Annotated in this window: 25 protein-coding genes and 1 pseudogene (1 of these 26 running past the window's edge); 17 read left to right on the top strand and 9 right to left on the bottom strand. The window is 36.3% G+C overall.

The genetic code is table 11. The features are described from left to right. Positions 1-509: the 5' portion of an aldo/keto reductase gene (locus CJP74_RS01260; RefSeq protein ID WP_119496466.1), read on the bottom strand. Its footprint begins 349 nt before the window's first position; 509 of the gene's 858 nt are visible here — the first part of the coding sequence; it begins with the start codon at positions 507-509; its stop codon lies off the left edge, out of view. A 983-nt stretch (positions 510-1,492) separates the two neighbouring features. Here CJP74_RS01260 and CJP74_RS01255 point away from each other — a divergent pair. The 6 genes and pseudogenes from CJP74_RS01255 (at position 1,493) to asd (ending at position 7,687) form a co-directional block, all read left to right on the top strand. Beyond that, a complete protein-coding gene (locus tag CJP74_RS01255; protein ID WP_119496465.1) occupies positions 1,493-2,290 on the top strand; it encodes a DeoR/GlpR family DNA-binding transcription regulator in 798 nt (265 codons plus the stop codon). A gap of 100 nt (positions 2,291-2,390) precedes the next feature. Further along, positions 2,391-3,005, top strand: a pseudogene (locus CJP74_RS08220) (trimeric intracellular cation channel family protein); the annotation flags it as partial. 1,083 nt (positions 3,006-4,088) lie between these two features. Continuing rightward, positions 4,089-5,165, top strand: a complete 1,077-nt coding sequence (gene serB / locus CJP74_RS01245) for a phosphoserine phosphatase SerB (RefSeq protein WP_119496463.1) — start codon at positions 4,089-4,091, stop codon at positions 5,163-5,165. A 16-nt stretch (positions 5,166-5,181) separates the two neighbouring features. Then, complete coding sequence (locus CJP74_RS01240; protein ID WP_119496462.1) at positions 5,182-6,069, top strand: thermonuclease family protein; 888 nt, start codon at positions 5,182-5,184, stop codon at positions 6,067-6,069. A 79-nt stretch (positions 6,070-6,148) separates the two neighbouring features. Then, positions 6,149-6,526, top strand: a complete 378-nt coding sequence (locus CJP74_RS01235; RefSeq protein ID WP_119496461.1) for a hypothetical protein — start codon at positions 6,149-6,151, stop codon at positions 6,524-6,526. A 30-nt stretch (positions 6,527-6,556) separates the two neighbouring features. Continuing rightward, positions 6,557-7,687 (top strand): aspartate-semialdehyde dehydrogenase, encoded by a 1,131-nt coding sequence (asd, locus tag CJP74_RS01230; RefSeq protein WP_119496460.1) that lies wholly within the window; start codon positions 6,557-6,559, stop codon positions 7,685-7,687. Positions 7,688-8,937: 1,250 nt separating this feature from the next. On the opposite strand, the gene CJP74_RS01225 is transcribed toward asd, so the two are convergent. Continuing rightward, positions 8,938-20,628: an ESPR-type extended signal peptide-containing protein gene (locus tag CJP74_RS01225; protein ID WP_119496459.1), complete on the bottom strand. Its 11,691-nt coding sequence runs from the start codon at positions 20,626-20,628 to the stop codon at positions 8,938-8,940. A gap of 1,874 nt (positions 20,629-22,502) precedes the next feature. Here CJP74_RS01225 and CJP74_RS01220 point away from each other — a divergent pair. Genes CJP74_RS01220 through CJP74_RS01205 form a run of 4 tightly spaced genes read left to right on the top strand, consistent with a single transcriptional unit; the run spans position 22,503 to position 26,542 of the window. Next, positions 22,503-23,360, top strand: a complete 858-nt coding sequence (locus CJP74_RS01220) for an SAM hydrolase/SAM-dependent halogenase family protein (RefSeq protein ID WP_119496458.1) — start codon at positions 22,503-22,505, stop codon at positions 23,358-23,360. 34 nt (positions 23,361-23,394) lie between these two features. After that, positions 23,395-23,958, top strand: a complete 564-nt coding sequence (locus CJP74_RS01215) for an ECF-type riboflavin transporter substrate-binding protein (RefSeq protein ID WP_119496457.1) — start codon at positions 23,395-23,397, stop codon at positions 23,956-23,958. 48 nt (positions 23,959-24,006) lie between these two features. Then, a complete protein-coding gene (locus CJP74_RS01210; RefSeq protein ID WP_119496456.1) occupies positions 24,007-25,719 on the top strand; it encodes an ABC transporter ATP-binding protein in 1,713 nt (570 codons plus the stop codon). Next, complete coding sequence (locus CJP74_RS01205; protein ID WP_119496455.1) at positions 25,712-26,542, top strand: energy-coupling factor transporter transmembrane component T family protein; 831 nt, start codon at positions 25,712-25,714, stop codon at positions 26,540-26,542. Before CJP74_RS01210 ends, CJP74_RS01205 begins: the two co-directional genes overlap by 8 nt. A gap of 264 nt (positions 26,543-26,806) precedes the next feature. On the opposite strand, the gene CJP74_RS01200 is transcribed toward CJP74_RS01205, so the two are convergent. The 3 genes from CJP74_RS01200 to CJP74_RS01190 all read right to left on the bottom strand — a co-directional run bounded on the left by CJP74_RS01200 (position 26,807) and on the right by CJP74_RS01190 (position 36,801). Continuing rightward, on the bottom strand, positions 26,807-30,517 hold the full coding sequence (locus CJP74_RS01200) for a DEAD/DEAH box helicase family protein (RefSeq protein WP_119496454.1): 3,711 nt from the start codon (positions 30,515-30,517) through the stop codon (positions 26,807-26,809). Between the two features lie 539 nt (positions 30,518-31,056). Continuing rightward, the gene (locus tag CJP74_RS01195; protein ID WP_119496453.1) at positions 31,057-34,686 is read right to left on the bottom strand and encodes a DEAD/DEAH box helicase family protein; all 3,630 of its coding nucleotides are present in this window, start codon (positions 34,684-34,686) and stop codon (positions 31,057-31,059) included. Positions 34,687-35,499: 813 nt separating this feature from the next. Then, the gene (locus CJP74_RS01190) at positions 35,500-36,801 is read right to left on the bottom strand and encodes a hypothetical protein (protein WP_119496452.1); all 1,302 of its coding nucleotides are present in this window, start codon (positions 36,799-36,801) and stop codon (positions 35,500-35,502) included. Positions 36,802-37,844: 1,043 nt separating this feature from the next. On the opposite strand from CJP74_RS01190, the gene CJP74_RS01185 reads away from it, so the two are divergent. Together CJP74_RS01185 and CJP74_RS01180 are read left to right on the top strand one after the other, a co-directional pair. After that, on the top strand, positions 37,845-39,971 hold the full coding sequence (locus CJP74_RS01185; protein ID WP_147397037.1) for a hypothetical protein: 2,127 nt from the start codon (positions 37,845-37,847) through the stop codon (positions 39,969-39,971). A gap of 371 nt (positions 39,972-40,342) precedes the next feature. Further along, a complete protein-coding gene (locus CJP74_RS01180) occupies positions 40,343-41,533 on the top strand; it encodes a hypothetical protein (RefSeq protein ID WP_147397036.1) in 1,191 nt (396 codons plus the stop codon). A 98-nt stretch (positions 41,534-41,631) separates the two neighbouring features. Here the strand turns inward: CJP74_RS01180 and CJP74_RS01175 are convergent, their stop codons facing one another. From CJP74_RS01175 to CJP74_RS01165, 3 genes are all read right to left on the bottom strand, one after another. After that, the gene (locus tag CJP74_RS01175; RefSeq protein ID WP_222986822.1) at positions 41,632-43,608 is read right to left on the bottom strand and encodes a bifunctional 2',3'-cyclic-nucleotide 2'-phosphodiesterase/3'-nucleotidase; all 1,977 of its coding nucleotides are present in this window, start codon (positions 43,606-43,608) and stop codon (positions 41,632-41,634) included. Positions 43,609-44,326: 718 nt separating this feature from the next. Then, positions 44,327-46,051 carry an apolipoprotein N-acyltransferase gene (lnt, locus tag CJP74_RS01170; RefSeq protein ID WP_119496448.1) on the bottom strand — a complete coding sequence of 575 codons (1,725 nt, stop codon included), beginning with the start codon at positions 46,049-46,051 and terminating at the stop codon, positions 44,327-44,329. A 5-nt stretch (positions 46,052-46,056) separates the two neighbouring features. Further along, complete coding sequence (locus tag CJP74_RS01165) at positions 46,057-47,364, bottom strand: transporter associated domain-containing protein (RefSeq protein ID WP_119496447.1); 1,308 nt, start codon at positions 47,362-47,364, stop codon at positions 46,057-46,059. 62 nt (positions 47,365-47,426) lie between these two features. Here CJP74_RS01165 and CJP74_RS08040 point away from each other — a divergent pair, with 62 nt between their 5' ends. The 5 genes from CJP74_RS08040 to trmD all read left to right on the top strand — a co-directional run bounded on the left by CJP74_RS08040 (position 47,427) and on the right by trmD (position 53,985). Continuing rightward, positions 47,427-47,564 (top strand): hypothetical protein, encoded by a 138-nt coding sequence (locus CJP74_RS08040; RefSeq protein WP_222986820.1) that lies wholly within the window; start codon positions 47,427-47,429, stop codon positions 47,562-47,564. Positions 47,565-48,284: 720 nt separating this feature from the next. Continuing rightward, complete coding sequence (thrA, locus tag CJP74_RS01160) at positions 48,285-50,750, top strand: bifunctional aspartate kinase/homoserine dehydrogenase I (protein ID WP_119496446.1); 2,466 nt, start codon at positions 48,285-48,287, stop codon at positions 50,748-50,750. Next, entirely contained in the window at positions 50,750-51,811 is a 1,062-nt protein-coding gene (gene thrB, locus CJP74_RS01155; protein WP_119496445.1) for a homoserine kinase, read from the top strand. Before thrA ends, thrB begins: the two co-directional genes overlap by 1 nt. Beyond that, the gene (gene thrC, locus CJP74_RS01150; RefSeq protein ID WP_119496444.1) at positions 51,811-53,115 is read left to right on the top strand and encodes a threonine synthase; all 1,305 of its coding nucleotides are present in this window, start codon (positions 51,811-51,813) and stop codon (positions 53,113-53,115) included. The genes thrB and thrC overlap by 1 nt, the downstream gene beginning before the upstream one ends. A 60-nt stretch (positions 53,116-53,175) precedes the next feature. Beyond that, positions 53,176-53,985, top strand: coding sequence for a tRNA (guanosine(37)-N1)-methyltransferase TrmD (gene trmD / locus CJP74_RS01145; RefSeq protein WP_119496443.1), 810 nt, complete (start codon positions 53,176-53,178; stop codon positions 53,983-53,985). A 236-nt stretch (positions 53,986-54,221) separates the two neighbouring features. Here trmD and CJP74_RS01135 read toward each other — a convergent pair. Then, positions 54,222-57,671, bottom strand: a 3,450-nt coding sequence (locus CJP74_RS01135; RefSeq protein ID WP_147397035.1) for a beta strand repeat-containing protein, incomplete at its 5' end; no start/stop codon positions are given.

The following is a 57,671-nucleotide window of genomic DNA, read 5'->3' as shown; positions in this document are numbered from 1 at the left end:
ACAGCCTGGTTTTGCTGATAAAATGGATGCAGTTCAATTTGGTTAACCGCAGGGGTAACTTGATTGCCCAGAATTAAATTCTGTAATGTTGCTGGATCAAAGTTACTTACACCAATTGCTCGTACATCGCCATTAGCATAGAGTTTTTCTAAGGCACGCCATGCTCCATAGATATCATTAAATGGAGTGTGTAATAAGTAAAGATCTAAATAGTCTAAGCCCAGATCTTCAAGAGATCTCGCAAAAGCTTGCGGAGCTTTACTTTCAGTTGCATCATGTACCCAAAGTTTTGTGGTAATAAAGAGTTCTTCACGTGGGATACCACAGTTTTTAATAGCTCGTCCTACCGCTTTTTCATTACCATATAAAGTAGCAGTATCTATATGACGGTAACCCGCTTCAATTGCCGTAATAATGGCTTTTTCACATTCAGCGGGAGTATCCATTTTATATACTCCTAGTCCAACTAATGGCATGTCAACGCCATTGTTAAGTTTAATTTTAGGCATGGGTAACTCCAAGGTTAGATTGTAATACCTTTATTATAGTCGATTTTATAAAAAAAGACGGCAGTTACGCCGTCTTCAAATTACGATTTTATTAAACAAATTACAAAAAGGTAACCTTTTGTAGATTACATTATACTACGTTTTACAAAAATAAAAAAAACTCTTGCCCTATAAACATAGCAAGAGTTATTGCATGAACCTTCAAGGTTCTCAGAAATCTGGATAAAATTGCCCCAGCGTACTGGGACAAGAGGAATAAAAAGTATTGAATATTTTCTTCTTTTCTGTATCTCTATTATATATGATTTGCGAATATTGCAGAGAGATCTTTTCTGATGAGTTTATAAAAATGCTTATTTATACGTAAATAAGATAGGGTGCAAGAGAATAAACTTGAGTTGTCTACTCAACAATTGAGCCAAAGACAACTGCCGAGCCCCAAAAAGTAGGTACAACTTAAAGTAAATGACCAAGGCAATTAAAGTAAAAACCTGTTTAAGCTAGCTTGCCTATGGAAAGAAAATACTACCTTTAACTAAACAAAAGCAAAGGAAAAACCTAGGTAAGTTAGAGGCAGACTAAGGAGAAATTATAAAGAACTTAGAGCAAACTAAACTCACAAACTTACTCAAAATAAGAGGCAGAAAAAGTAAAATAAACCCAACAAAAGTAAGGGATTTAGCCATTTTTGGGAAAATGTTATAAAGAAAAAAATTAAGCTTTTAGTTATTACTTATTTTACGCAATAGCAACTAGTTATCTTTTTCCTATAGGAAAAGTAATTGGTTTATTTATTTTTTATTCTTTATTTATCCTAGGGAGAATTTTGAGAAAAAATGAGGTTTTTTGTCAAAAAATATAGGTTTATAAACAAAAAAGTGTGACGTATATCACAAAACGAGAAAAAACTTTTGGGAAGGAGAAAAATTTTTATTAATATATAAACATAAACAGGAATTTATTTTACCTTTGAGGTTTATATTATGAAGGCCGGAGAAAAACGCCGACAAGATATACTAAACCTTGTTAATAGCATAGGTATAGTTGCGATTAGTCATTTGGCCTACTATTTCAAGGTTTCTAAAGTAACAATTCGCACTGACGTAGAAATTTTAGAAAAAGAGAAAAAACTCATTAAAGCGCATGGTTGTATTAAATCCCTTAATTTAAACGAAGACCGCGACACCTTGCAATTTGATCAAGAGTTTTCTTTTTTGCAAAAACAAAACTTTGAACATTCAATAAAAACCCGTCTTGCCTTAGCAGCACTTGAACTAATTAAAGATGGAACAACTATATTATTAGATGCAGGCACCACCATTTACGAACTAGCTGTACAAATTAGTAAAGTTAAATGGCAAAATCTCACGGTAATTACTCCCTCGTTACCTGTATGTGAGCTTTTAAGTGCCGTTCCTGGAATTACTATAGTTCTGCTTGGAGGCAGACTCAATGCCAAAGGCAAGTGCTTTATTGGTGAACAAACCCAAACTATGCTAACCGATTTGCACTATGAACAACTTTTCTTTGCCGTAGACGGTTATCATATAGACTATGGTTTAACTACCCATTATCCAGATGAGGCAGTGTTAAACCGACAAATGATTCAGCAAGCTGACAAGGTAATCGTTGTTGCCGATCACACCAAGTTTGCCCGTCACGCTAAACACAAGATTGTTGATTTTAGTGTGCCAGATTTAGTTATTACCGATGATGGTTTACATCCAGACTACCCAAAATATTTTGCCCAACATTCGATAGCACTAAAACTGGTTCACTAGGAAATGGCTTCTAGATTTTAAATCTAGAAGCTTTCCTTTTGTCGGCAAGAAAAAAGAGTATAATAAAACTTTAGCAAACAAAAGATCATAGGCTGGCTTAATGTTACTAGATATTTTGAATTTAATTGGCGTGATCGCTTGTGCAGTAACCGGAGCCTTGGCTGCAGGGCGAGTTAAAATGGACTGGTTTGGGGTACTAATTATTTCCAATGTAACTGCTCTTGGCGGGGGATCGGTGCGAGATATTCTTCTCAATAACTATCCTCTTCCTTGGGTACAAGACCCTTACTTGCTGATTGTAACGGCAGTATGCTCATTTTTAACTATTTTAATAGCTCAGTTTATGTTCTATCTAAAAACTATATTCTTAGTTTTAGATGCCATAGGTTTAGTAGCCTTTACGCTTTTAGGTGCCCAAGCTGCCTTACAAATGGGTTATGGCATAATTCTTGCTTGTGTAGCAGGTGTATGTACAGGATCCTTTGGTGGGGTATTAAGAGACTTGCTTTGTAATCGTATTCCTCTAGCCTTTAAAGCCGAACTCTATGCAAGTATTGCCTTTTTAACTACCATTTTCTACTGGTTTATGTTACAAGTAGGAGTGGCAACTAATCTGGCAGTAATAATTGCTGTAGTATTTGGTATAGGTTTTAGACTTCTGGCAATTAGATTTAATTTATCTCTGCCTGTATTTGATTATGATGACGCTCGCTTTAAGCATATTACTTGGTTAGAAAGAGGCTTACGCAAGTTTTCTCGTAAAGCAAGAATTGCTTATAACGAACAAGAAAACTTTAAAGAGCATCCAAGCAATCAAGTAGCTACAGCTGTAAGTGAAGCAATTCAAACAGCAGTAGAAGATAAAGAAGATATTACCATTGCCGTTACTGTAAGTAATGAGCAAGAAGTAATTGCTATAGATGTAAGTGCCAAAGAACAAAAAGAAGAGCCAAGTGAAACTGAGGGCGAAGAACAAGAAAAGACCTCAGAGCAAGCTAGCTCAGTCTCAACTTCAACTAGCTCTGCCTCAACAAAAGATAAAGGGCAGGACTAGATAAAATTGCTAAGCTAGACTCAAGGCTAGTTAAGCAAAAAAACAGGCTAAACTAAAAGCCTTAGCTAGATTAAATAGCTAAGCTAGACTATAAGTTAGTTAGATTTTTATTTTGTCCTAGCTTGGTTATGAGGTATTTCTAAAGCACTTTTAATTTGTTTTAGGTATTTTTTAAGAGACAGGTACGCCTGTCTCTTACTTTTTTAGCTTTGCTTTTGCTGAGAAAATTTACCTTTTTTGTTCTTTGCCGTTCTTGCTAATTCCCCCCCTTTCTTGCCTAGTGTTCCTTATAAGTTATTTTCTCTTTTTTACTTTGGTTTTTTCCCAGTAGATTTTCCCTTTTTCTCTTTTCCTTTTCCCTCAACAAAAAAAATCTCTTTTTTGCCCTTGTATTTGTGTTGGAAAGTTTTCTTTTTTTCTTCCTCTCGTTTTTTCTAAAATCGCTGATATAAATTAGGCTCTATTCTATACTTTAACCTTAGTTTTAGCTGGTATTCTCTACAATTTTTCAGCAAAGGCTAGAGATTTTAGGTAAAATAATTAACGTATAGTTGCTTGCGCTCTAATCTTAGAGTAAAAGGCTTAAAAAATACACCTTAAACTGTTTCTTATAAGGGGAGTAAAAAAGTTATTTTTTCTAATTGAAGTTAGAAATTTAACCCTTATATTAATCATAGGTAAAGGCGTATATTTATTTCTGGCGCAAGTGCGATTCCTAGACACTTAAATCGAGAGCTAAATATTATGTCTGAACTTGCGACTAAAATTTTGCGTCAAACAGCCGCGTCTTTGTCAGCTTTTCCCGCAAATAATTTAACGGCATTAACTTATAAAGCTTTATTAACTCGCGATAGCCAAGTGTATGAACAAGCTTTGGCAGAGTTACCAGTTTTTCTGGAACCAGAAAAACTAAAAGAGCAAGAAAAAGAAAATGCCCTAAAAGTTGAAAGGGAAAAAGCTCTATTAAAAAATCCGCAAATGCGTTTGGTAGCTGCTACTTTTGTTGATTTTCCGGTAGCTAAATTATTAATGAACCTACCAGATTATAATGCAACTATTCATGTGGTAAAACTTTACGCCCATAGTATAGTAGTTGTACTTAGTAGCGACAAGGTGCAAGAACTTTTTGCATTTTTACGCAGCCACGGAGCTGACTGTGTGGATTTAGCACTAGTGCCGAACCTAAAAGAAAAAGGCGCTTTTGTTTCGGATATGGATTCGACCATGGTAACTTGTGAATGTATAGATCGTATAGCTAGTCTATGCGGGATAGAAGAGCAAGTTGCAGCCATTACCGAAGAGGCGATGCAAGGCAAGTTAGATTTTGCCGCAAGTTTACGCCAACGCGTTGCTCTGTTAAAAGGAGTGAACGTCCAAGATTTTGATACAATTATTGCAACTTTACCTTACACTGTAGGTGCAAGTGAGTTACTTAAGGCTTTAAATAGTAAAGAATGGCAAACTGCTCTAGTAAGCGGTGGCTTTATTCCTTTTGCTCAAGCTGTAAGCCAAGAGCTAGGGTTTAGTGAATTTCACGCTAATACTCTAGGCCAAGACCAAGGCGTGCTTACAGGAGTTGTTGAAGGAGCTATTGTTGACGCCGATTATAAAGCACAAATAGTAGATAAATACCAACAACAGGGTTTAACTACTATTGCTATAGGTGACGGAGCTAATGATATAGCTATGTTAAAAGCTGCAGATTTTTCGGTAGCCTACCATGCTAAGCCAGTAGTGAATGAAGTTGCAGACTTTATTATTCAGCATAATGACCTCTATGCTTTACTTGCGATATTAGAAATTAAAGCTTGGTTATTATAGTATTGTTTTTTCAAGTATGAGTTTTCTATCAGTTAAAAAATTAATCTCCCTTGCAAGTGTTGGATTCTTAGCAGGTAATTTTACGACTTTCCCAGAAGCTCAAGCTGCTATTTCTCCTGATAATTTTGATATTCAAACATTCGGGGGAGAGCGCGGTGGTCCTGGAGGAGGTGGAGATAAAAATCCAGGCGGTAGCAATCCTGGAGCTATGCCAGGTCGACCTGCAAGCAGTAATCCCGCAACGCGAGGTTTAGATCGTAGTGATCGTCGTTCTTCGGTATATGCTCGTAGTGCAGCTTTCAATCGAGGCGTAGGCTACAATAATTTTGCTCTTTATAATAATTCAACTGTGTTCTCGGTAGCTAGTGTGGTAGTTAGCTTTACAGGCTCATTACGCACAGTAGCTAAAACTTCAAATCCAACAAGTATTACCATGCGAACACCTGTATCTTCGCTCGAAGATGCAAGCATTGCCAATAATGTGCAAGTGCAAGATAACTTTAATAGTTTTGTTGCCCAAAACCAATTACCTAGCTGTTTAGTAGTGGAAGTGTTTTCTTCGGATACTATTAGTTGTTACTTCCCGCACCTTGACCAGACGCGGATTGTTAAACTCTATGGTATTCAAGGTCCTGCAAATAAAGCGTACGCTTTCCAAACTTATTGTTTACTACGCGACACTTTACTCAATAAACGTCTAGTAATTCAAAGTTTATCTACTTACCAAGAACCAAGTATAGTTGCTGTTGCCTACTGGCAAGGACTAAATGTTAACTATCGTTTAGTTGAACTTGGGGCAGCCCAACTTAATGCAAAATATGCTGATTCAAGCAACACTTATCGTGCTTTTGAGTTAGCCCAACTCCAAGCCCAAGAATTAAAAATAGGCCTCTGGAATAATTAAAAATAGATCCTCGTTAGGGGATCTTTTTTCTTTGTTGTTTATGCTATAATTAATTGTAAATATTAATGGGAGGGGAATTATGGAAACTTCTGAAGAATTAGACAAAGAAGTGCTTTCTCAGGATACAAAACCTAAAGTTAAAGCCACGCCCCAAGCTAGTAATAAAATAGCTAAACCAGAGATTATAGGAGAAGCACCTAAAGTTGCTAAAACCCAAGTAGCTAAAATGGTGGGACGAGGTCGCAGTGTAAAACTCGGGATGATTCCTGAAAGCCAAAGCAAGGCAAAACGGGTAACTGCTTCAATTCGTCAAATTCGCCAAGATGCTCGTGCTTTAAATCATCGTCGCACTTGTATGGTTAAAAACGAGCAAGAGGCAACTTCTTCTCTCTCTCCGCCTTCGGCATCTAATAGATTTTTTACGGCTTTAAGTAAAATTTTACGTCGCAAACATTAAAGCTGCACTTTGTAAAGGATAACAAAACATATGACACAACCAAAAGTTGCTATTGTAGGCTACCGTGGTATGGTAGGCTCGGTATTAGTAAATCGCATGCTCGAGGAAGATGATTTTGCCTTAATCGACGCAACATTTTTCTCAACTTCAACTCATGGTACTCCAGCTCCTAAAGTAGGTAAGTACGACCTAGGCGTAATTGGTGATGCTAATAGTGTTGAAGAGTTAAGCAAGTATGATTTTGTTATAACCTGTCAAGGTGGTGATTATACTAATGCCATGCACCCTAAATTAAGAGAAGCAGGTTGGCAAGGTTATTGGATAGATGCGGCTTCGGCATTACGCATGAAAGATAATGTAAGTCTTATTCTTGATCCAATCAACAAAGAACAACTGCAAGCTGCTATAGCTAATGGACAAAAAGACTTTGCAGGTTCTAACTGTACAGTCTCTTTAATGTTAATTGGTTTAGGTGGTCTCTTTACTAAAGGTTTAGTAGAAAGTGCAATTGTAAGCTCTTACCAAGCTGCTTCGGGAGCAGGAGCTGCAAACATGCGTGAACTCGTTGAGCAATTTGGTGCAGTTTACAACCATGTAGCAGAAGACTTAGCGGATCGCAGTAAAACCATGTTAGATGTAGCTGCTAAAGTACAAGAAAAATTAAGTACTGATTTAGCTGCACCTTACTTTGGGGCACCATTAGCAGCAAGCTTACTGCCTTGGATAGATGCACAACACGAGCACGGCTTTACCAAAGAAGAATGGAAAGGTCACGCTGAAACTAATAAAATCCTTGGCTTAGCTGATCACAGCATTAAAGTTGATTCAACTTGTGTGCGTGTAGGGGTTTTACGTTCACACAGCCAAAGCATTACCTTAAAACTAAAAGAAAATCTTTCGGTAGAACAAATTGAAAAACTTATTGCTGAGCACAATAAATGGGTTTATGTTGTACCAAACAATAAAGAAGAAACTATCCACAAATTAACGCCAACGGCTGTTTCAGGTACTTTAAATGTAGCTGTAGGTCGTGTGCGTAAATTATCTCTTGGTGATGAATACGTAAGTATTTTTACCGTGGGAGATCAACTTCTTTGGGGTGCTGCAGAACCATTACGTAGAATGTTACGTTTAATTCTTAATGCTCCTTTAGATTACTAATTAAAAAAAAATAGAGTAGGTTAGTGCCTACTCTATTTTTTTTTGATTAGATTAGATAGATTAGATTAGATAGATTAGATTAGAGAGTGAATACAGAGTTAATATAGAGTGAATAAAGAGTTATATAAAAGCAACCAGAGGGGGAACTCTAGTTGCATAGGAGATATAAGATTAAAAAGATTAAGAGAAAAAACGCTAGATATAAAATTTCAGCTGGGTTGTCCCCAGCTGAAACAAGACTTAGGGTTTTGTGTTTTTGTTTATTAGTGGCTAATTAGCGTTTAGTGAAGTTTTAATTACTTAAAACTTCAGTAAAAGCTAAGAGAAAAAGTAGTTTCTACGTCTGCATTCGTAGAAACTACGCCGCTTGTTTTATTATCTATATTATATGAGCTTTTGCGCTAATCTAACCCTGATGGAAAAATAGAGTGAGAGAGAAAACCATCGAAGCGAAGAGTCCAATAAAAAAAAAGAAAGCACTTTATCTGAGTTAGCTAAAATGCTTTCTCTACACAAATTCAAATATTTTAACTATCTTTTTAGGAGACTAACCTTCGCTTGGTTAGATAGATTCATTATAGTCTAAATGATAATCATTTGCATTTGGAATAAAAAAAAATTTTAGTTTTTTTCTTTAAACCTTTGATTTATAGCAACTTTATTTTTTATAAATACCTAAAAAAATTAAGGTTATTAAAGCCGAAAACTCCTCTCAGACTAAAATTGAGCAAGAAGAAAAACCGAAATTAATCGAAAAAATGCCGATAAAATCTAGAAAAAATGCCGCTAAAATCTAGAGAAATTGCCGAGAATATCTAGAGAAATGAATTAATTAGGGATATTTAAGTTCAGGGGAGATAATTAAGCATTAGGTAGTTACAATTTAATTAAGCTTGGATGAGCATTAATTATATATAAAGACCAATTTAAGTTTAGGGAAGATAATTAATTATGGAACTATAATTTAATTAAGCTTGGGATGACTAGAATTTAAGCTTGGTAAGACAATTAATTAATGGGTTAGAATTAAAGCTTAAGATGACCATTAATAAGAAAGTCTGAGCATTAATAAGAAATCCTGAGCATTAATTAGAGAGCCTAATTTAAGTTTAGAATGAGCATTATCTACTTCATGCCATTTGTGCTTACGCTCAATCCCCTTGAGGCTAAAGTAATATCTAGTCTAATCTATACCTCTGTTTTAGAAGCAAAAAAAAGTCCAGTTAGATTTTTCTAACTGGACTTTCAACTTATTTATTGTTTTGTGTCGGAGCAAGAGGAACAACTACATTATTTCCTGGGTTGCTTACATTGAGGTTGAGGCTTCCTGGAAGCACACTACCTGGAGCATAACAAACGCTTAGAGCATTTGCTGAAGAGAGAGGAGAACAAGTTTGAGCTTGATCTACTAACTGGATACCAGGATTGTTGTAAGTCATACCTTGTGCACCTAAACCAAAGTCATTTGAAGTTTTAACGAGAACTTCAGTAGCTTCAGGAGTAAGGTTACGTACCATATGCGTGTACTCACCTACTGACATACCGTAAGGACGAGTAGGATCCATACCTTGACCTGTTGTTGCTGTCGCTTCTAAGTCGCTTTCGCTAACTTGACTTTCACCTGTAGCATCTTCGTTTGCTTGGTTAAAGTCATCTAAGCTTGCACTTAAGTCAACACTTGCTTTTTGACGAGCAGCCGCAAATACAGCATTAATGTTAACTTTACTTATAGAACGGAAGCTTACATCAGATTCACCATATGGTAAAGCTTGTTGCGCAATACCAGATCCTTTAACTTCATCTAAAGTTTCTTGACTAGGAACTTTAGATTCAGGGAAGAGCTCTTGTCCATTTGGAGTTAGATCATTGTAACCATTACCTGCATCTACAACATCTTTAAATTGATTGCTATCGTTAGCACGATCTATATCCTTGCTTGGAGCCACAGGATCTTTAGTAGCAACAATATCGATGCTAGTGTCTTCATCGCTAGATGAATTTGCATCAGGTGAAGTAGTTACAGATTGTTGATCAGAGCTAATGCTATCACCTGTATCTGTATCCGCTAAGCTACGGTTAGTTGAGTTCTCTAAATCATCAGTGTCAGTACCGTCACCGCTTACACCAACTGTACCATTTGCGTTAACTGCACTATTACCGATTTCATAAGCTGTAGACGATGAGTAAACGTCTGTAGCTTTTTTAGTATCTTCGATCATAGATGAGTCAACTTCTTTAATAACGTTGCCTACGTTATCTGGTACAAGATCGTTACCTGTAATGGATTTATAGAGATTTGCACAGCCTGGACTAGATACGCTACAAGTTACATCACCATTAGTAAAGTTGAAGGCGCTAGAATCACCATTGAAGTTACTTGTGTTAATAGAGAGGTTAACTGCATTAACAAGACTTCCATTACCAACAGTTAATGAATCGCTAGCGTTAATGGTTACATTACCAGCCGAAGCACTAGAAGCATCTATAGTAAGGTTACGACCATTTGAAGTAAAGTTTTCTACCGCACTTAAATCACTATCAGAGATATTAGTATCTGCAGAGTTAATGTTTAAATTATCTCTTGCAAAAATACTGCCCGAAATATCTGTATCTGTAGCATTAATATTTGTTGCGTTAGTAGAAACGGTACTGCCACTAATCTCAACTTTAGTACCACTTATATCAAACTGTCCAGCATTTACACTAGTACCGTTAATGCTTGTGTTACCTGTAATATCAATATTTGAAGCTGAAAGAGCTGAGTTATTGATCTTAGCATCTTCGGTACTGAGGTTTACTGCCGTAACATTTGAGTTATCAATATTTACTGCACCTAAGAACGCTGAGTTTAGGTTAACGGTTGCGTTATCTAAATCTGTGCGATTTGAGGTAAGTGCACCTGTAACATTGATACTTGAGTTAGAGTTAACTGTAAGCTCATCTGTATTTGCATTACCATAAACGTTAAGCTCACTACCTTCGCTTACGTCAATGCTTGAGGCATTGAGGTTAACTGTAGTTGCATTACTGTTTACAGATGTAAATGTATCATTTAAGTTAATACTATCAACAATGTTGAGGTTAGATTCATTACCTAGATTTACATTGTTACCACTGAGGTTGTTAGCATTAACACTACTACTATCTACGGTTAGATTACCAGCTTCAAGATTTTCTTTAGCTGAAACGTTAGAGTTGTTGGTTACATTAGCATCTTCTTCTGCTATAACATTAGTTGCTTCTACACTTGAGTTATCTACTTCAAGGTTAGTTGCACTTACAGTATCACTTGCTGTTACAGTTGTACCATTGGTTAACACCGCTGTGTTTTCAATGATAACGTTAGTTGCAGATAGAGCTACATTATCAGCAATTAGGTCACCCGCATTAATTGTATCTGAAGCACTTACGCTTGTACCGTTAGTTAAAGTAGCGGTAGATCCTACTACAACATTATCTGCACTTAGACTTGAATTGTCAGCAGTGAGGTTATCTGTAGTAATATCACCATTAGCAGTAACTGTAGTACCACTAGTTAAAGTAGTGTTGTTTACTACGTTAACGTTGTTAGCAGATAAGGTTACATTGTCAGCGGTTAAGTTACCAGCAGATACATCACCGTCAGCTTTAACTGTAGAGTCAGTTAAAGTAGCGTTGTTGTCAACTGTAACGTCATTTGCTGTAACAGTTACATTATCTGCAGTTAGGTTACCAGCAGACACATCACCGTTAGCATTAACTGTAGTGTCAGTTAAAGTAGCGTTGTTTTTAACTGTAACGTCATTTGCTGTAACAGTTGCATTGTTAGCTGTTAAGCTACCAGCAGACAGATCGCCGTTAGCATTAACTGTAACGTCAGTTAAAGTTGCGTCATTATCTACTTTAACGTCATTTGCTGTAACAGTTGCATTGTTAGCTGTTAAGCTACCAGCAGACAGATCGCCGTTAGCATTAACTGTAACGTCGGTTAAAGTTGCGTCATTATCTACTTTAACGTCATTTGCTGTAACAGTTGCATTGTTAGCTGTTAAGCTACCAGCTTTAACATCGCCACCTGCTGTAACTGTAACATTAATTAAAGTAGCTTCTTTACCAACAGTAACGTCGTTAGCAGTTACATCTACATTATCTGCTTTAAGGTTACCACCAACACTTAGGTCATTACCAGCTTTAACGGTAACGTCAGTTAAACTAGCATCTTTGTCTACTTTAACGTCATTAGCGTTAAGTGTTGTGTTATCAGCAGTTAAGTTACCTGCACTTAAGGTATCGGTAACCGTAACTGATGTATCGTTAGTTAGGCTAGCGTTGTTTTCTACCTCAAGGTTAGTTGCTGTAACAGTTACATTGTCAGCTGTTAAGCTATTAGCGTTAACATCACCGCTTGCTGTAACAGTAACATTAGTTAAAGTAGCTTCTTTACCAACAGTAACGTAGTTAGCAGTTACATCTACATTATCTGCTTTAAGGTTACCACCAACACTTAAGTCGTTAGTTGCAGTAACTGTACCGTTAGTTAAAGTAGCGTCCCCGTTAACTGTAAGGTCATTTGCACTTACATCTACTTTATCAGTATTGAGGTTACCGCCGACACTTAGGTCGTTAGTTGCAGTAACTGTACCGTTAGTTAAAGTAGCGTCCCCGTTAACTGTAAGGTCATTTGCACTTACATCTACTTTATCAGTATTGAGGTTACCACCAACACTTAGGTCATTACCTGCAGTAACTGTACCGTTAGTTAAAGTAGCGTCCTTGTTAACAGTAAGGTTGTTAGCACTTAAGTCTACTTCTTCTGCGTTGAGGCTACCACCAACACTTAGGTCATTACCAGCAGTAACTGTACCGTTAGTTAAAGTAGCGTCCTTGTTAACAGTAAGGTTGTTAGCACTTAAGTCAACATTTTCTGAGTTGAGGCTACCACCAACACTTAAGTCATTACCAGCAGTAACTGTACCATTAGTTAAAGTAGCATCTTCGTTTACTTTAACGTTGTTGTTAGCGTTTAAGTTTACATTTTCTGCGTTGAGGCTACCACCAACACTTAGATCATTACGAGCATAAACTGCACCCTTACTTAAAGTAGCATCACCTTCAACAGTAACATCATTAGCGTTTACAACTACATTTTCTGTTTTAAGGTTACCACCTACACTTAGGTCATTACCTAAAGCAACTGGACCATTAGTTAGAGTAGCATCTTCGGCTACTGTAAGGTTATTAGCGTTTACAGCTACTCTATCTGCGTTAAGGTTACCACCTACATTTAGGTCGTTATTTGCAGTAACTGTAAGATTAGTTAGAGTAACATCTTGAGCAACTGTAAGGTTATTAGCTTTTAAGTCTACAGTGTTTGCTTCAAGATTGCCACCAACACTTAAGTTATTTTCAGTAGTAACTGAACCGTTAGTTAAAGTAGCGTCTGCACCTACTTCTAGGTTGTTAGCGTTTACAGATACTTTGTCAGCTTTGAGGTTTCCACCTACAGTTAGATCGTTACCTACAGTAACTGTACCATCAGTTAAAGTAGTATCATTTTCTACTTTAAGGTTGTTAGCGTTTAGGTTAACTTTTTCAGCTTTAAGGTTACCACCTACAGTTAGATCATTTTTAGCAGTAACTGTACCGTTAGTTAAAGTAGCATCCTTGCCAACATTAACGTTATTTGCAGTTACATCTGTATCTGCAGAGTTGAAGTTACCACCTACACTTAGATCATTTTTAGCAGTAACTGAAACATTAGTTAAAGTTGCGTCATTATCTACAACAACTTTATTAGAGTTTACAGTTACATTATCGGCAGTTAAGTTACCTGCACTTAAAGTATCACTTGCAGTAACTGTAGTGTCGCTAGTGAGGCTAAGGTTATTAGTTACACTAAGGTTTGCAGTTTCAACTTTAACTTGATTAGCTTCAAGGTTAGCTGCACTTAAAGTATCAGTTACAGTAACTTTTGTGCCATTAGAGAGGCTAGCGTTGTTTTCTACCTCAAGGTTAGCTGCCGTTACTGTGGTATTAGAAGCATTAAAGTTTTCTGCTTCAATAGTATCACGCGCTGATACTTTACCATTATCTACTACTAGATCACCTGTAACACTAACATTATCTGCACTTAGATTAGTGTTGTTAGCTACGAGAGCTTGTGCAGAAAGATCACCATCAAGAGTAACATTAGTGTTATTTAGTAAAGCAGTTGTTTCTACACTTAGATCCCCTGCTTCTAAAGTAGAGTTATTAGCAACCAGATAATATGTATCAAATGTATCGCTTACTTTTACTTTAGCGTTATCAGCAAAGTTAGCACTTTGACTTAGACTTAAGTTACCTGCATCTAAGCTTGAGTTGAATACTTCTAAGTTAATTGCACTTACATTACCTGTAGCTTCTACCGCAGAGTTATTAGTTAAAGATATTTCGTATTTTACGTCAATATCATTAGCACTAATGCTTACATTATTACCTCTGAGGATATTCGCAGAGATAGTATCTTTTGCGGTAATTTCACTGTGATTGCTTGCTTCAATGTCAAAAGCAACGCTGAGATTATTTGCCGCGAGGCTAGCGTTATCTACTTTAACAGCACGAGCGGTAAAGTTATTATTTGCTTCAACATTTGCGGTGTTAGAAAGAGTTGCTGTACTATTAACCACAGCATTATTTGCTTTGAGGTTAGAGTTGTCGATAGTTAGTTCGTTTGCAATAAAGGTATTAGTTGCATTAACTTGGCTATCGTTAGCAATTTTTGCCGTTGAAGTAGTGAGGTCACCTGCTTCAATACTTGCGTTGTTGAGGTCAATAGCCATAGAAGTAAGGCTATCGCTAGCTTTAACTTTAGCTTGGTTAGTTAAAGTTACACTTGTATTAACCGCAATGTTGTTTGCACTTACATTAGCTTGGTCAACTACCAGAGCATCAGTACGGATACTAGTTGCATTTAGGTTAGCATTTTTGTCGATGCTTGTAGTCTCAGCTACGGTTAGGTTAGTTAAATCTACATCTGAACCTTGAACAGTTAACTTGTCGCTGGTTAAGTTAGTTGCCTGTACTTTAGCTTGGCTAAACTGAGTCTCACCTGCATTAATACTATGGTTAACTTCAACTTGTGCGTTATCAACATTAAGCTGATGTGCAGCAGTTAAATTACCTGCTTTTATCGCACTCTCGTTAGTAATCAGAGCGTTTTGTGCCACTACATCTTCGGCTACCGCAAGCTTACTATTGTTAAGAGAAATGTTAGTTCCTCTTAAGCTTTGGTTTACGGTAATGTTTGCTGAGTTGCTTGCCGTTAGATTAACTACCGCAAGGTCTTTGGTGGTGAGATTACTACCGTTGAGGTTAATCTCATCTAAAGATCTAACATATTCTTCAGCTTTAAGGCTACTGTTAGTTAGAGTTAGATTTTTTGTAATGTTAGCCGTATAGAAACTAACGTTTGAGTCAGTTACCGTAAGGTTGTAAGTATTTGCTTGGCAAAAATCTGCATAAGAATTATCTTCAACAACTATATTAGTTGCACTAGTGTTAAAGAGTAAAGCACCTGCATAATCTTTTACGCTAATGTTAGTTGCTTGGATATTATCAATACTTGCCCAACTGTTGCCACTAATGTTTACTTCATTAGCTGTAGCATTTATAGCCACTAAAGTTGCACGACCACCAACATTTAGATTTGTGGTTCTAATTTGGTTATCTACTTGCAGACGTGAGTCTTCATCAACGTTAACATTAGTTGCCGCAATATTTGTTGCGTAAACTTCAGTACTAATCCCTGAAGTATTTAGGGTATTAATATCAGCTACGCCGAGGTAAGCTTTTCCATTTTCGCTAATGTCAATTGTAGTTGCCGTAATCTCACTAAATGCTGCATTAGAGTTGTAGTCTTTAACTGTAATATTGTGAGCTACAGTTTTACCAGTTACAACAACTTGACCACCTTCAGTTACGTTAAAGCTTTGTCCTACCGAAGCGTTATCAGTGCTAAGGTTAGCGTTCTGAGTAACGGTTAGGTTTTCACTGCTTAAGTTATGGCTAATTTTAACGTTTGTTTTCGCACCAGTTACATTAATGTTAGTTGCATTTAAGTTAGTTAAAGAAGCGGTTGTATTTTCTCCTAAAACTACTTCTGGAGCGTTAATTAGACCAGTACTATTTAGCTCTACATCTTTAGTGCTAAATTTATTTACGGCAACGTTAGCAAGATCTAAGCTTGCATTTTCTGCGTTAAACTCTTTGGTAATTAAGTTTTGCGTTACTGTCAGGTTAGAGTTGTTTTTAACATCTACATTACCTTCAGCAGCTACTAGAGTACCAGCACTTACATTTGCTCCATCGATTTCTACATCTTTGGCAGTTAGAGTGCCTGTTACATTAAAGCTATTACCTGCCGTTGCTTGGAATTGTTCAAGGTTGAGGTTGCTTGCATTTAAGCTTGTATTAGTAAAGTTAAATGCTTTGCTATAGGTAAAGTCACCGAGATTAATGCTTGCATCTGTAGCATTAAAGTCACCGGTTATACTTGTTTGCCCTTGTGAAGTGAGGCTACCACCGTCAAGAGTAATATCATTTACTTTAAGAGATTCAGTTACAGTTAAGTTACCTGCAATATTAGTTGTAGCTTGAGCACCTGCAGTTACATTATTGGCAGTTAGACTTGCTCCACCGATAATATTTAGGTTGGTGGTATAGTCTAGGTTTTTAATTTGCAGAGCATTTCTACTGCTTAGGGTTATATTGGTTGCCGTTAAGGAATTAATATCAACTGTACCTACAGCAGCTACAAAGTTACGTGACACTTTTAGGGTATGGTTAACTTTAGTGCTACCGTTTCTTTGTACATAGAAGTTAGCGGTGATGTTATTTGCCGTAACAGAGCCGTTTTGGTTAATAATGTTACTATCTGAAGTTAGGTTATTACTAACATTGAGGCTACCCCCGTTATCTAGGGTAATGTTATTACGAGCAGTAATATCACCTTCAACATTTAACTCCCCTGTGAGGTTAACATTGTAGGTAGAGTATTGGTTTAGACCTGTACCTGTACCTTGGAAGTCGTTTTTACTACGGTAATCTCCGAGGTAAACTTGACCTGTAACATTAACTTTACCAGCAATATTTAAGCTTTGCGTTGCGTGGAAATCAAGCACATCTGCATTAGCCGTGAGGTTGTTGTTCACGCTAATGTTGTAACCCGTAAAGTAGATACCTGAAGTTTTTTGTTCATTATCCTCGGTACCTAAAACACGCTCAGCAATTGCCTTGCTTGCTTCATTTCTTGCCGTTAGGTTAAGTTTATTGTTAACCGTTATGTTATTTGCCGTGTAGTTTTGTAAAGCTACATTCGCACTATAACCAAGAGTTCCCGCAAAGTTAAGCTCTTTAGCACTAAAGTTTAGGCTATTATTCGTGTTGTCACTAGTAATATTTAGGTTACCTAAAGTTAAAACTCCAGCATCCACAAAACCATCAGAGGTTGCATTACCTGTAGTAAAGTTCAGGGTAGAGTTATTAGTTAGGTTAATGTGTGCTACTTCACTTGCACAAATACGGTTAGCAAAAACAGAAGCCCCTTTAACATCTACATTTGTATTATTAAAAGTAGTGCTGAGAAAATATAAGTTAGCCTCACCTGTGCTATTAATATTTACCGTAGAGTTAATGTACTTAGAGTTTTCACTATAAAGTTGGAAAGCTTTTAAAGCTGTCGCACTTAGGTTAAAGTCACTAACATTACTATCTACAAAAGTTGCCGATAAATTATTTAAGTTTACGAGGTTAACCCCAGAAAGGTTTGCATCTACGTTTTTGAAGATTAGATTAATACTTTGGTTCGGTTGGTACTCACCAATGTTAGAAGCACCTTGGATATCTACTTCATAGTCTTCAAAAATAATGGTCGGCGAATAACTATTAAAATAAGACCCTTGCTCTATATAGAATTTACTTTTAACAAGTTCCCCATCGTCATCGTAGTTCATGCTTGAAAAATACACGCCACCACGAGAGTTAAGACGTAATAAAGAGTTATTAGTTACGCTTACGTTACCGTAAATAATAACTGGGTTACCTCTTTCAGTTAGGGAAGTAAACTCACCATTGTTGTTGAGGTTAAAAGTATAGAGCGTTGATTTATTTGTTAGATTAATATCTTTAAAATAGAGACTACTTAAGCGACTAATAGTATCTGAGTTGTAATACATTAGCGTTAAGTTAGCATTATCTAAATTAAGAGTTGCATCTGTAAGATCTGCAATTGAAGAAAGAGCATAGTCTTCGTTCGTTACTTTAGCGGTAATAAAGAAGCGTCCGCTTAAGTTCACGGTATCTTGCAGATCTGGATCTATATAAGTTCCGTTATCATAAGTTGCTTGATAGCGGTTTTTACTGAGGTAACTTATAGCAGTTGACCCGTTGCTCGATGTGGCAAAGAGGTTAATAACCCCATTGTTAGTTGCATTGAGAGCTGTACCTGCAGTAAAGGTAATAGCCACTACAGTTTCATCAGTTGAAGTTGCGTTTAGGTTAACTAAAGCACTGTTAACCGCAAAGTTACCTTCAAAGAGCACACCACGACCAGAAGTAATGTTTAAATTACTTCTATACGCACTTAATCTTTTTACTAAATCTTGACTTGCAGTAGTACCATCAGCAACCACACTATTAGCATTACCAAGCACTGTTACATTACTAAAACCAATGGTTCCATTAGTGTTAATGCTTGCATTTGCATTAGTAATATTTAAAGTCGAATTAGTAAATTGAATGGTACGATCACTTTCGGCAATTGAGTAAGCAAAGCCTGAGCGATATTCGCTAGCTGTGCTATCTACTTGTTCATTTGGATCAGGAATAGCTTCTTTAGTTCCAGTTGAGCTTGTATCTTGATCTGCACCAGCGTTTGTTGTTGAAGTTTGCGAATAGTTAAAAGTACCACCTGGATTTAAACCAGAAATAGTATCTTCCCAGTTCTCAAATACATTGCTACCAGTAGCGAAGCTTAAGTTACCAGTAAGGGTAGTATTATCTACAACAATTCTTCTTACCGCTGCGTAAGTTTGGTTAGCTGCGGTAACGTTACTGTTATTAAGGTAAATTGAGTTACCTGCAACTAGGTTAACTGCGGCATCTTTATTACTAATGTTAATAGTAGTATTGTAAAGACTAATATTACCTTGACGAGCAAAAACATAGAAATCAAAGCTTAAATCAGAGCCAGTAATTACCGCATCAGTAAAGCTTACGTTACCATCTGGAGTATAGAGGTAAACGTGATTTTGCTCTAAACGCTTGTTAATAAAGCTATCAGTAAGACTTAAGCTATAATTAGTGCTTGAAGTATCTGCAACTAGATTGCTGTAATCATTATTAATATAGTGAATGAGAACTGAGCCATCAGCTTGCAGATTATAATCGTAAATTACATTAGTGTTATCGCTTACATTGTAGTTAAGAGCTGTACCATTAACTACATTAATGTTTAATGGGTCTAATAACCAAGTCCCACCGTTAGTGCTTACATTAAAGTCATCACTAAAGTAAGCGTGGTTAGCAGAAGTTTCTACTAAGCCAGCCTTGTCAGTAGTTTCCCAGTTACCCGCAAAGTAAGCTACATTAGCATAAGCAAGGATTTCTCCACCTTGTTTGCTTGTTCCTTGGGCACGAGTAGTTGCGTTTTTATTAACTACTAATTTTTGAGCTTTAAGTTGGCTATCATCTTTAGCTAAAGCAGCAACATTACCAACTTGGTTTAAGCCACCAATAGCAACTTTACCTGCTTGCTCACCATTAGCTTGAGCTTGAATGCTTGAGTTGCCAAGTAAATAGATATTGTCACCATTTACTTTAACTTGCTGACCAACAAGAGTACCATTGTTAATTACAACCCCTTGTTCTTCGCCTTTAGCACTTACACTAATAGTGTTAGTGCTAGGCACATAAGTACCCGAACCTTCACCTAAAGCGTAAAGTTCTACACTACCATTAGCTGAAACATTTGCTTTAATTGTTCCTTGGTTAATTACTTGGTGACCAAATACTAAACCTTGTTTACCCGCAAAGATTTCTCCAAGGTTAACCGCTTGGTTACCTGCTTTAATGGTGTAAACAATTTGTGGGTTGTTAAAGTCACTAATTTGAATTGATTGACCTGCAAGTAAGAAAACATTACCGTTTTCACTTTTTAGAATACCGTTGTTTACTACTTGACCACCTACTAAGGCAATGTGACCATTTTTATCAACGCTAATAAGACCTTGGTTTAAAATAGCTGCTATTTTTTCATCATTGCTAGAGTTAAAGTTTAACTTGCCAGCTAAGAAGTCTTCATTGCTAATATCAAGAGTTGAAGCTACTAAAGAGTTTACGTCAACTGTAGCTGTTTTACCAAACACTATCCCTGCTGGGTTAACAATAAATACTTGTCCGTTTGATCTTAGGGTACCAAGAATTTGTGATACTTGACCACCAAGAACACGGTTAAGTACTGCTGAGTCCGCAGAGTTTTGGATAAAGTTATAGATTTCGTTTACTCCGATATTGAAAGTTTTCCAATCAATAATTGTACGATCAGTAACCGAAGTAATATTAGTAACTAGGCCATTTACATCGATTTGGGCTTTACCTGCGATTACGCTAGGATCCCCACTAATAGCAAGTGCTTTAGCGCTTAAGCTCATACTACCCAATAGAGCTATAGCTAAAGTTGCAGACATGCCTAGGGCTCTACCAGCTCGTTTTGTAAGTTGGCAGATGCTAGATGTAAATGTATTAGTGCCTTGACGGGCAATACGCGAAATTTTTAAATTATCTTCTGTTGAGAGAGTATAGTCCTCTAGCTCAACTGGGGTGCTTTGAACCGCACCTGTGGTTTTACCTGCATGATTGCAGATTTCAGAAACGACAACTAAGCGTCCCTGATCATTTAATTTTAGTCGATATATTCTATTCATGGGTAGTATTATTGGATGTAAATTTTCTAAACAGGAACTAGCTTAAGCTAGCTCTTTCTAATGTGTGAACTAATTAAAAATAACTCTATAAAGGAATTAAGTTGAAAATATTGTTGGGATATTTGTAAGACAGATTACAGACGGTTGCCAGACCTAAAAGATGAGATTGTGAGAGTTTGTTATGTTAAAGATTAAAACTTCAACTTAATTAATTTCTAGAGGTATTTTCTCTTACCTAGTTAGACAAGCAAAAAAGGAAAAAGTTTTAACTTTTTTTAGAAAAAGATTAGGGTGCCAAAATAAAATTCTTAAATCTAAGTTACTGATCTTTAATTGGAATTATTTTCTATCTAACTAGACCTAAAAAGGAAAATTTGCCAGAAAAAAGTTATAACTTGCCACGGTATATTATAGAGCAAAAAGTGAAATAAAGCCAATTTACTTACTTTAAGTAAGGAAATTAAGAAGAACAATTCTTACTTGCCTTTGTTAAGGTGCTAAGTTCTTGAGTTTAAGAGCAAATTAGGTACTTTTAGCCACTTAGGCAAGGAAGTTGGAGTTTTTCCGTAAATTAGGGGAGAAATTAAGGCAGGCAAAAAGAAAAAGTGAGTTCTCAAACTAAAAAAAACAAAGTTAAGAGCAAAAATAAATTTTTCTCTGAGTAGCTAAATAATATTTAAGCAAAAGAAGAGACTGCTTCTTATTAAGGCAATGAGTTATATTTTTCTTTTTTCTTACAGTAAATAATGTCTCCTTTCTTATCTCACAGAAGCTAGTGTTCTCTTCTCTTCCTTCTCTTCTCTAACAGTAATAGCAGTAGCCTTTCTTCTATAAAGCAAAGAGATCCCCTCTTCCTTATTAAAGCAAGATCCCCCAACACTTTTGCCCTATCAAAACAAAGAGAGTTCACATTTCTTCTATTAAAGCCAAGAGAGTTCCCCTCTCCTCTATCACAGCAAATAGTGCTCCTTTTATCTCTTACAGCAAGCCGAGTGCCCTCTCCTCTCTTAAAGCAAAAATTGTTTCTTTTTTATTCTTCTCTCACCACAAAGACTCGTGTTCACAAAATAAGCGAATAAGCAGATAAGTAAATAAGCAAGATATAAAAGCTCTTAAGTGAATTATTAAAGCACTAAAACTCCCTTCTCGCTCCCTAGTTACAATGCCTCTCTCCGAGAGATAGCTCTAAAATTACAAACTTGCCTGAGAAGAAAATAAAGGCAAGAAAATTGCCCCGTAATGAAAAAAATTTGCTATACTTTAGGCATAAAAAATGCCTTATAAAAAATCAAATCAAATGTCTTTCCTTTGCTATAAAAAGCTTAAATAACAAGCTTTTAAGAAAAAAGTTAAATTTTTTTTATATTTTATACTTTTATTTCGAAAAGAAATTTGCTAGACTAAATTTATTACAATAGTTAAGCACCCTTCACTTCTTTTGCTTGGCTATTTACATTCTTTAATCTTCCAAATAAATTTTCGTTATAAAAGAGTATCAAATGAAAAAACTAGTTTTTGTTAATGAGCGAATGTAAAGTTTAACAAAGCACTAGCAAGCTTGAGCTTGTTAAGTTAGCTTTGTCGACAAAGCTGACTTAAAAATTTAACGATAAATTCTTATCTTATATAAAATCCAAATTTTATCTTTTGCCGGCTAGGCAAACTCCCTTAGTATGTTTCTACTTTTTTAGGTAGGTTTTATCCCTAAACAAACTGTACCTAAAATCTAAATTAACTTAGAGAAAATCTCTCAAGACCACATTTTATTTTGTTATATCTAGAGGTAGTCCCACTACTTGGGGTTAGTCTACCTAAATTTTGGCAAAAATAAAATTTTTAAGACAATTACATAGAAAAGTTAAGGAAAAAATCAAATGACAAAACACGCATTAGTATTACAAACAGACTTTGGTTTAGGTGACGGTGCAGTTAGTGCAATGTATGGTGTAGCTGCTCAAGTAGATCCTGAATTACGCGTGCATGATTTAACTCACGATATTCCTCCCTATGATATTTGGGCTGCTTCTTATCGTTTATTACAAACAGTTCCTTATTGGCCAAAAGGCACAGTTTTTGTTTCTGTAGTTGACCCTGGTGTAGGCTCGACGCGCCGTAGTTTTGTGGCTAAAACAAAAAATGGACAAATTGTAATTACCCCAGATAATGGTACTTTAAGTCACTTAGCTCACTACATTGGCTTAGAAGAAGTGCGCCAAATTGATGAATTAGTTTCTCGTTTACCGCATTCGGGAGAAAGTCATACGTTTCATGGTCGTGATGTATATGCTTTTAATGGAGCTCGTTTAGCAGCTGGCTTAGTGTCATTTGAAGACTTAGGAACGGTTGTTCCGCTTGACAAGGTTACATGTATACCTATTGTAGATGCTCGCGTAGAAGACGGCATTGCACGTGGTATTATCGATATTTTAGATATACGTTTTGGGAGCTTATGGACCAATATTCCCTTAGGCCTATTACGTGAACTCGAAGTTAAAAGTGGTGAAGATGTAGTAGTTTCTATTTACCATAATGGCATTAAGGTTTACCAAAACGTAATGAAGTTTGCTAAGGTTTTCTCAGATGTAAACATTGGCGAACCTCTAGTTTATATTAACTCACTTCTGAACGTGGGAGTGGCAGTTAACCAGGATTCATTTAGCCGGTTATACCATATAGGTACAGGGGTTGAGTGGAGTATTGAGATTCGTAAATCTCAGATTGCGCAAGCATAGTAAATGTTATAATTTTTTGTAAGGAGTTATTTTCATGGCGACAGCAACTAAACGTAATCCGGTAAAAACGGTTGTGGCAATAGGAATTGGGGCGGCAATAATTTTAATTTTAATGCGTTTTGTGATGTTACCAACTCCAGTACCAAATACTAAACTACAAACGGCATATGGCTTTTTAGCTTTATTTGCAGGTATTTTTGGTCCATTTGCTGCTGGTGTAGCAGCGTTTATTGGGCATTTCTTAAATGACGTTACCCAATATGGTACAGCTTGGTTTAGCTGGATTAGTTGTTCAGCTCTACTTGGTGTAGTTTTAGGTTATGCAGTTGATGGTAAAAAACTCTTAGCAGGTTACTTTACAGTAAAACAAGCTATTATCTTTAATGTTATCCAAGTCATTGCCAATTTAATACTTTGGGGAGTAGTAGCTCCTTCCATAGATACGGCAGTTTACGCTGAACCAACTAACAAAGTATACCTTCAAGGTATAGTAGCAGCTATTGGTAATGCACTATCAGTAGGGATTATTGGTACAGTTTTATTAGCAGTTTACGCTAGAACTCGTACTAAATCAGGTGCTTTAGAATTAGAAAAATAAAAAACATGAGATAAAGCAAGTACATCTGTACTTGCTTTAACCTTCGCTATGGACAAACAACCGATTATTTCATTTAAAAATTTTAACTTTAAATATGATGCTCAAGCCGAGCCAACGTTAAAAGATATAAATCTCGATATTTATCCAGGGGAAAAAGTATTAATTCTTGGACCTTCAGGTTCAGGTAAAAGTACACTTGGTAACTGTATTAATGGACTTATCCCTCACGCCTTTCCAGGAAAAATAACTGGTGAATTAACCGTAAATGGTGTAGTTACAAAAAACTCTTCGCTTTTTGAGTTAAGTAATTCTATAGGTACAGTATTACAAGATACTGACCATCAATTTGTTGGTCTTACCGTTGAAGAAGATATAGCCTTTGCCTTAGAAAACTCTTGTGTCCCACGTGAGCAAATGCAAGAACAAGTACAAAAATGGGCAAAAGCCGTAGGCGTAGAAGAACTTTTAGAAAAATCTCCTCATGATCTTTCAGGGGGACAAAAGCAACGTGTATCCCTTGCAGGCGTGCTTGTTGATGAAACGCCAATTTTACTTTTTGATGAGCCACTGGCAAACCTTGACCCAGCTTCAGGGCAAGATTCAACTAAGTTAATTGCTCAAATTCAAGCCCAAACGCAAGCTACAGTTGTAATTATTGAACACCGTCTCGAAGATGTGTTAATTGCCAATGTTGACCGCATTATTGTGTTTAGTCATGGGCAAATAGCAGCCGATACAACTCCAGAGGCTTTACTCAAAAGTAACACTCTAGCCGAGCTGGGCATACGTGAACCTCTATGGGTAACGGCTTTACGCTATGCTGGCGTAGACCTCGATCAAGTAGAAAATATTGCGTCGATAGATACTTTAGCAGGTGCTGAGATAGCAACTAAACTTGCCCAATGGCAAGCAAGTCAACCTGCAGTAGTGCCACAAGTAAAAGCCCAAAGTCTGATTAAACTAGAAAAGGTTTCATTTGCTTATAGTGAAGATACGCCAACGATTTTAAAAAATATAAATCTTGAAATAGGCAAAGGGGAAATGATTTCTCTGGTGGGGAAAAACGGAGCAGGGAAGTCTACTTTAGCAAAAATCATTTGTGGTTTTGAGCGGACAAGCAAGGGGCAACTAAGCTGGGAAGGGCAAAATATGCAAGCCTGGAGCATTAAAGAAATTGCCGACCATGTGGGTTATGTTATGCAAAACCCTAACCAAATGATTACCCAAGTAAAAATTTACGATGAAGTAGCTCTAGGCTTACGTTTTCGTAAGGTACCAGAAAAAGAAGTAGAAACACGCGTTCATCAAGTTCTGCGCACTTGTGGTCTGTATGCCATGCGTAACTGGCCCGTATCCGCCCTTTCTTATGGCCAGAAAAAACGTTTAACCATAGCTTCGATTTTAGTCTTAGATCCTAAGGTAATTATTTTAGATGAACCTACGGCAGGACAAGATTATAAACACTATACCGAGCTCATGGAGTTTTTAAGACAAATTAACCGCCTTGGCGTAACTATTATTATGGTGACCCATGACATGCATCTAATGCTCGAGTATACCCACCGTGCAATAGTAATGGTAAATGGACAAATAGTTTCTGATACAACGCCAGTAAAAGTTTTAACTAACCCAAGTTTAGTAAAACAAGCTGCCTTAAAAGAAACTAGCTTATTTGTCTTAGCCCAACGTATGGGCTTGGCTAATCCTGTAGTCTTTACGGAAAAATTTATTGCTTACGATCGGAGAGTGCATCATGAGTAACAATGTAATGGGGTTTATTCCTAAAAATTCGCTAGTTCATCGCCTGCATTCTACGGCTAAGCTCTTATATTTTATTATCGTGGTAACTGCTTCGATGTTAACTTACGATACAAGATTATTAATCTTTATTTCCGTAAGTTCATTGCTTATTCTCAAGCTCTCTAAAATACGCTATGTTGAAATAAGCTTTGTCGTGAAATTTATTCTCTTTTTCTCGGTATTAAACCTTGTCATGGTGTATGTTTTTGATCCTACGCATGGCAACTCTCTGTATGGTACCTATAACCCGATATTTGCGGGTTGGGGATATTTTCAGTTTACCTACGAAGAGTTTTTCTTTTTAGCTAACATGGTGCTCAAGTACATATGTACAGTACCTCTAGCTATTGCCTTTTTAATGACTACTAACCCAAGTCAGTTTGCTTCGAGTTTAAATCAAATCGGCTTAAGTTATCGTCTGAGCTATGCTGTAGCTTTAACCTTACGTTATATTCCTGATGTGCAAGCTCAATATCAGGCAATCAGTAAATCGCAACAAGCTCGTGGCTTAGACTTATCGCGTAAAGCACCTTTCTGGCAAAGAGTAAAAGCGATAGTAGCACAGGTAATGCCTCTGTTACTTAACTCCTTTAATAATATAGACTCGATAAACCAAGCAATGGAATTACGCCGATTTGGGCAAAATAAACGCCGTACTTGGATTAGTCAAAGAAAAATGCAAGTAACCGATTATCTAGTAATAGTTCTTGCTTTATTAATTCTAGCTACAGTTTTTGTTTGCTGGGAACTTAATCAAGGACGTTTTTATAATCCATTTGTTTAGCAAACCTCACGGAGACTACTACACTTTGTTAAAAGTGTAATAGTCTTTTTTTATGCTTGTAATTAAAGGAGAGGTAAAAGTATTTAAGGACAGATATAGAAGGCTGGTAAATAATAGTAAAAAATATTTAAGTTCAGCAAAAAGTATTTAAGGGTAGAGGCAGAAGATAAAAGTTATTTAAAGAACTGATTAAGTAGAATAAAAAAATTCCACCTAATTGTTGGGCAATTAGGTGGAATTTTATTTTTATCCTAAAAACATTCTTTAAGAGGTTGGAATTCGATAAGCTTCATTAATGATTCTTTCTAAATCGTTTTCAAAGATTTTTTCAGGATCTGATTCGCTATATATTGCAAATGAACGTCTACTTGTGTTAATTTCATCAGTAAAATGTTTAATTTGATTGCTGAAAAATTTTACATCACTATTAGGATTGTTGAGATTATAAACTATAGTTTCTTTAAACTTTTCAATTACCTCTATAGTTTGTTCATCAAAGTTGATAAACGAATATGTAGTAGGATCACTTTTCACTTTGTCAATAAGGGCATCAAACTGAAAATCGAAAACTATACTCTTGATGGAATCTACGCTTCTATTGCCTTCGATTATGCTTTGCGTGTTCTTGAAGAACTCTTTGAAGTGATTCTCCAGTTCTTCAACATCAAAATTTTTATTACTGTTAAATAAATCATTGAGTCCATTTTCAATACACGCAAGGGCAACTCTAAAGTGAGGCGTTACCGTGTAGTAATCCATAGTTTTTAGAGTTTCTAAAGTTTTTAGAGTTGTTTTAATAAAGGCTTCGCGCGTTGGGGTGGTAGCTAAGCCAACATCAATAAACTGATGGATAAACTCTATAACTTTTTGTTTAGTAACGCGAAGGTTTTCTTCTTCAAGAATATTTAATTGGTAAAGAGCTTCGCCAATTTGATCTACTTCTAACTCTTCTTCGAGAAAGGATGAATTAGGATTTTCTGACTTTTGACTTGCCCGATAGTTAGCTATTTGCTGTTTAATGATAGAATGAACTTTCGTATAACCTTTTTGGTAGGTGTCTTTATCCTTAAGACCTAGACGTTTATAAAATGAATCAGGGTCATTTTCATCATAACCAGAAATAAGTTTACCCTTGGCATTATATTCTAAAGGACTATCTTTAGCTTGCAGAGTTAATTTAATAATGCCTTGCAGAATACGGTTCACACTTTTTAAGTGCTTATATGTGTCAGCATCTTCTTCTATTGAAGTTATATCTGGAATTTCGAGTCTTGATAAACCATATTTACTAATGTGACTGAGATTAATCGGAGATTCAGAATTGAAATGTTTTTTAAAAATTCTTACTAAATCTATCTTCCTTTTAGTAATTATTTTACGCAGGTTTTTTCGATCAGGCATGATAACCTTAGTATCAAACTTATCTCCTTTACTTAGTCCCGAGTAGGTTTTCATAGCTGCTAAGAACTCTTCTTTATTACGTTGTGGTGCACGTAAATTAATGATCTTACCAAAAGGTTTGATCCTCTTATAAAGACGATTAGTTCTTGAATAAGCTTGAATTAGTTTTGCTCCACTTAAGACACGATCAACAATTAAAGTATGTAGTTTTGGTGCATCAAACCCGGTTAAAAGCTTGTCAACAACAATAATTAAGTCTAAATATTCTTTAGGATCCTCTTTTTCTTTACGATTAACGCGCTTGATACGTTCCATAGCATCACTTTCATGGAAGTTCTCATTGAAGCCAAGAGTATTATGGTAGTGTTCTCTGATTTCTTTTAAGTAGGCTTTGTCATCGCCATCGCCTTTATAATCAACCGTGTTACTAAAAATAGCCGTAAACTTCAGGTTGTCAACAAAGAGAGCTTTTTTCTCTGCCTCACTCATTTGTGCAAGTTGATCTCTAAACTCACAGAAAATGTGATAAGCCATGTTAATGGAAGAGGTGGTTAACATACTACTGAATTTACGCTCTTTAGAAAAGAGCTTCCAGTTTTTAAGCGTAAAGGCAACTATGCTTTTTATATAGTTTTTGGCAATTTGACTTTGTTCTTCTTTGAGTTTTGAGTTAAGGTATTTGTCCGTAAATTCGTTATAGCGCTTAGTATAATCATCTGGACTTTCATTTTCATACGGCTTAAAAGAAAATTTTTCTTTTACCGCAAAGTTAGCAAAGTCAGTATTTTTTTCTGGATCAAAAACCTGTTTAATGTCTTCTATTTGGGTAAAATGCACATCAAAACCAAGCACATTCCTATCATAAATAGCTTGTAAAATGGTATATGAGTGTATTAAGTTACCAAATATAGCCTCGGTGTTTTTATGTTTTCCTTGATTTTCCTGTTTATAGTCATCGAGATTCGGAGTACCTGTAAAACCAATCCATGCGGTGTATTTTAGAATATTACGAATCTCTTTTAAAGAGTCACCGCTTGTCGAACGATGGGCTTCATCAACAATAAACAGAATATTTTTTTCAGACGCATTATCGATTAACTCTTTATACTTAGGGTTAGAGCTAGTAAGGAACTTATGTAAAGTTTGAATAGTAGTAATAATAATATTATTTTTTTCGTCGTCTGCGAGAGCTTCCCCAAGTTTTATACTGCCACTTTTACTGCCACCTTTACTGCTACTTTTACTACCACTTTCACTGGTGTTTTCACTGGTGTTTTCACTGTCACTTTCACTGCCACTTCCTATTGAATTATCTATAACTATAAGGCTGTTTTCAGACGACGTTAAAAAGCGACTGAAGTTATTATGAGTTTGTTTTCTCAAGTCAATACGATCGACAAGAAAAACTACTTTTTGGATTTTATTTTCACTGCGAGCAATAAGGTTAGCGATTTTAAAACTAGTTACGGTTTTCCCCGCTCCCGTTGTATGCCATACATAACCTAAGCGGTTAACTACCGTTTTAGTTTTTTGTAGAGTTGGATTAATATCGTTATCAACTTGCGTAAAGTGTCCATCATCGTCAAGATGGGTTAGCATTTTGTTAATCCGAGAAATGCACTCATCTACTGCCTTAGCTTGGTACTTACGCATGAGCATAATTCTAGGCTTGATACCTTTTTCAGCAATAATATGGTTAGTCACCATATTACGTACATTTAGAGGAGTAAATAGTCTCTCTAGCACTAAAGTTACGTCAGTTACTGGAGTCTCAAATGAAGCTGGAATTTCCTTTTGACTATATAGATCTATTCTTTGTAATTGGTGCTCGCCGAGGTTTTTGATATCTTTACTTCTTTCAGTCCATTGATAACAATAATTTTTGTCAATCTTATCGTTTTTATTTGGACGAGCAAAGTATCTTAACCAATTTTCTTTAGCTACTACGCATACTTGAATTGTAGAGAAAATGGTTAGATGTTTATTATCGATTTCCTTAAGATAAGTCTTAACTTGATTATAAGCTCTATTAATATCTACATCTTCTCTTTTATTCTCAAAGAGAACTACTGGGAGGCCATCAATTAGTAACATTAAATCCGCACGGTAGTTACCAATTTGAACTTGTTGAGCAATTTGATAAGTAGGTTCGTAGTCTCTGTACCCATTAGGTTTTTTCTCTTCTGGAGAAAATAGAACTAAAGGCGTTTTTTTATTTTCGTCGTCACCTTTACGGGTAATTTTGACTTCGGTAGCTCTACCACTACTTTGTAAAAATACTGCTGCATTAAATGGCACAAATCCTTTAGAATTTTCTTTGTTGTAGATAGATTCCTCAATTTCATTAAGAATTTCTCTGAATTCTTGTTCCTTAAGTTCTGCCGAGCCAGATTTAATTAATATAGTACGGTTGTTTCTTTCAATGATTTCTTTAAGATTTTCTTTTAAATCATTTTCAGTTAAATAAGTGCTTTTTTTATTTAGCTTATTATTTAAAAACTCCCAAGCACGAGGCTGTAAACTAGTTAAAGTTTCTATAATGTTACTTTCAAATTGAGATTCCGTAATTTTCATATATTAACAGTGCTCCTAATTTTGTTTAAGGTTATTTAAATTAATATCTAAAACAACGGACTTTAGTGTTGTTTTTTATTTGCCAAGATTGATTATTTTTATGTTCTCTTATAATTAATTATAGGTTAGAAGTTTTTTATTTTCAATGCTTTATCATTCGTACTGTAAACTTAATTTACTCTCTTAGTTAGTAGTGTTTGGTTTGTATTGTTTTTTCTTTTTAATGTTGCTTATAGCTTATCGGATACACTCTATCTTTACTGCTTTTAAGCTCGTAATATTTTTAGGATGGTTAATGTAAGTACTTTGTTTTAATATTATCCTGTTATCTAGCCTATAACTTAAGTAAAATAGCCAAATTACAATAATTTTATCTAGATAAGCTGTTTATTTAGTAAAATTCCTTTTTTCTTTCTCATGTTTAAGTAAGTAAAACCAAACTATGGTTCGTAAATTTTTTTGTTCATTTTAGCGAGAAAAAAATAAGTCCAGCAAATATAAAATTCGCTGGACTTTTATTTTTATCCTAAAAACCATCTTTAAGCTTCTGGAATTTGATAAGCTGCGGTAACGATTCTGTTTAAGTCGTTTTCAAAGATTTTTACAGGATCAGAGTCGCTTAATATTACAAATCGACTTCTACTTTTGTTAATTTCATCAGTAAAATATGAAATTCGAGGGCGGAAAGTTCTTACATCACTATTAGGATTGTTGAGATTATAAATAGCCTCTTTTCTAAACTTTTCAATTGTCTTTATAGTTTGTTCATCAAAGTTGATAAACGGATATGTAGAAGGATTACTTTTAACTTTGTCAATAAAGACATCAAACTGAAAACCGAAAACTATACTATTGAGAGAATCTCCGCTATTATTGCCTTCGATAATGCTTTGCGCGTTCTTGAAGAACTCTTTGAAGTGTTTCTCCAGTTCTTCTACATCAAAATTTTTATTACTGTTAAATAAAGAATTGAGTTCATTTTCAACACACGCAAGGGCTGCTTTAAAGTGAGACGCTATCTCGTAGTAATCCATAGTTTTTAGAGTCTCTAAAGTTTTTAGAGTTGTTTCAATAAAGGCTTCGCGCGTTGGGGTGGTAGCTAAGCCAGTATCAATAAACTGATGGATAAACTCTATAACTTTTTGTTTAGTAACACGAAGATTTTCTTCTTCAAGAATATTTAATTGGTAAAGATTATCGCCAATTTGATCTTCTTCTACCTCTTCTTCTTCGAGAAAGGGTGAATTAGGATTTTCTGACTTTTTACTTGCCCGAAAGTTAGCTAATTGCTGTCCAATGAGAGATTGAGGATCCACATAACCTTTTTGGTAGGTCTCTTTATCTTTAAGACCTAGAGATTCATAAAACGCATCAGGGTCATTTTCATCATAACCAGAAATAAGTTTACCCTCGGCATTATATTCTAAAGGACGGTCTTTAGCTTGCAGAGTTAAGTAATTAATATCTCTCAGAATAGAGTGCAACTCTTTTAATAACTTATAGCTTTCAGAGCCTTCGTCTGTTGAAGTTAGATCTGGAATTGCGAGACCTGCTAAACCATATTCACGAATGTACGGGAGATTAAACGGGGATTCAGAGTTGCTAAATACAGCATTAACTCTTGCTAAATCTTCTTGGCGTTTAGCAATTCTTATTACCAGCTCATCCTGCTCAGGCATTATAACCTTAGCATCAAACTTATCATCTTCACTAAGTCCCGAGTAGGTTTTCATAGCTGCTAAGAACTCTTCTTTATTACGTTGTGGTGCACGTAAATTAATGATCTTACCGTAAGGTTTGTAATTAGAAAGACGGTTAGTTCTTGAGTAAGCTTGAATTAGTTTTGCGCCACTTAAGATACGATCAACAATTAAAGTGTGTAGTTTTGGTGCATCAAACCCAGTTAAAAGCTTGTCAACAACAATAATTAAGTCTAAATATTCTTTAGGATCCTCTTTTTCTTTACGATTAACGCGCTTGATACGTTCCATAGCATCACTTTCATGGAAGTTATCATTGAAGCCAAGAGTATTACGGTAGTGCTCTCTGATTTCTTTTAAGTAGGCTTTGTCATCGCCATCGCCTTTATTATCAACTTTGTCACTAAAAATAGCCGTAAACTTCAGGTTGTCAACAAAGAGAGCTTTTTTCCTTTCTTCACTCATTTGTGCAAGTTGATCTCTAAACTCACAGAAAATGTGATAAGCCATGTTAATGGAAGTGGTAGTTAACATACCACTGAATTTACGCTCTTTAGAAAAGAGCTTCCAGTTTTCTAGCGTAAAGGCAACTATGCTTTTAATATAGTTTTTAGCAACTTGACTTTGCTCTGCGTGCTTGAGTTTTAAGTTAAGGTATTTATCCGTAACTTCGTTATAGCGCTTATTGTAATCATCTGGACTTTCATCTTCATACGGCTCAAAAGTAAATTTTTCTTTTGCCGCAAAGTTAGCAAAGTCAGTATTTTTTTCTGGATCAAAAACCTGTTGAATGTTATCTATTTGGGTAAAGTGCACATCAAAACCAAGCACGTTATTATCATAAATAGCTTGTAAAATGGTATATGAGTGTACTAATTTACCAAATATAGCCTCGGTGTTTTTGTAAGTTCCGAGATATTCTGGTTTATAGTCATCGAGATTCGGAGTACCAGTAAAACCAATCCATGCGGTGTATTTTAGAATATTACGAATCTCTTTTAAAGAGTCACCGCTTGTCGAACGATGGGCTTCATCAACAATAAACAGAATATTTTTTTCGGCTGCTATATCGGCTAACTCTTTATACTCAGGGTTAGAGCTAGTAAGGAACTTATGTAAAGTTTGAATAGTAGTAATAGTAATATTATTTGTTTGGTTGCTTGCAAGAGCTTCCCCAAGGGTTCTACTACCACTTCCTTCTGAGTTATCGATAACTATAAGGCTGTCTTCAGACGAAGTTAAAAAGCGACTGAAGTTATCATAAGTTTGTTTTCTTAAGTCAATACGATCAACAAGAAAAACTACTTTTTGGATTTTACTTTCACTGCGGGCAATAAGGTTAGCAATTTTAAAACTGGTTACGGTTTTCCCCGCTCCCGTAGTATGCCATACATAACCTAAGCGGTTAACTACCGTTTTAGTTTTTTGCACTATTGGCTCTATATCACTACCAACTTGCGTAAAGTGTCCCTCATCGTCAAGATGGGTTAGCATTTTGTTAATTCGAGAAATGCACTCATCTACTGCCTTAGCTTGGTATTTACGCATGAGCATAATTCTAGGCCTGATACCTTTTTCAGTAATAATATGGTTAGTCACCATATGACGTGTATTTAGAGGGGTAAATAGATTTTTTAACACTAAAGTTACGTCAGTTACTGGAACCTCAAATGAAGCCGGAATTTCCTTTTGACTATCGAGATCAATTCTTTTTAAATGGAGATCACCGAAGGTTTTGATGTCTTTATTTTTTTCGGTCCATTGATAGCAATATTTTCTGTCAATATCTTCGTTAGTATTTGGACGAGCAAAGTATCTTAACTCATTTTCTTTAGCTACTGCACAAACTTGAATTGTAGAGAAAATTGTTAGTTGTTTTTGATCGATTTCATTAAGATAACGCTTAACTTGACTATAAGCTCCATTAATATCTACATCTTTTCTTTTATTCTCAAAGAGAACTACAGGAAGACCATCAATTAGTAACATTAAATCCGCACGGTAGTTACCAATTTGAACTTGTTGAGCAATTTGATAAGTCGGTTGGTAGTCTCTATACCCTTGAGGTTTTTTCTCATCCGAAGAAAAGAGAATTAAAGATATTTTATGTTCTTTGTGATCACTTGTACGGGTAATTTGGACTTCGGTAGGTCTACCACTACTTTGTAAAAAGACAGCCGCATTAAATGGCACAAATCCTTTAGAATTTTCTTTGTTGTAGATAGATTCCCTAATCTCATTAATAACTTCTTTGAATTCTTGGTCGTCAAGTTTTGCCGAGCCTGATTGAAGTAATATCGAACGGTTGTTTCTTTCTATGATTTCTTTAAGGTTTCTTAATAACCTGTCTTCAGATACATAATCGCTTTCACGGGTAAGTTTACTGTTTAAAAAATCCCAACCATATGGGTATAAACTAGTTAAAGTGTCGATTACGTTTTTTTCAAATTCATTTTCACTTAAATTCATACGCTTTAAAGTTCTCTAGTTATGGAGTTGAGACAGAGGAAAAAGCAAAAAAATTCTTTTTCCAGACATAAGAAGTTTTATGGTTTTTAATGCAATATTAAATAAAAACCATATGTTTTTATTATATCCTTTTTTTGCCCGTAATATTCGGAAAATAATAAATTTTTTCTCCGAAAAATTAACGTCTATGGACTTTAAAGTTGGGAATTATATATTCTTGCTAAGTTAGACAGGAGAAATTATAAACAAAGAGAAAAAGGTGGCGTTCAAACAACGCCACCTTAATAAATAAAACGAGAGTAAATGTAAATAAAGATTTATATTTGTATATGGTTTGTAGGCAGTTTTTAACTTTGCAACAAAGATTATTATAAGAAGAAAGATTTAACCAAAGTTATAAAAAACAACATACAATAGAGTAAATAACGTAAGTTATTCTCATGCAAATATTATAGGCAAATATTTTAGCAAAAAAGTAAAAAACTTTTCATTTTGTGATCTAGTTCACACTTTTAGGTAAGAAAAAGAGTAAAATAGATTATGATTAATAATCAATAAGTTAGTGTATAAATATAGGCGGGAAAAAGTAAAGTTATTTTACTGTTCTTTTGTTAAGAGGTTGATTTTTAAGCAAAAGAAAGATAAGGAGAAAAAGACAAAATGATAAAAAACGAACATCTTGCGCGGAGGTAGGATCTAAAATGAAAAGAAGCAACCTTAATGAATTTAAGGTTGCTTCTAGACACATGAAAAAAGTCAATATCACTCTAACTGCAGCTCTCTTGTTAAGAAAGGTTCAACAGTTTTAGAGGATTAGTAGAATAATCTAAAGCCTGTAGCTACTTGTTTGTCTGTTAGTTTATTAACTACACGAGTTGAAGCAGCTGTAGTATTTCTAACTTTGTAGTAGTTACCTTCAACAAAGTATTTTAAGCTAAATGCATCACCAGCGTATGAATCAAATACCCAGTATTCTGTACCTAAGTAAGTAGCTGATTCTTGTACTTGGCTGTAGTTACCAGTATTTCTGTTGTAGTGAGATTTAGTGTATTTGTTGATGTAACCACCGTAAACTGTTAAGCCTTTAACAAAAGTATTGTTGTGTTGTACATCTAAACCAAACGAAGCTTTGTGAGATGGTTGGTCACGGTTGTAGTCGTGTTGTTTTAACACAGAAACATTAGTACGTACGCGTAAATCTCTGTAGCCTGGAATTGGACGTAAGTCTAAGTAAACTTCAGCACCCCATGCAGTTGTGTAACCTAAGAATGCCGTTGTGCTTTCATTAATGCTACGAGCTGTAGCTAAGTTTAAGTAGATAGAGTTATTGCGGTCAAATTTCCAACCAAATGAAGCTTGGATATCACGCGCGTATTTGTTACGACCATCAACGTATCTTTCGCCTTGTTTCCAAGATGTTGAAACTGCAACACGGTATTTTTTGTTAGGATCGCTAGTTAGATCATAACGAGCAGTCCAGTCTGCATAAGTTAAGTATACATCAGATAAAGCTGAGTATGGAGTAGTTACAACGTTGGTTGAAGTACCGAAATCGTTATAATCTGCAGCCCCTTGTTCTTGAGAACGGATGTTTGATAAACCTGGAGCGATAGTGATTCTACCGAAGTCAAAGTTTTCAAAGTAAACATATAAACGTTCAAAACGTGGATTGGTAATTGAACGAGTTTTTTGTTTAGTAACACCATTTTCTAAAGTGTAGCGTTCAGGGAAAGCTTGTGCACGTGTATCGTAAGTACCATAGTTAATAGTACCGTAGTATTGTGTACGAGACGCTGTAGCATTTTGCATACCTGCGTGTGAGTTAATCCAGTTAGCACCGATACGCGAATCAAAACCGATGTTAGTTCTTGGATTTAACCATGCACGAGCACGTAATTGAACACGTGGACGGAAACCTAAAGTATTTACCCAATCTTGAGATTGTGTAGCCCCATTACGAATATCAAGGTCTTTACCATCATAGATATAGTGAAGACGTAAGTCTAACCCTAATTGGATCGTAGAACGACCATCTGCTGAAGCAAATAAATTAACGTAAGCAAATGAAGAAGCTGCCATGCTTCCTAATACTAAAGCTAAAAGTGTTTTTTTCATATTCAATCTTATTAATCTAAAACATAAGAAAGAGTACTAAACACTTGGAAAGATTAGTCTTTTGTAAATTAGTTAAGTATAGAAGTTTCTTTAAAATAATTTATCACAGCTTCACAATCAAGTTGTGGGCAATAAAAACTATTGTAGACACATGTATTTAAACTATATAGTTAGGAATACTAACTATATAGCCAGGAATACTAACTATATAGCCAAGGAATAAGGACATATCCTAGACTCTATCTCAAGGATAGGCAAAAGAAATTAACCAAGGATTAGTCCTATGAGTTTATTAGAGAGTTATTTAGGGCTAATAAACCTTTCTTATCTTGTAAAAGTGGAAATGGTTTATTTTCCTCAAGGGATAATAAATTTAGGCTTATTATACTCAATAAAAAATCTAAATTGTGAATAAAATGCAAAAATATAGAAAAATTTTATTATTTTTTCGCCTAAATTAGCAAATGATAGGTTAATCTGATAATTTTATCTACCAAATGAAATATATTACAACCTTAACCTCATCTTTTATTTTACAATTATCAAATGATAGTTAGGGAGTTTACTCTGATTTTAATCTCTTGTTACCGTTAATTATTGCAAATGATAGTAAGATAGCAATTTTTAACCTTGCAAATGATAGTTTTGAGGTTGTGGTATTTTGTTGGTTGGGCAAAAGTTATTTAATTTGGTTGTTGATTTAATTGAGGCTGCAGCAATAAACAATAAACAATAAACAAAAAAAAATAAACACTAAACCATAAATAACCACGACTAAAAGAAACCAAAAAGCCTAGTTAGTATAAAAGCTAACTAATCTTCTTTGTCCAACTAGAGTATACAAGCAAAAAAAATACTAAAAATTAGCTTTTTAGCAGGAAAATTTCACGCGAGCTAGAGATTTAGTATAAAATATAGAGGATGTATTATGAATGCAAAGTAATCGAATTTAGCTAGACCATGTGAGCCAAGGCATGAACTATGTCTGGTTACATTTAAGCTAAATTTTTAGAGGTGCAAAATAGATGAAGTTTAGCAAAAAAATGAATTATGCTCCGGATCTCTACCGAGCAATTTTAATAGAATTAGAGTTTACGGTAAACTTTACCAATCGCTTAAATTTTAATGACCCTATAGTAAATTCAATTTTCCATTTAAATCGAACCATTAACTCGCAAAAACATGGGCGCGAAAAATCATTTAACCATGATTCAAATCGTGCTTTTCGTTTAGTTAATACCGAGGGTAAAAAAGCTTATAGCACAGGGTTATTAGTTTTAACTTTTAGCTCGTTATACGCTTCTTTATTAATAGCAAATAACGACGATCGCGATTTACGTCATATTATTCTCATGAAAATGGTAACCTACTATGATTACTATTTAACCGAGATAGATACTAAGAACGCTTTTGCTAATGTCGAAGCTCTTAACCTAAATGAAATCGACTATATGGCAGAAAAAATGCGTGATCCTAACAATGGTTTTGAACAAATAGCTCCAGAGCGCTATAAAAAGTTCCCACCATTTGTTTTAACTAGTGCAATGTTTAAGTTTGTGTTTGCTTACTTACACAAAGAACACAATATCTATAACCAACAACGCATTTTAGATCTGTTAGATCTATATATGTCGAGTTATAGTTACATTGCCTTTAGTTTAGGTTTAGGAGCATGCTATCACGCTAGTCTGGCTAAAATAGATCTTGAATCTCAAGCTCCATTCTGGTTCTTTAGATTTGATCTTACCGATCAACACACGCGTAGTTTAAGCTACATTGTTGATCACTATGTTTATAACCCAGAACTAGGGCTTCCAGAAAACTACTATAAACTTGGACGTTTATTTGCTAATAGTGGTAAACCTTTACATGAGTTTGCTCGTTCAGTAAAACACTTAGGAACTTTAGCTTGTTTCCCACGTCGAGAAGAACAAAAAGAATTTTTCCAAGAGCAAATTAATAAACAAAAGCAAAACTATCCAGAGAGCTTTAACTTTATTGTTGATTCTTTACGTAAAGCCTATGCTCGTATTCTTCATACCATGGAAGAATTAAGAGAAAAACAACAAGACCCAAATCAAGGCATTAATCCAACCTTTACTAGCAAGGATCCTGAGTTAAATCTTGATGCGGTAATCGATCTCAATAGCTATCTTAAAAATAAAGACGATCCTCTTTATTTTGCTAACCATGTTTATCATTTAGCGGATATCTATACCAATTGCACTGAGTTACCAGACTATGTAGCAATTGACTATAACTCACCAGATCTTCTCGATGTGTTTATCGATAGCTATGGAGATGAACAAGGTTCGGTGTATGTTCCTGCTTTTGTTGAACCTAAAGCCCAAGCTTTAGCTCCAGTTGTATTACAACATGCTCATAGTGTTCTTGCCGAAGACCTCAACTCAGAGCAACAAGAGTTTGTTAAGAAAATGATTTCGCTGCAAACAAGCCAAACTCAAGCTTTAGATTTAGCCCAAGACTATGCTCCGCAAGTACAAGCTTATCAAGAAAATGTAGCTAAAGTGCTGGATGAGTACACAGCAATGCGTAGTTTACGCATCCGTCAAAGAGAGCAAAAATACACGCCAGAGCAACTCGAGTTCTTAAAAGAAGCTTACAAAAATGCGTTTGCTAACTATAGTCAGCGTAAAAAAGGTAATAAAGAAAAATACTTTTTAGCAAGTGAAGTTTTACCGCAAAATCGTGTTGGGGCTCTCAAAAATGTTAAAGCCAAGATTAAAGTGTCTTTAAGTGAGCTATTAACTCCTACTTTTGCTCACCAAGATAAACTTGCTCTTGTTGCCAAAGCACAAAGCCAAAAAGATCGCCAATTCCGTGGTAAAGCAACTCCTGAAGGTTTTGGGCAAATTGACAAGCTTCTCGAAGCCAAACAAACTAAACCAGAATCAGCAGGGCGTCCAAATCTTGAGCAGGCTTTATTCTCGCATATGCAAGCCCAGCAACAAAGAAATGCTCGCAATCTAGGTGAAGACTTAAATTACTTAAACAGCCTTAAAGAAACAATTAACGGCGACTTCTCAGTGCCATTTAGCGAACCAGAACCAGAGGTAAAAGCACCTGAGAGAAAAGTTAAAAAAGTTGTTATCCCAAAAAATAAAGTAATGCGAGTAAGTCGCTCGGCACGTAAACGTGGCAAAAAATAAAAAAATAGAACTCTTAGGTAACTAAGGGTTCATTTTTTTGTTGAAAAAATAATAAATAATTACTCAATTTTATGTACTTAAAATAAACAATTATGCCCTTGTCTATCTTAAAAGACCTACTTAAAGTAAGGGTTTTTGGCGAGATCTTTTCTTGAGGAAGTAATTTAGCTTGCCTAATTATCCTTTACTTAGTTAAATAATATAAATGATCTGTCATTTATCTATAAAAGTTATTTTTTCTCAGCTCAATAAAATAGGTATAATGCTTAATATTGTCTAAATAGTAATGATTGCTATTTAGCCGTTAACTCCAAGTTTTTTGGAGTTTTCTCTAATTTTTTTGTTTTTTTTTGTTTGTTGTTTTGAATTATATGTTTAAGAAGACTTTAATTTCTCTCGCCCTAGCAACAGCTGTGGTAAGCACTAGCTCGGCTGCTGTGCGACTTCTTTCTTGGAATGATAATAAATCAAGCCTAAGCTTTGCAGGTCATGTACGTTTAGGTTACCTTGACCAAAATAATCAAACTAAGAATGAAGCTAACTATGTAAAAAATGACTCTGGAGTATGGAGTTTACGTACGCGTTTAATGTTTACTCTACGTCAGTACATTAACGATGACTTAACTGCAGGAGCATATTTACGAGCGACTCACACTTTCTCAAGTACTCATGCTTATAGAGTAACTTGGACTTATGCTGATCGTTCTTACGGGGCAAAAACCTATTCACCTAGACACAATAAAATGCCAGTGCGAATCGACCGTTTCTACACTTACTTAGATAGTAAAACCTATGGTCGTTTAACTCTTGCTTTATCTACAGGTGATTATGTTACAGCTCAAGGTTCTGCTGACGTACGTGACTTTGGTACAAGTACTCTTTATTTAGGTAACCAAAAGCGTGCTATTACCTATGCTTACTTAGATACACAAGATCGCTTAATTAACTATACTACTCCTAATTTAAGTGCTAATGTACCTCTAAGTGCCTCTGTTTCTTATGGTGACATGCGTAGTCAACAAACTCTAAATGGTGAAAATAAACGCCGTTACGATACAGAAGTATCTGGTGCTTTAATTTACCAATTAGGTAACCTAGGTCAAGTGCAACTTTTAGCTGCACAAAAACAAGTATACGCAAGCTATACAAATAAATATGCAACTAAAGGTTTCCAATTAGGTGCTGATCTACGTCCATTAGGTAATTTACGTGTTCGTGCGGAAGTGAGTACGGCTAAAGCTGAAACAGCGGCGACCAGCACTCGTTACACGAGTGCTGGTATTGACCTAAGCTATAGGGTAGGTGCTTTTACTCCTTATACTGGTTTCCTATATGCTAATACAGAAATCAAATCTAAGACTGGTGCAGCAACAAGAGCTAACAATGCTTATGAAGGTTACTTCGGTACTTCATATAACTTAGCAAGTAAAGTATTAGGTACTTTTAACTTTACTGTATTTGCTGAAGGGTTAGTATCTTATACTGACTACTATAAAAACTATGGTACACAATTATCTGCACATAGATTTGCTGTGGCAACAGGTTTAATTACTACATGGTAAGAGAAATTTAGTTCGAACCAAATAAGTCCTCGCTTTTGCGAGGACTTAATTTTATTCTAAAAAAATACCTCCGAACTTAAAGCTCGGAGGTTATTTTATTATTTATTATTGTGGTTTTGGATAAGAAGATTAGGTTGATATTTAGAAAGATCAATGCGGTATTCTTGGAATCCAGCACTATCTAAACCTAATTTAGTTAATGGCCATACAGAGTTTTGTAAGGTCCAACGTACTGCTTTATCATCTGGAGCAGAGAAAATCACTACGTTTAACTTATCCCCATCTGGAATAGGTACAAATGACCAGCTTGGCGTAGTATCAATAGATACAGGTTTGCCTTGTTTTGCTACTTCACTTACATAGTCCATAATAATTTCTTGCGAAGTTGATAAACTTGCATAAACAATATGTTCTGGACCTGTACCTGCCATACGACCACCGTTCGCACGGAAGTTGTTAGTTGCCACTAACACTTGGTCAGTGTCTTTAACTTCAGTACCGTCTAAGTATCTGAGGTTAACAATACGACCAGCCCCTACAGTACGAGTTGGACGACAAGATGAAGTGAATTTTTGTGGTTTGGTAACGTCAATTTGGTAAGTTACCCCGTAGAATACATCAAAGTTGTAAGTACGGTAACCTTGGTAGTTAATTAAATCTTGACGTTGATCTGTACCTGTATAGATTTGATTAAATTGTCCTGCTGCACATTCTAACCAGTTTCTTACATCAGCTCCTGTAGCTTTAACTACATTGAACATGTTTGGATAAACGTACACATCTGAAACGTTACGTAAAGAGAAAGTACCATTATCTACGGCAACAAAGTTAGTTACGTCATTGTGACGTTCACCATATTTGAATGGAGCTTGAGTTGAAAGAAGTTTATAACCCGCAAACTCTTTACCTTCGTCTGCTACCCATTTTTGTAAAGTAGCTAACTGAATTTGGTTAACAAATTTAACCGCATAGTCATCTTGAGTTAGAGCAAGGTAACCGTAAAGGTTATCGGTTAATTGACCAATTGGTGAGTTAGCATATTCACGTGTTTTTTGGTGGGTATCAGCTAATACTTGCACTAAACCTTTGTCTTCTTCTACAAGAGCTTGACGTTTTTGGTTATCGTAAATAGGACGAGTAAAGCCCACAGATTGTTGCGGATCAACTTTCCATTTGCCATTAGCATCTTGCACTAAAACTAAATCTACAATCCCTAAGTGATCACCCCAACGTCCTGGCATTACTGAAGGAACACCATTGATTAGACCACGTTTAATGTCAGCTCCAGCAATGTGTTTGAATTCTTCCGAAGGGAAAACAGCATGCGAGTGCCCAAACATTACCGCATCTATATCAGGAACTTTAGTGAGGTTAATAACCTGGTTCGGGAATAAAGAGTTAGACGGAGCAGCTACACCAATTCCTGAGTGAGGAATAGCAATAATAATGTCAGCTCCTTTAGCTTTCATTTCAGGAATGAATTTTTTAGCTGTATCAACAATTGGAGCAGCTGTAACATGACCAGTTAGTTTATCAGCATCCCATTGCATAATTGCTGGTGGAGTAAAACCAATATAACCAACTTTAATCGTGTGTTTGTTACCTGCAGTATCAACTACTTCTTTTTCCTGAATAATGTAAGGCGTATAGTAGTTTTCTCCTGTTTTAGCGTCATAAACGTTAGCATTGATAACAGGAACTTTAGCAAGTTTTTGTGCTGTATCTACAACTTTTTGTAAATAAGGTAAGCCATAGTTGAACTCGTGGTTACCTATGTTAGATACATCATATTGTAAGTATTGAAACGCTTGATAGGCTGGGTGAATTTTAAATGATTTAAAGTTATCATTTAGTGCCCAGTTACCAATCATACCACCTTGGATTAAATCTCCATTATCTACTAGCACGTAGTTAGTTGCTTCAGCACGAGCTTGTTTAATTAAAGTTGCCGTACGAGTTAGACCATAGTTTAACACTGGGGCATCTTTAAAGTAGTCGTATGAAGTATAGTAAGCGTGAAGATCGGTAGTTTCGATAACACGGAATTTAATGGTTGGTGCATCTGCAAACGCCATACTTGCAAAACCCAACCCTACAAATGTAGCAGATAATTTAGCTAATCTTAATTTCATAATGCTCAGAGAGTAAAGTTTTTAATACACAACGTACTTTTAAAAAGTACAGGATAGCCTTAATATTTGACAAAATCTGAGCTTCAAATCTTTATCCTAATCAAGTTAGGAAACTAACAAGCAGCTCAAGATCAAGCTGCATAGAAAAGCCTTCGCCCATATTGTACTAAAAAAAAGGATTAAATGGGGAAAAATTTTACGCATTAGCAAGAAAAAATTGTTAGCCCATAAGTTAATATGAAGAGGGTAAAAGCCTAAAAACCTGATAAACAAGAGGAAAAAATAGAAAAAAGAGCAAAGAAAGTTGTGTTGCCAAATAAGAGCATCTGCAAAAGCTAAAGTGCAAAACAGGCAGAGAGTCAAAAAAAGATAAAGGGTAAAAAAGCCAGAAGGACAGAAAAGGATAAAGGGTAAAAAAGACCAGAGAGAAAAGGAAAAGAATATGGTAAACTAAGCCCACAAAAAGTAATTAAAGCTACAATATGCCCATAAAAAAATTAGCTATAAAAAAGTCCTCTGAATTTAGAAAATTCAGAGGACTTTTAAGTATAAAGTGTTAGTTTAAAGCACTAATAGCTTGTTTAAAACTCAAGAGCTTAATAAAACTCAAGAAGTTTTTAGTAACTTTGCTAACTAATTTAAGTGAATTAACTCAGCTTAATTAAACATTACGATTGTTACTGGTCATTAATGCCACACAAGCACGAACAATACCTACCGCAAATAAGAAGATTAACGCTAAGGCAAAGTTCATTAAGCGACTATACTCTTGATATGGGGTAGTTCCCGTAACATTGTAGTATTGTCCAACTAAGACACGAGCTTGGTTTTGTGGGAGATAGTTTACTACCTGACCTTGCTCATTAATAATTGCGGTAATACCATTATTAGTAGCTCTCAATGTATATCTTTGGCTTTCTAAAGAACGGTAACGGGCAACATTTAAGTGTTGAGCAGGACCTTGATCATTACCAAACCACACGTCGTTACTAATATTAATGAGAACATTAGTATCTGAGTTAATTTGACGCATTAGTTGCTCAGCAAATAAAGCATCATAGCAAATTAATACTGCTGCTTGGCTTGCAGAAGTTTTTATATTAGCTTGATACTTTTGTCCAGTGGAAAACGGACTATTAACAATATTCTCGATTCCTGGAATAGGTAAGTATTTAAGTACACTTGCAAAAGGAACATATTCCCCAAAAGGAACCAGATGTTGTTTTAAATAGCTTTGCACCAGAACTGGCTGATCATTTAAGTGTTCAATGCGATTTGGTGCTAGTACTGCTCCTGCTACTGAAGCAGGATTAGTTAGTACCAGAGCGGCATTGTAGTTACGAATTTTATCATCTTGCATTGCTACGCCAAGAGTACCTAGTATTAGATCCCCATTAAGCGGAGCTAAAGGAGCATAGATACTCGCTAAATAACCTAAGGTTGGCGCTACATACGGACTATTGGCATAGAGTGGATTAGCGTCAAGCGAGTAAAATGACATTAACGCTGACTCAGGAAGAATCCATAGTCGAGGAGCAGCTTGCCCTTGATTGTTTAGCGTTTGCCCAATCAGATTTTGATACTGGGCTACCATTTGCGGTTGGCTTTCGAGTAGATTACGCTCATGCGAAGTAAAATTCGGTTGCACTAAAGCCACGCTTATAGGCGTATTTGCTTTGCTGGTATATTGCACATAGTAAAAATGAGCTGCAACATAACCGACTGCAAGAAGAAATAAAGCCACAAAGTCTGTACGCCAAGCAATGCGTTGTTGACGGTCGATCGTTTGTCGACGTAAGCTCATGGTCATAGGTTGTTGACGACTGAGAACAATTTTATGTACCAGAGCGTAAATAAAAGTAATAAAGGCAAACTGACTAAATTGCACTAAGTAGGTTCCGCCAATAGGTGCAAGTAATGCCCCTACCGCATTGCTATTAGCATAAGCAAGGTTTAACCAAGGGAAGTTTGCTACAAGGTTATACCAAAGGTAAGTTACCCCACTAAAAAGAAGCGGAAGGAAAATAAAGTTTCTTCCGCGTCCATTCCAAAGAATGGCAAGAATAAGGGAACGTACCCCTAGTCCTAAACTTATTGCTAGCACTACTACTTGGCTCATGCCCGTAGGTAGATCGCCAAAATAGTTTAGAGCTTGGTTTAACCAAGATAAAGTAGCATAACTAAAAGCTACATCCCACACATAGGGAATTAAATAACTGCCTCGCTTTTTACTCGCTTTAATCTGTAAAAAGAAAATATAGAAAAAGAGGCTCACAAAAAGAGCAAGGCTATTATAGTAAGGAGCAAAACCTAAATAGGTAAAATAACCAACAAAGGCTGCAAAAAGAACAAGCGGAAAACGCATACTCCAAGAAGAAATTACCATAAGTTCTATTTCTCCTGTTCTGCTTTATCATTAGTAAGAGGTGCTTGCTCTGGGTTTACCGTTGCCGTTGCATTTACTTGCTCTGCTTGAGCCTTTGCTTGCTCTGCCTGAGCGTTTTCTTGCTCTGTTTGAGCACTTGCTTGCTCTGCTTGAGCATTAGCTTGTTCAGCTTGAGCATTAGCTTGTTCAGCTTGAGCGTTAGCTTGTTCAGCTTGAGCGTTAGCTTGTTCAGCTTGAGCGTTAGCTTGCTCTCCTTGAGCCTTTGCTTGCTCAGCTTGAGCGTTAGCTTGTTCTGCTTGAGCATTTGCTTGTTCAACTTGAGCATTAGCTTGCTCTGTTTGAGCCTTAGCTTGCTCTGCTTGAGCATTAGCTTCAGCTACTACCTGAGCAGCCTGTTCGGTATTAGTTACCTCAGCAATTTCTTTTTTCAGTTTTACACTATAGTCTTGAATGGCTCTTACTCTTAGTTTGAGAATTTGACGTTCATTAACTTGGGTAATACGAGCAATTAGTTTGCCTGGAATTAAGTCTATAGACTCATTACGTATAGGCATGTGTCCGAGTAAACCAAAAACATAGCCCCCAATAGTATCAAACTCTTGATCTGAAAGTTCACAACCAAAAGCTTCGTTAAAGAGATAAATTGGGGTTTTAGCTAAAACATCAAAAGATGTTTTACTTACTTGCTGGATAAAGAGATCTTCTTTATCAAACTCATCTGAAATATCACCAACAATTTCTTCAAGAATATCTTCAATAGTAATTAATCCTGAAATCTCCCCAAACTCATTAACTACTAGAGCTAGATGAGTACGTGAACTTTGGAACTCTTGTAATAAAGTAGTTACATGTTTGGTTTCAGGGATAATTTTAATTGGTTTGGCAATTTCCGTGAGGCTTACTTGATCTACTTTTTGGTCAATAAGAACACGAAGTAAATCTTTCGTAAAAAGTAAGCTAATTGCTTCTTGATCGTCGTTGTTGTCATCGAGAATTGGATAACGACTATGCCCGTTTTCTAATACGGCATTTAATACATCTTCGAGAGTTTGGTCAGACTCAAAGTAATCAATATGAGCACGTGGGATCATGAGATCACGAGCACGTAAATTACGAATGCTTAATACCCCTTTTAACATTTTAGCAATGTGAATATCTATTGCTTTATTGTTGTTGAGGTATTCAATTTGTTGTTCAAGGTCTTCTGCAGATTCTACCGAACCTGGTTTATTTGTTAGAACCGCAATTAGTTTTTGGCGGCTTTTATTAATAAGATTATTTGTTATTGTTTTTATCTGTTCTAGAAATGACATATTAATGTTTGGCTTGATAGCTAAAAAAGTCTTTTTTATTATATTATACTACCGCAAGGAAAATGGCAAAAAAAATGCCAATCTTTAGTAGCACGGCTAGAAAATACGGGAAAAATAAAAACTTTTCACAAAAAGATAAAAATTTTTACCGCAGGATAAAGGCAGACCTAAAAGCAAAGCTAGAGAGTAAATCAAAGTAAGACCTAAAAAAGCCTAATTAACGACCAAGCCCTGCTAAAATCACACCCCAAACGGAAAACAAAAGCCAAACAAAAGATCAAGCCTTGCTACCCCCTTGCCTCTAACCTAAGCTCAGGCAAACGATAAAAAACTAAGTTCAAGCAAGCGATAAAAAACTCAGCAGAGAAAAGAGATAAAAAATCTAACCTCAAGCAAACGATTAAAAACTCAGCAGAGGCAAGTGAGAAAAAACCAACCTCAAGTAAACTATAAAAACCAACCTCAAACAAGCATAAAACTATCCGTTAGCTCTACCTCAACCCCCTCAAGACAACCCTAAAAGCAGACTTTTTTACTTTATTTATCAAAGTTTTAGTTAGAAAAGTTAATAAAAGTACTTTTCTTAGCTTGGTTCTGTGTTAACATAAATATATAGTAATTATTTCCCCAAGCTAGAGATTTTTTTATGTTTTTAAATTTAACAACCACCACCTTGAAGTAGACTAGTTATTTTCAGGTGGATAATAATTTTAATTTTGATTAGACTTAATCGTAAAATATCTATCTTCCTGTAAGTAGTTAGTCAAACTTAGTAATTGGTGGCTAGCTACATTAAGTGTGTGTAAAACTTTCTCTAGTGAGGAAAAAAAGCGAGCCACCAAGGCTCGCTTTTTTGCGTTAAAAGCAAGGTTTTTTAATATAATATATAGAGGAAAAATCCTTCAATAATAGGTAAAATTATGAAAGTTTTAAAATTTGGCGGTACATCGGTAGCTAATGCCGCAGCATTTCAAAATGTCGCAAAAATCATTCGTGCAGCTTACGAAAGTGAAGGCGTAGCTGTAGTTTTATCAGCTCCTGCAAAAGTAACTAACCTTTTGCATGCAGCTATAGGTCAAGCTCAAGCTAATGGTACTTATCGTTCTTCTTTAGGAGCAGTAGAAGATATAGTTTATAGTATTGCTCATGGTCTTGCCGAACCAGAGCAAGCTGATAAATGGTTAGTGGGCTTAGGCGCAATTCTTAACGAAGTTGAATATAGCTTAAAATCTCTTACGCTAAATAAACAAATTAGCGATGCTGAATTTGCTTATGTTGTAAGTGCAGGTGAACGTTGTTCGGTATTTTTAATGCAACAATACCTTGATCAACTTGGTCAAGCTAATGACATTATTTTACCTTGGGACTATCTGGTTGCTAATGATGACAACTTCTTTGAAGCTTCAATTGATGTTTTAGCTTCCCAAGCTAAATTTAAAACTTTAGAATTTAACCGTAAAACAATTTACTTAATGCCAGGGTTTACTGCGGGTAATGCTCAAGGGCAAGTAATGCTCTTAGGACGCAATGGTTCAGATTACTCGGCAGCTTTATTAGCAGCTTGTACTAATGCTAGTGCTTGTGAAATCTGGACAGATGTAGATGGTGTATACACTTGTGATCCAAATATAGTTGAAGATGCTTTATTACTCCCAGAGCTCTCTTACCAAGAGGCAATGGAGTTAAGCTACTTTGGGGCTAAAGTTCTTCATCCAAAAACAATTAGTCCAATTGCTCAATTTAGAATTCCTTGCGTTATTAAAAACGTTAATAAACCGCAAGATGCAGGAACAATTATTGTTGACTCGAGCCAATTAAAACCTAGCCAACAACACATTAAGGGTATTACTTCTCTAAACAATGTGGCTATGTTCAACGTGGCAGGTCCAGCAATGATTGGGCAAGTGGGGATAGCAGCTCGTATTTTTGATACAGTATCGCGTGCAGGCGTATCTTTAATTCTCATTACCCAAAGTTCATCTGAATACTCAATTGGTTTCTGTTGTACCGAAAGTGACGCAAGCAAGTGTTTAGCAGCTCTAGAACAAGAGTTTGCTAGCGAAATTGCTCAGGGAGCTTTAGATCCAATCGAAGTACAGCACGATTTAGCAATAGTTTCTGTAATTGGGGATAACATGAAAAACCTCAAAGGAACAGCTGCTAAATTCTTCTCGGCTTTAGCTTTAACTAATGTAAGTATTATTGCTATTGCCCAAGGTTCTTCAGAGCGTGCTATTTCTACGGTAATTCGTGGTAACCAAGTAATTGAATCGGTACGAGCAACGCACCGCATGCTCTTTAACTCAAAGAAGATTATTCGTACTTATATTGTTGGCGTGGGTGGAGTTGGAAGCGAACTCTTATCACAAATTTTACGTCAGAAAGAATACTTAGCAAGTAAAAACGTAGAAATTGCAATTTGTGGTATTGCTAATAGTCGTAAATGGCTTCTTGACCCTAAAGGTTTAGAACTCGATGAAAACTGGCGTCAACGCCTCGAAGAAGAAGGTTTAGAGTATACGCTCTCTGACTTTATTCGCCGCGTAGAAATTGACCATGTAGTTAATCCAGTATTTGTGGATTGTACTTCAAACCAAAACATTGCTGATAGCTATGTGCGTCTGCTAGAAGCAGGCTTTAATATCGTAACGCCAAACAAAAAAGCTAATACTTCTTCTTACGCTTATTATCAAAAAATGCGTGAAGTGGCACAAAGAGAACAACGTCGCCTCATGTATGAAACTAACGTAGGTGCAGGTCTTCCTGTAATTGAAAACCTGCAAAATCTCATTGCCGCAGGTGACGAAATTGAAACCTTTAATGGTATTCTTTCAGGTTCGCTTTCGTACATTTTTGGTGAACTCGAAAATGGTACGCCTTTATCACAAGTAACTGCTAAAGCACGTGAATTAGGCTTTACCGAACCAGATCCACGTGATGACCTTTCAGGGCAAGACGTAGCTCGTAAGCTTCTGATTCTCGCTCGTGAATCAGGTCTTGAACTTGAATTAAGCGATATAGTAGTAGAACCTGTATTACCAGTTGGCTTTGCTCAAGGTCTTTCTACCGAAGAGTTTATGGCAAAACTGCCTGAACTAGATGCTGAGTTCTCAGCACGCGTAGAAAAATGTAAAGCCGAAGGTAAGGTAATGCGTTATGTAGGGCAAATTGATCACGGTAAATGCTCAGTAAAAATTATGGAAGTAGGGGCTGATGATCCACTTTACAAGGTTAAAGGTGGTGAAAATGCTCTTGCCTTCTATACGCGCTACTATAACCCAATTCCATTATTACTCCGTGGTTACGGGGCAGGTAATGATGTTACAGCAGCTGGTATTTTCTCTGATATTCTTCGTACGCTGCAAAGTTATGGAGGCATACGTTAATGCAAGTAGCTGTATATGCACCCGCAACTTCAGCCAATCTTAGTGTAGGTTTTGATTTACTGGGCTTGGCAGTAAGACGCCTTGACGGTAAAAGACTGGGCGATATAGTAGTAGCTGCTGATTTTAGCGAGCAAGATACTAATCTAGCTCGCCCAGGCGAGCCTGCTCTAGCCTTTGCGGGCAAGGGTAAGTTTATTGGTAAACTAGCTGATAAACTAGAAACTAACCTTGTTTACAAGGCCTATGTTCTCTATCGACGTGAGCTTCAAGCTCGCGACCATGAGGTTAAGCCTTTAGCTTTAACTCTCTATAAAAACATGCCAGTAGGCTCGGGCTTAGGTTCGTCATCTTCTTCGGCAGTAGCAGCTTTGGTAGCCCTTAATGAGTTTCATGGGCAACTACTAGAAAAAACCACCATGCTAGCTCTTATGGGCGAGCTCGAAGGTACAGTTTCGGGTTCGGCACATTATGACAATGTTGCCCCTGCTTACCTAGGTGGGTTACAACTTATGTTGCCTCCAGCTTATGCTCCTTATCCAGGAGCACCTGAGCGCCCAGTTAAAGAGGGAGCTCTAACCCAAGAGTTACCAATTTTTGAGCAATGGTACTGGGTTTTAGCTTATCCTGGGATAGTTATAAAAACCGAGGATGCTCGTCGCATTCTCCCAGATAGCTATAGTCGAAGCCAAATTATTGCCCAAACTGCTTATATGGCAAGCTTTGTTCATGCTTTATATCTTGGGGATCAAGAGCTAGCAGCACGAAGTTTACGTGATCTAGTTGCCGAACCTTATCGTGAGCAACTTTTACCTAATGCTGATAAGATTCGCACTTTACTTTACCAAGCAGGAGCTTTAGCTTGTGGGATTTCGGGTTCGGGTCCAACTTTTTATGCTCTAGCAAATAACCTTGCTACTGCCCAAAAACTGCAAGAGGTTTTTGCTCAACACTACCTACAAAACGAAGAAGGTTTTGTTTATATTTGCCAAACGGACTTTGATGGAGCCGTAGTTTTAAGTGAGCAAGAGTTTGCTCAGTTTTTACGCCAAGAGGAAATTTAATGCAATTGTATAATATTAAACACCCCGAGGAAAAAGTATCATTTAAACAAGCAGTATTGCAAGGTTTAGGTAAGGATCAAGGTTTATTTTTCCCGAGTGAAATTCCTAGCTTTAGCCCTGAGCAAATTCAAGAGCTTTTAGCTTTACCTTTCCAAGAGCGAGCTGCTAAAGTTCTTGGTGCTTTTATTGGTGATGAATTTAGTCCAGAGCAAGTACAAGAGTTAGTAAATAATGCCTTTAACTTCCCTGTACCTGTAGTTGAGGTAGAGCCTGGTGTTTATACTTTAGAACTTTTCCATGGTCCAACTTTAGCTTTTAAAGACTTTGGTGGACGCTTTATGTCGCAAGTTTTACGTCTGCTCGCGCAAGAACGTAAAATTACTATTCTTACAGCAACTTCGGGAGATACAGGGGCGGCTGTAGCTCATGCCTTTTACCAAGTCCCAAATATTGAAGTAATAGTACTTTATCCAAAAGGTCGTATTTCTGAGTTACAAGAAAAACTTTTCTGTACTCTCGGCGACAATATTAAAACTATTGCGATTAACGGTGACTTTGATGCATGTCAGGCATTAGTAAAACAAGCTTTTGATGATGAGCACTTACGTGAAGTAATTGGCTTAAACTCAGCTAACTCAATTAACATTAGCCGTTTATTAGCCCAAATTACTTACTACTTTGAAGCTTATGCTCGTGTGCCTCAAAACAAAGAAGTTGTAATTAGTGTTCCTTCGGGCAACTTTGGTAACCTAACTGCAGGTTTACTAGCTAAGGCTCTTGGCTTACCTGTAGCTAAGTACATAGCTGCAACTAATGCCAATGATACAGTGCCACGTTACCTAGCTTCAGGCAAATGGGAACCTCATCAAACTCAAGCTACTTTGTCTAATGCTATGGATGTTTCTCGTCCAAACAACTGGCCACGTATTGAAGAGCTGTTCCGCGTGAAAAACTGGAAATTTGAGCAAGATTTATTCTCGGCTCCAGTTTCTGATGCTCAAACTGCCCAAACTATTGTTGCTTTAGATGGTTTAGGTTATGTTTCTGAACCTCATGGAGCTGTAGCTTATCGCGTGCTTAAAGACTACTTAAAAGACGAGCAAGTAGGTATTTTCCTAGGTACAGCTCATCCAGCTAAATTTAAAGGCGAAGTAGAAAATATTTTAGGACGCGAAATTGCTTTACCTGAGCAATTAGCAAAATATAAAGATCGTCCTTTATTATCAGAAAACTTTGATGCTGACTATGCAACTTTAAAAGAGTTTCTTTTAAGCCATACAGCGGCAGCTAAAGCCCATAAATAAAACCAAAAAAAGAGTCTAAGCCTTGTCTTAGACTCTTTATTAGTACAGGAGTAGCCTAGCATGAGTAAATGGTTCGGGGTAATTACGATTTTCCCTGAAATGTTTAAAGCAATTAGTGATTGGGGCATCACCAAACAAGCCTTAAAAGCAGGACTCTACGAATTAGAGGTATTTAATCTCCGTGATTTTACTACCGACAAGCATAAAACGGTTGATGATCGTCCTTTTGGGGGCGGTCCTGGCATGCTGATGAAAATTGAGCCTTTAGAACGAGCTCTAGAAGCTGCTAAAGCCCAAGCTGCTAGTAAAGGTGAGGCAGTGCAAACAATTTTATTATCCCCGCAAGGAAAGGTGTTTAATCACCAAGCTAGTGTTGAGCTTGCCCAATCTAACTGCAACTACATTTTTATTTGTGGACGTTATGAGGGCATAGACCAAAGATTTATTGATCGTTATGTAGATCAAGAATGGTCTTTAGGGGACTTTGTCCTCACAGGAGGCGAACTCGGAGCTATGACTATGATAGATGCCATTATCCGTCATATCCCGCAAGCTCTTAATACCAAAGAATCTGCCGAGCAAGATAGTTTTGCTAATGGTTTACTTGATTGCCCGCATTATACGCGTCCCGAAGTCTATCATGGGCAAGGAGTGCCTGAAGTACTACTTTCAGGACATCATGGTAATATTGAACTCTGGCGTCAAGAGCAATCGTTGCGCCGAACTTTAGAACGTCGTCCAGAGCTAATTGCTAAGTTAGAGCAAGAGCAAGCATTAACTAAAACGCAAATTAGTTTACTTGCTAAAATTCGAGGCTTACCAGATCCTTTTGCTAAAAAACCACGCAAAAAGAAAACAAGTAGAGAATAAAAAGAGAGAGCTTTATGCCTCTCTTTTTTTTATTGTGTAAGGCAGGGGATCTTTTTCCATTCTTCATTTTTTTCATTTTCGCCTATCCTCGGTTTTATTTTCTTTTTCTTCATTTTTTCTTTTCCTTCTCTTCATTTTTTCATTTTCCTTTTCTTCACTTTTCCCGAATTTCAGGCATAAAAAAAGGCAGACTAGCTGAGCTAGTCTGCACTTGCGATTTAGTTTAACTAAATCAATTACTCGTTACTACTACCTGAAGGATTATATCCAGGAGCTAAGATAGTCTTAGTTCTGAGGTAGCCAGGAACAAGTTGACATGATTGTTCGAAGCGACGACGATCGTCTCCAGAGATGTTGTATTTCTCAATAATCTCTTGCGTAGTTAGGTTTTGAGCGTCTTCGAGCGTTACGTTGTAACGTTCTAAGATGTCATCAATAACTACGTAACATGTTGAGATTTGGAAGCCATCTTTAGTTACGGTTACCCCTTCACCTGCTGGTAGAGGTACATCGTTATCGGTGATGTAGCCAGCTGAACGTTTAACTTCATCACTTTCATCTTCTAATAACCAATCATCGTAGTTCGGATCTATGCTAGGATCAACAACCGGATTAGTTATGGTTAGATTCGGGTTGTTTTGTTTAGTAGTATCCGTACCACAAGTCACATTGTTAATAACTGGGTTCTTATCGATAACACCTGAGTTATTAGTAAAGCTTACAGGATCACCACTGAGGTGAGTGTTGTTGGTGATATTAACATTGTTGTTATCAAAGGTATTAGAACCATTAGCATCAACAGTTATGTTCGTAAAGTTGAAGGTACTGTTGGTAATTGTTGAACTACCGTTTGTAGCATTCGAGTAGAAGTCTTTACCACTGAAGTTAGAGTTATTAATCGTAATATTCTCTTTAGCAGTGATATTAACATTGCCATTAGTTGTTACATTTGTACCTGTTACATTTACAGAACCATTAGTTGAGTTAATGTTCACATCACCTTGACTACTAATGTTAGTACCATTACCAATGTTCACCGCTTGGTTACCAGTAATGTTCACTGAACCGTTAGGAGCAGAGATATTTGTTGCATTAATAGTAGTTGTACCATTAGTTGCATTAATGTCTACACCTTGGTTACCAGTAATATTACTGTTTTCGATAGTAATGTTTTCTTTAGCAGTGATGTTAACTGTACCATTGTTAGCTGTTACATTCGAACCTGTAACATTTACTGAACCATTAGATGAATCAATAGTTACATTGTTACCAGCTGTAACGTTAGTACCGTTACCGATATTCACGCCTTGGTTACCAGTAATGTTCACTGAACCGTTTTCAGCAGTTACATTAGTTGCGTTAATAGTTGTAGTGCCGTTTTCAGCGTCGATATTAACACCTTGGTTACCAGAAATATTACTGTTTACGATAGTAACGTTTTCTTTAGCCGTGATGTTAACTGTACCATTGTTCGCTGTTACGTTAGAACCTGTAACATTTACTGAGCCATTAGATGAATCAATAGTTACATTGTTACCTGCTGTAACGTTAGTACCGTTACCGATATTTACGCCTTGGTTACCAGTAATGTTCACTGAACCGTTTTCAGCAGTTACATTAGTTGCATTAATTGTTGTAGTGCCGTTTTCAGCGTCGATATTAACACCTTGGTTACCAGAAATGTTGCTGTTTTCAATAGTAACATTTTCCTTCGCCGTGATGTTAACTGTACCGTTATTTGCAGTTACGTTAGAACCTGTAACATTTACTGAACCATTAGATGAATCAATAGTTACATTGTCAGCAGCTGTTACGTTAGTACCGTTACCAATGTTCACGCCTTGGTTACCAGTAATGTTCACTGAACCATTTTCAGAAGTAACATTAGTAGCGTTAATAGTTGTAGTGCCGTTTTCAGCGTCTACGTTAACACCTTGGTTACCAGAGATATTACTATTTTCGATAGTAACATTTTCTTTAGCTGTGATGTTAACTGTACCATTGTTAGCTGTTACGTTAGAACCTGTAACATTAACTGAGCCATTAGATGAATCAATAGTTACATTGTTACCAGCTGTAACGTTAGTACCGTTACCAATGTTCACCGCTTGGTTACCTGTAATGTTCACTGAACCGTTGTTAGAAGTAACGTTAGTTGCGTTAATAGTTGTAGTGCCGTTTTCAGCGTCGATATTAACACCTTGGTTACCAGAGATATTACTATTCTCGATAGTTGTATTTTCTTTAGCCGTGATGTTAACTGTACCATTGTTCGCTGTTACGTTAGAACCGATTACAGAAACAGAACCATTTGGTGAATCAACTGTTACGTTGTTACCCGCTGTTACATTAGTACCATTACCAATGTAAACACCTTGGTTACCAGTTACATTTACAGAACCGTTTTCACTTGTAACGTTAGTTGCGTTAATAGTTGTAGTGCCGTTTTCAGCGTCTACGTTAACACCTTGGTTACCAGAAATGTTGCTGTTTTCAATAGTAACATTTTCTTTAGCAGTGATGTTAACTGTACCATTGTTAGCTGTTACGTTAGAACCTGTAACATTTACTGAACCATTAGATGAATCAATAGTTACATTATCAGCAGCTGTAACGTTAGTACCGTTACCAATGTTCACCGCTTGGTTACCAGTAATGTTCACTGAACCGTTGTTAGAAGTAACGTTAGTTGCGTTAATAGTTGTAGTGCCGTTTTCAGCGTCGATATTAACACCTTGGTTACCAGAGATATTACTATTCTCGATAGTTGTATTCTCTTTAGCCGTGATGTTAACTGTACCATTGTTCGCTGTTACGTTAGAACCGATTACAGAAACAGAACCATTTGGAGTTGTTACAGTTACGTTGTCTGCAGCTGTTACATTAGTACCATTACCAATGTAAACACCTTGGTTACCAGTTACATTTACAGAACCGTTTTCACTTGTAACGTTAGTTGCGTTAATAGTTGTAGTGCCGTTTTCTGCATCTACGTTAACACCTTGTTTACCAGAGATATTACTATTTTCGATAGTTGTATTCTCTTTAGCAGTGATGTTAACTGTACCATTGTTCGCTGTTACGTTAGAACCGATTACAGAAACAGAACCATTTGGAGTTGTTACAGTTACGTTGTCTGCAGCTGTTACATTAGTACCATTACCAATGTAAACACCTTGGTTACCAGTTACATTTACAGAACCGTTTTCACTTGTAACGTTAGTTGCGTTAATAGTTGTAGTGCCGTTTTCTGCATCTACATTAACACCTTGTTTACCAGAGATATTACTATTCTCGATAGTTGTATTCTCTTTCGCAGTGATGTTAACTGTACCATTGTTAGCCGTTACGTTAGAACCTGTAACATTTACTGAGCCATTAGCTGAGTCAATAGTAACATTTTGTGGAGCAGTTACATTAGTACCATTACCGATATTAACACCTTGGTTACCTGTAATGCTAATTGAAGTATTTTCGCCAGTTGCTGTTAGGTTAGTAGCATTAACTGTCGCTGTACCATTAGTAGCATTGATAATTAAGCCAGTGTTACCAGAGATATTACTATTTTCGTTAGTAGTATTTTCTTTAGCTGTGATGTTAACTGTACAATTTTCTGCTGTTATGTTAGAACCGATAACAGAAACTGAACGGTTAGCTGAGTCAATAGTTACATTGTCAGATGTAGT

It is taken from the genome of Psittacicella melopsittaci (genome assembly GCF_003585925.1).
GTDB classification, from domain to species: Bacteria; Pseudomonadota; Gammaproteobacteria; order Enterobacterales; family Psittacicellaceae; genus Psittacicella; species Psittacicella melopsittaci.
This window is presented reverse-complemented; position numbering and strand designations above follow the sequence as displayed.

Coding starts and splice junctions, on each gene's coding strand:
- CJP74_RS01255 (WP_119496465.1), top strand. CDS start 1,493: ATGAAGGCCGGAGAAAAACGCCGACAAGATATACTAAACCTTGTTAAT.
- serB (WP_119496463.1), top strand. CDS start 4,089: ATGTCTGAACTTGCGACTAAAATTTTGCGTCAAACAGCCGCGTCTTTG.
- CJP74_RS01240 (WP_119496462.1), top strand. CDS start 5,182: ATGAGTTTTCTATCAGTTAAAAAATTAATCTCCCTTGCAAGTGTTGGA.
- CJP74_RS01235 (WP_119496461.1), top strand. CDS start 6,149: ATGGAAACTTCTGAAGAATTAGACAAAGAAGTGCTTTCTCAGGATACA.
- asd (WP_119496460.1), top strand. CDS start 6,557: ATGACACAACCAAAAGTTGCTATTGTAGGCTACCGTGGTATGGTAGGC.
- CJP74_RS01225 (WP_119496459.1), bottom strand. CDS start 20,628: ATGAATAGAATATATCGACTAAAATTAAATGATCAGGGACGCTTAGTT.
- CJP74_RS01220 (WP_119496458.1), top strand. CDS start 22,503: ATGACAAAACACGCATTAGTATTACAAACAGACTTTGGTTTAGGTGAC.
- CJP74_RS01215 (WP_119496457.1), top strand. CDS start 23,395: ATGGCGACAGCAACTAAACGTAATCCGGTAAAAACGGTTGTGGCAATA.
- CJP74_RS01210 (WP_119496456.1), top strand. CDS start 24,007: ATGGACAAACAACCGATTATTTCATTTAAAAATTTTAACTTTAAATAT.
- CJP74_RS01205 (WP_119496455.1), top strand. CDS start 25,712: ATGAGTAACAATGTAATGGGGTTTATTCCTAAAAATTCGCTAGTTCAT.
- CJP74_RS01200 (WP_119496454.1), bottom strand. CDS start 30,517: ATGAAAATTACGGAATCTCAATTTGAAAGTAACATTATAGAAACTTTA.
- CJP74_RS01195 (WP_119496453.1), bottom strand. CDS start 34,686: ATGAATTTAAGTGAAAATGAATTTGAAAAAAACGTAATCGACACTTTA.
- CJP74_RS01190 (WP_119496452.1), bottom strand. CDS start 36,801: ATGAAAAAAACACTTTTAGCTTTAGTATTAGGAAGCATGGCAGCTTCT.
- CJP74_RS01185 (WP_147397037.1), top strand. CDS start 37,845: ATGAATTATGCTCCGGATCTCTACCGAGCAATTTTAATAGAATTAGAG.
- CJP74_RS01180 (WP_147397036.1), top strand. CDS start 40,343: ATGTTTAAGAAGACTTTAATTTCTCTCGCCCTAGCAACAGCTGTGGTA.
- CJP74_RS01175 (WP_222986822.1), bottom strand. CDS start 43,608: ATGGCGTTTGCAGATGCACCAACCATTAAATTCCGTGTTATCGAAACT.
- lnt (WP_119496448.1), bottom strand. CDS start 46,051: ATGGTAATTTCTTCTTGGAGTATGCGTTTTCCGCTTGTTCTTTTTGCA.
- CJP74_RS01165 (WP_119496447.1), bottom strand. CDS start 47,364: ATGTCATTTCTAGAACAGATAAAAACAATAACAAATAATCTTATTAAT.
- CJP74_RS08040 (WP_222986820.1), top strand. CDS start 47,427: ATGGCAAAAAAAATGCCAATCTTTAGTAGCACGGCTAGAAAATACGGG.
- thrA (WP_119496446.1), top strand. CDS start 48,285: ATGAAAGTTTTAAAATTTGGCGGTACATCGGTAGCTAATGCCGCAGCA.
- thrB (WP_119496445.1), top strand. CDS start 50,750: ATGCAAGTAGCTGTATATGCACCCGCAACTTCAGCCAATCTTAGTGTA.
- thrC (WP_119496444.1), top strand. CDS start 51,811: ATGCAATTGTATAATATTAAACACCCCGAGGAAAAAGTATCATTTAAA.
- trmD (WP_119496443.1), top strand. CDS start 53,176: ATGAGTAAATGGTTCGGGGTAATTACGATTTTCCCTGAAATGTTTAAA.